Source organism: Flavobacterium glucosi, assembly GCF_048286535.1.
GTDB lineage: Bacteria > Bacteroidota > Bacteroidia > Flavobacteriales > Flavobacteriaceae > Flavobacterium.
Window position 1 is genome coordinate 173,015 of sequence record NZ_JBLVPK010000004.1, and the last position, 57,671, is coordinate 230,685.

Consider the following 57,671-nt stretch of genomic DNA (forward strand, 5'->3'; position numbering starts at 1 on the left):
GTAATTTTCAAACAGGGCAATTGAATACGCAAGATCCTAGAGGTTGGTTAGTTGATGGTTCCCCTGGAGGTTACACCGCTTCTGCCAATAATACGAGTTCTAACCATTGGTCTGGTACAAACCCACATCCTTTTCCAGGCGGAATCATTTATGATTCTGGTAATCCAAAATTTGCAATTGCTAATGGTCCGCTAACCTCAACCTTACAAACACCTGTATTTAATTCATTAGGCTTAACAACCTTTTCTTTTGGATTTGATCAGGCCTATAAATTATTGGCTGGAGACCGCATACTCATTGAACTTTCACTGAACGGTGGTACAAGTTACACCGTTACTTTACAAGATATTACCGGAGTGGCTCAATCGGCTCTCTTTAATACCTTTGCGAATGACAATACTTCTTTCAATCTACAAAATTTTATAGGCCAAACACAATTAAGAGTAAAATTTACTTTTATAGGAGCGAATACAAATAGTGCCTGGGCTTTGGATAATTTTAAATTCCCCGATGCTCCGCCAAATCAAACAATAGAATGGACTGATGAAGATGGAAATATAATCTCAACAATAAATACGGCGAATATAACGCCTGTTTCACCTGGAGTTCAAGTGTACGGAGTTACAAGTTTAATTAATGGATGTAGAAGTTCAGGAATAGAAGGAACAGAATTTGTAACCGTTAATGTAAACTTTGCCTATGCAGGGAAAGATCTTGCAATTCTAGCTGCTGACTGTGGTAATAATACAGTAACTCTTAATGCGTATGACAATAGGCTCACTGCTGCGCAAAATATTGCAAAAGGAGCTTGGGACAATAATTATGTAACGGATACTGCTCTAGGTACTGGTGCGACAGGAAAATGGATTATTAAATCCAGTACAGCAGTAAGTCCTTGTAATACGGCCGCCTTTTTACCAAATGATACAGATCCTAATGCTACATTTAGCGGCGATGCTGGAACTTATGTATTAACATGGACAGCGGCTGGTTGTTCAGATGATATAACGGTTGTTTTGACCGATTGTGCTTCAATCAATTTTGACGGGGCAAATGACAATATAACCTTTAAAGATAATTATGATTTTACAGCGCCATTTAGTATTGAAGTTTGGGTAAAACCAAATTCTGTATTGGGGACACAAACCATATTTTCTAAACGCGATTCTAATAATCTGGCTACAGGTTATGATTTGAAATTGATCGGAGACAAAATTTCATTTAATTGGAATGGAGCAGGAACAGTTGCCACTAGTTATACCATTAGTACAAATAGATGGTATCATGTTGCAGTTACTTCGAGTGGCACAACCTATCGATTGTATATTGATGGTATTGAAGTGAAAAATGCATCTGGCTCTTTACCCACTTCTAATGATTTTGATTGTATTTTAGGAGCCATGAATAAATCCGGAAGTCAACCTATGAACTATTTTAATGGATGGATGGATGAACTTCGAATTTGGAATAAAGCATTAACTCCAGAACAATTGCACCAAATTATGAATCAGGAAATTAAAAGCAACGGAGCTGCCGTTGCAGGAGTAATCGTTCCTGTAGCTGTAAACGGACTTTCATGGACAACCGATTTGTTAGGTTATTACCAAATGAGTTTCATTAGTTGCGGTTATCTCAATCCTACAAAAGGAACTGCAGTAGGTAAATTAAGAAATATTACTAGCACCCAAGAACAAACCGCTCCAATACCATATACTTCAAGAGTTAATGGTCAAGATTGGGGTACGGATACTACTTGGACCTATTTTAATGTTTGGGATGCGCCAAACAGCTTAGGAGTTGATAATAGTACTCCAATTGACTGGAATATTGTACAAATATCACACAACATTAATTCAGGAAATAAAGACATAACAGTGTTAGGATTACTTTCAACTGCCGGAAAATTAACAATAGCAGATCCAGCTGTTACTTCGCCAATTGAAAATAATGACGGTCAAGGTTTATGGATTACCCTTTATTTATTATTAAATGGTAATATTGATCTTGTAGGTCAATCACAATTGCTACAAAAGAGATACACAACATCCCAATACGATGACAGTATATTAGATGAAGCTAGTTCCGGATATATTGAAAGAGATCAACAAGGTCAAAAAAACAGTTTCAATTACAACTATTGGTCATCGCCAGTAAGTATTCAAGGAGCGGTAAATAATTCTCCCTATTCAATTGCAACTGTTTTAAAAGATGGAACGAATTCATTGATTCCGAGTACTATCGATTTTAATGACGGTGCCTTTTTTGCAGATGCAGGGATTTCAAGTCCTATAAAAATCAGTAACCGCTGGTTATGGTCTTACAATTCACAAACACTAAGTTCGAATACGGAATTAAATGATTATTTTCAATGGAAATATGTTGGTAGTACCGGCCTCATAAAAACTGGAGAAGGATATACCATGAAAGGAACCGGTGGAATTGCTCCAATCACAGCACTGCAAAACTATGTCTTTGTAGGAAAGCCTAATTCTGGGACTATCACATTAGGTTTACCTTTTGACCAAACGTACTTAGTAGGAAATCCCTACCCATCAGCTCTTGACGCCGACGAATTTATAAGAGACAACTTAGCTGGTAGAAATGCACTAGGTAAAAATGTTTTTAATGGCGCACTTTATTTTTGGGATCATTTTGGTCTGTCAAACAATCATTTATTGGCTGAATATGAAGGTGGTTATGCTACCTATACGCTAATGGGAGGTGTAGCTGGTATTGCTGACAGTTCATTGACGGGTATTGGAGCTGGTACAAAAGTACCAGAACGATACATCCCCGTAGCACAAGGATTTTTTGTTGATGCCTTTTTAGACCCTGACCTATCGGGAACGATGATTCCGACAACGGTTGATGGTGGCGATTTGATTTTTAAAAATAGTCAACGGGTATTCGTGAGAGAAAATGTAACAAGTTCCATTTTCATGAAAACTTCGGAAACTAAAAAAACAACACAAGAAATAACAGATACCAGATCAAAAATAAGACTCGGTTTTTACTCTTCACTTGGTGTCCATCGACAACTATTACTTGGAGCGGATAGTAGTACAACCTCAATGTTCGACATCGGTTATGATGCTCCAATGTTTGATTTGAGTGTAGATGATATGTTTTGGGAAATTAATAATATTGAATATGTAATTCAAGCCGTTGCTGATTTTAATGAGAATCAAATAATCCCATTAGGGCTTACTATAGGAAACGAAGGCAAACTGACTATCAAAATTGATGCTCTCGAAAACACATCTGGAACAACTCAAATTTACCTCCATGATAATGTAACGGGTATTTATCATGACATCCGTAATAGTGATTTTACAATTTCATTAGCCGTTGGCGAATACCGAGATCGTTTCTCTCTTCAATTCACTAATAAAACACTCAATGTTGATGAGAATAACTTAAATAACGGACTTATAGTTTTATACTCTACTAATTATAAAGTCTTAATTATTCAAAATAAAATTCTTGATTCGACTGTAAATGAGGTGCGTCTTTTTAATTTATTAGGACAAGCTGTGGCAAATTGGGACGTGAAAAATGAAGATCAAACCAAAATTCAAATTCCCATTAAAAATTTAAGTTCAGGAGTATATATCGTAAAAATGAAAACTTCAAAAGGAGATTACAGTAAAAAAATTATAATCAAATAAAATGTACGTTTCCAGGGCTAGAATCGGATTCAGTTAAGTAAATATTAATCTAAATTTTAATAAATTGGTTTAAATTATTATTTATATTTGAATTATAATTTTGGATTTATATCCAAAGCAAAAAATGAAAACCATTTAAAATTATAAAAATGAAAAAGATAATAGCATGTATAGCAATCGCATTTCTAACTGTGAATCTAAGTGCGCAAGAAAGTAAAACTGCCACAAAAGAAAAAGCTAAAAAAGAATCTTGTTGTGCTAAAAAAGATTCTAAGTCAAAAGCGATGAGTGCTGATGAAATAGAAAAATGCCAAGCAAAATGCAAGGCCGAAGGAAAAAAATGTGATGCTCCAACCGCAAAAGCAAGTGGAAAAAAGTGTTAATCTAACAAATATAAATTTTAATTTCCCATAAAAAACGCTTCTAGTTTTGGAAGCGTTTTTTTATTTATAATAGGAATTTAACGTTTTTTATTTAACTCTGACACTCCATTCAAAATCCATTTCGGAAACTTGAACTCCTTTTTCATCTGTTCCAATAGACTTCATCCAGAAAGTTTGTCCTTCTCCGGTAGTAATTGTTTTTTCAATTGCTTCTTCAATTAAATGACCATCTATACAAGTAAAAGTGATTCTACCAGTTGCTTTTTTAGTAAAATTTCCTTTATTATTAGCGACAAGCATTGATATTTTCCTGCCACTTTTTTGAATCTGGAACATTACTAAAGCTCCTGTAGAAAGCTCGGCAGCCATCGCTTGTACTGCAAAATACATGGAATTAAACGGATTTTGATTAATCCAACGGTGTTTTACTGATACCACACATTTGTTTTCATCGATCTCTTTTACACGTACACCGCAAATAAATGCCGACGGTAATTTAAATAAGAGAAATTTATTAAGTTTTGACGCTGTAAGGTTCATTATTGCTAGATTTTCTGCTAAAATACAAAAAAATACTATGCGTACATATCAAACTAATTTGTTAATATTATGTTAATATTTGGTACTATGCGAAACAAGATACTGTCTTTTAGATATATATTTGCATAAGAAATTACTATATACTTTTAATCATGGAAACAACTACCGAAAAAAACACCGCTACATTTACTCATTTGAGTGCATTAACTCAATATTTTATTCCATTTGGAAATTATATTTTTCCAATAATACTTTGGACTTCAAAAAAGGAAAGTTCAGAATTTGTAGATCATCACGGAAAACAAGTACTTAATTTTCAGTTAAGTTTATTATTGTATTCTTTAGTGCTTGTACTAATTGCTGTTCCAACCTTTTTAATAACACTGTTTAGAAATGTTCCGGTAGAAGCTGTATTAAATGATCACGATTTTGTTTTTAGAAATTTCAACTTTGAAGGAAACATTGGAATGTTAACAGTAGGTTTAGTTGCTGTTTTAATTTTTGTACTTTTAAAAGTGGCTGAATTCTTTTTAATCATTTATGCTTCGATCAAAACATCAAATGGTGAAAAATACAAATATCCTATAACGATTCCGTTTATTAAATAGTAAAAACAAAATGGATTAAAAGAGAATAGACCTAATAAATAAAGCGAACCAAATAGCAAGAAGCGATTGCTTCGTTCCTTGCAAACACAAATCAATCATCAATCAAAAAATGAACCGTTAAATCAACACAAAATCAAAAAAAAGAAATTATGAACATTGAAAACACAAAAGCCCAGATGCGTAAAGGTGTTCTCGAGTTTTGCATCTTATCCGTATTAAAAGAAAAAGATGCATACACATCGGAAATATTGGACACATTAAAAAACGCAAAATTATTAGTCGTGGAGGGAACTATTTACCCGCTGCTAACCCGATTGAAAAATGATGGATTACTCAACTATCGTTGGGAAGAATCCACATCAGGACCGCCAAGAAAATATTATGGTCTAACTGAAATAGGACAAACCTTTTTAAAAGAACTGAGTAGCACCTGGACAGAATTATCCGATGCTGTAAACCTTATAACCAACCAAAAACAATAGTCATGAACAAAACTGTAAATATAAATCTAGGCGGAATGTTTTTTCATATAGATGAAGATGCATACCAAAAATTAACTCGATATTTTGATGCCATTAAACGTTCTTTATCTAATTCATCTGGACATGATGAGATTATAAAAGATATCGAAATGCGTGTTTCAGAATTATTGAATGAGAAACAAATAAGCGACAAACATGTGGTGGGTTTAAAAGATGTAGATGAGGTTATTGCCGTAATGGGACAACCGGAAGATTACATTATTGAAGATGAGTTGAAAGGTTCTCAAAACTTTAGTGACCAATCAAACAGAAGAACAAAAAAATTATACCGTGATAAAGAAAAAGGTATGATTGGCGGTGTTGCTGCTGGATTAGGACATTATTTTGGGATTGATTCCGTATGGATCAGAATCGTTCTAATACTATTAGTTTTTGCTGCATTTGGAACTGGAATTTTAGCGTATATCATTCTTTGGATTGTTACTCCTGAAGCTATTACCACATCAGAAAAACTGGAAATGACCGGAGAACCGGTAAACATTTCGAATATCGAAAAAAAAGTACGTGAAGAGTTTGAAAGCGTTTCCGGGAAATTAAAAAATGTGGATTACGACAAATATGGCAATCAAATAAAAACGGGGGTCGGAAAAATAGGAAGCTCTTTTGGTGATTTTATCATGACTGTTTTTAAGATTTTCGCAAAGTTTTTAGGTGTGATTTTAATCATCACAGGAATTGCAACATTAGTTTCTTTACTAATTGCTGTTTTCACTTTAGGTTCCTCCGATTTTATTGATGTGCCTTGGCAAAGTTTTATCGAAGCAGGAAATTTCACGGATTACCCAATATGGTCTTTTGGATTGTTAATGTTCTTTGCTGTTGGAATTCCGTTCTTTTTCTTGACTCTTTTAGGTTTCAAATTATTGTCACCAAGTATGAAATCAATAGGAAACATTGCTAAATACACATTATTGGCACTTTGGATAATTACTATAGCAATACTAATTTCGATAGGAATAAAACAAGCATCAGAAGTGGCTTACGAAGGAAAAACTGTTCAGAAAGAAACAATTAATATTTTACCAAATGATACTTTGTTTGTGAAATTCAGATACAATGAATATTACACTAAAGACATTGATGACAGAGAAAGCTTCAAGTTTGTTCAGGATTCAGCTAATACCCAATTGATTTATTCCAATAGTGTACGTTTAGAAATTTTACGTACAGACGAGAAATTACCTTTCATTCAAATTGAAAAAATAGCTAGAGGAAAATCATTTCAAGATGCAAAACGAAGAGCTGAAAAAATAAAATACGCAATCAAAATTGAAGGAAATCAGCTGATTCTGGATAATTATTTATTGACAGAGGTAGCTAATAAATTCCGTGATCAGGAAGTAGAAATATTTTTATACGTACCAGAAGGAATTCTATTGAAACCAGATTCTTCAGTGCAAAACTACGACAGATCTGATGATTCATTTTTCAACCTACACTACAGTTCAGACAATTACATATACAAAGTAGGAAATTCTCAAATAAAATGTTTAAATTGTCCTGCTGATGAAAATGAGTATAATGATGTTGATTTAAATGAAAATGGTGATACTGTTGAAGGAAACATTACGGGAAAAGCAACAGAAAATGACAGTGTAACAACTACTACTGTAAAAGTAAACGGTGAAACGGTTACAGTAAATGAAGCTGGAACGAAAAAAGGCTTATCCTTAAGTAAAAACGGTGTAATCATTAAAAATTAAAGCTATGTTAAAAATCATCACGTTAATTACAAAATTTATTCTGGTTGCCTTAACTGCATTACTATTCGCATCGTGTAACCATTCCATAAATTTACAATCAATTGAAGGAAGCGGTAATGTCACCACCGAAAGAAGAAATGTGGAAGGTGATTTCAAAAGCATAGAAGTCAGTAATGCCATCGATCTTGTCATTGAACAATCAGACGTAACTGAAATAGTAGTTGAGGCTGATGATAATTTACAAAAACACATCTTTACCAAAGTTGAAAATGGCACTCTCGTTATTTCTTGTGATAAAAATTCTTTTATCAATACAAAATCAAAAAAAGTAACCGTAAAAATGCCTATTATTGAACAATTAGAAGCCAATAGCAGTGCCTCAATCACAAGCACAAATACTATAAAAGGAGAAAATATCACACTAAACACTTCTAGTGCAGGAACTATCGACCTGAATATAGAATCAGATGACATCACTTGTGATTCAAGTAGCGGAAGCAGCATCACCATTAACGGAATGGGATTAAAAATGAAAGCTAATGCATCAAGTGGAAGCGAAATTGACGCTAAAAAATTCTTAGCAAATGAAGTTAATGCCGAAGCTTCTAGTGGAGCCACCATCAGTATACAGCCTATTGTGAGTTTAGATGCAGAAGCATCTAGCGGTGGAAGTATAAGCTACAATAAAGTTCCGAAATCAATTCGAAAAGAAACCAATTCCGGAGGAAGTATTCATCAAGAATAAAAAATCATAGTACTAAAATTAAAAATCATCCATCATAAGTGGATGATTTTTTTATATTTGTGTAGACTCAAATCCAAATTACTATGAAGAAATATACTGCTATACTCCTGCTCCTATTATCAACCACATTGGCATTTGCACAGAAAAAAGAAAAAGTAAAAGGCTCAAAAACAGTAACCGTGGAACAAAGAGAAATTGGAAATTTCGAGTCGCTTACTGTTGAAGATAATCTAGAAGTATACTTAGAAAGAGGCGAAAAAACCGAACTTAAAATTGAAGCTGACGAAAATTTACACGATATTATTTCTTTGGATTTAAATGATAATATATTGCGTATATATACCACAAAACAAGCCACAAATTACAAAAAACTGATTGTTCGAGTGACGTATACCACTGATTTAAAAATGATTACTTCAAAAAATGAAACGACTGTAAATGCAATTCAGGAAATTATATTGAATGATCTCACACTGAAAGCACACGATGAATCCAAACTATTTCTGAATGTCAATGCTAAAAGCTTTGTATTACAATCCGATGATAACTCAAAAACAGAACTCAATTTAAAATCAGAAAATACCAACATCGAATTAAGTAAAAACGCATCTCTGAAAGCCTTACTTACTACTACTGATCTAAAAGTAGATATGTACCAAAAATCAGAAGCAACTATAGAAGGAGATGCAGCTAATGCCATCATTAGAATGGATAATAACTCGAGCTTGACAGGAAATAAATTAACTGTGAAAAATGTTGACGTAACCACAGAAAGTTATTCCAATTGTAGTGTAAATGCAGTAACAACAGTTATTATAGACGCCGCTAATAAATCAGAAATCCAACTTGTAGGCGCTCCAAAAATTGAAATCAGAAAATTAGCCGATGAAGCTAAATTGATAAAAAAGTTGAAATAGAAAATCCTCTACCCAACCCTCTCCAAAGGCGAGGGAGTAAAAACTGGATTGATAATAAATATCCTAACCAACAAAAAGTCCCACTTGCTAAGGCAAATGGGACTTTTTTTATATTGAAATTTCTTAACTAAAATTACTCTTTAGAAGCCAAATATCTTTCCGCATCAAGAGCAGCCATACAACCTGTTCCGGCTGCTGTTATCGCTTGACGATACACATGATCTGCAGCATCACCCGCTACAAAAACACCTTCTACATTTGTTTTTGAAGTTCCTGGAGTATTGATAATATATCCTGTCTCGTCTAATGTGATAAAATCTTTGAAAATATCTGTATTTGGTTTGTGACCAATAGCAACAAAGAAACCAGTTGCAGGAATATCAAAAACTTCATTAGTAGTTTTATTTAAAGCCTTTACCCCAGTAACTACTTGTTCATCCCCTAAAACTTCAACAGTGTCGTGATTCATTAATATGGTAATGTTCTCTGTTTTACGAACGCGTTCTTCCATGATTTTAGAAGCTCTGAATTTTTCGCTACGCACTAACATGGTCACTTTTTTACAAAGTTTTGACAAATAGTGTGCTTCTTCACAAGCTGAATCTCCTGCACCAACAATTACGACTTCTTGATTTCTATAGAAAAAACCGTCACAAACAGCACATGCAGAAACTCCGCCACCCATTTTTAAATAGTGTTGCTCTGATGGCATTCCTAAATATTTAGCCGATGCTCCAGTAGAAATAATTACTGTTTCGCAATGCAATTCTATAGTATCATTGATCCAAACTTTATGAACATCTCCTGAGAAATCAACTTTAGTTGCCCAACCATCACGCACATCAGTACCAAAGCGTTGTGCTTGTGCTTGCAATCCCACCATCATTTCTGGACCAGTTATACCTTCAGGATTACCAGGCCAATTTTCTACTTCATTAGTAGTTGTTAGCTGCCCACCAGGTTGCATTCCTTGGTATAAAACGGGATTCATATTAGCTCTGGCAGCATAAATAGCTGCGGTGTAACCCGCTGGACCAGAACCTATAATAAGACATTTAATTTTTTCGATTGTATCAGACATAGTAAGGTATATTATATTTTTTTAACAGTGCAAAAATAAGTCATAATTACTGTATTACAGAACCTGAATAATCAGTTTTTGTTATTCTACAATAAAAAAATCCCTTCTGTAGAGACAGAAAGGATTTTAGTCGGGGTGGCAGGATTCGAACCTGCGGCCTCCTGCTCCCAAAGCAGGCGCGATAACCGAGCTACGCTACACCCCGAAAGCGGGTGCAAATATAGTATTATTTTTGGCTAATGCAAAACTATTTCAAAAATAAGGGCTAAATTTATTTGGTGCGAAATTGGTGTGGAAATCTAAAATAAATTTGTTTTTCTAAAGCATTATTCATCCACAACTCCCCTAGCCCAGATGGCAGTTAAAAGCTTCGATGAGCTGCTCCCGATTTTTTCTTGACAGAAAAGAGCGACCAGAGGAAGCTCCTTTTATGGCTTTAGAAAAAACTGGGAGCAGCTCAAGAACTTGTAACACACAGCTGGAATAGCTCCTGTAAAATAAAATCCGTTTTGAAAATGGGAATGGTCAAATAGCAAGGAATCAAGCTTTAACAAATGTTAACAAAATAGATTTTTAGAAACCATAATTAATTGTATTTTTACGGTTCAAAATTTAGAAAAATAAATGGGCAAAATCATCGCGATTGCTAATCAAAAAGGTGGGGTTGGAAAGACTACAACATCAGTTAATCTTGCTGCTTCACTGGGTGTTTTAGAAAAGAAAGTATTACTTATTGACGCTGATCCACAAGCAAATGCCTCATCAGGATTAGGCATTGATGTTGATTCTGTAGAGATAGGTACCTATCAAATTCTGGAACACAGTCATACGCCAAAAGAGGCCATCATACCATGTTCTGCTCCAAATGTGGATGTAATTCCATCACATATAGACCTTGTTGCCATTGAAATCGAATTAGTCGATAAAGAAAATAGGGAATATATGCTTAAAAAAGCATTGGAAAGTGTCAAAGACGATTACGATTTTATCATCATCGATTGTGCACCATCGCTGGGATTGCTTACCTTAAATGCTTTGACTGCTGCTGACTCTGTGATTATTCCTATTCAATGTGAGTATTTCGCACTGGAAGGTTTAGGGAAATTATTGAATACGATAAAAAGCATCCAAAAAATTCACAATCCGGATTTAGACATCGAAGGCTTATTATTGACCATGTTTGACTCGAGATTGCGTTTATCTAACCAAGTAGTTGAAGAGGTTCAAAAACATTTCAACGATATGGTTTTTGATACCATTATTCAAAGAAATGTAAAACTGAGCGAAGCGCCAAGCTTTGGAGAAAGTATAATAAACTACGATGCAACAAGCAAAGGAGCGACTAATTACTTGCACCTTGCTCAAGAAGTTATAAAGAAAAACAGTAAATAGTTTTATGGCAAAAGCACTAAAAAAACAAGCCTTAGGAAGAGGATTATCCGCATTGTTAAAAGATCCGGAAAACGATATAAAATCCGTAAACGATAAAAATGCCGATAAAGTTGTAGGAAATATTATTGAGCTTGAAATTGATGCGATTGAAATAAATCCGTTTCAGCCCAGAAGCAATTTCAATGAGGAATCATTGAGAGAACTAGCAACTTCTATCAAAGAATTAGGTGTTATACAACCTATTACCGTACGTAAATTAGACTTCAATAAATACCAATTGATTTCGGGTGAGCGCCGTCTTCGTGCGTCAACTCTTGTGGGATTGACTACCGTACCTGCTTACATTCGTATTGCAAATGATAATGAATCATTGGTTATGGCATTGGTGGAAAATATCCAGCGTCATGACTTAGATCCAATTGAGATTGCACTTTCGTACCAACGTTTGATCGACGAAATTCAGCTGACTCAAGAACAGATGAGTGAGCGTGTAGGAAAAAAACGTTCTACAATTGCTAATTACTTGCGACTTTTAAAACTGGATCCAATAATCCAAACCGGTATTCGTGATGGTTTCATCAGTATGGGGCATGGTCGTGCAATAATCAATATTGAAGATCAAGACATTCAAACTGATATTTATCAAAAAATTGTCAGTCAAAATCTATCCGTTCGAGATACGGAAGCTTTGGTGAAAAACTATCAGGAAAGTTTAAAACCTAAACCTGCCGGCAAACCAAAAGCCGCTTCATTTGAAATTGCAGACGCTCACAAAAGCACTTTTACAAATTATTTTGGAACTAAAGTCGATGTTAAAGTAGCCGGAAACGGTAAAGGAAAAATCACTATTCCGTTTCACTCCGAAGAAGACTTCAACAGAATTATTAAATTAATAAACGAGTAGTGCATAAAATCATTTTCATAGGTCTTTTCCTTTTTATTGTAGGAAACACTACTGTTTTTGCCCAAACAGAAGCGGTGCTTGTAGCAAAAGATACTTTGAAATCAAATGACATTGATCCGTTGACTCCTGCAAAAGCAGCTTTCTTTTCAGCAATTTTGCCAGGTCTAGGCCAGGCCTACAATAAGAAATACTGGAAGATACCGCTGGTTTATGGTGCTTTAGGAACGAGCGTTTACTTTTACATTGATAGCAACAGGAAATACCATCAATATAGAAATGCTTATAAAAACAGACTGGAAGGATACACTACCGATGATTTAGCGTTTCTAGATAATGATCGACTGATTGCCGGACAAAAATTTTATCAACGAAATCGAGATTTATCCGCTTTGGTTACTTTGGCATTTTATGCATTAAACATCATTGATGCTAATGTTGATGCCGCTTTAATACAATTCAATGTGGATGAAAACTTATCGGTAAGACCTGTTCTTTATCCGAATGATGTAACATTAAAGACTAATGTGGGACTAACATTTAATTATAATTTTTAGAATTTGAAAATCAGTCTTAAAGCTTAAATAAGAAAAGAACAGCACATTATGTCATTAATTAATAAGATCGGGAAGAAATATTTTTTTATCATTACGACAGTTTTGCTGTTAATCACTCTAGTGAATTATTCAGAAATTAAAGAGTTTGACACTATCCGAATGAATGATTTCTTTTCTGGATTCATTGCTGGAGCATTAATAGGACTCTTGCTTGCAGGAATCGTAAATTATTCAAAATTTAAAAAAATAAACAAATGAAAATTGCGCTTTTAGGATACGGAAAAATGGGTCAGGTAATTGAAAGAATTGCACTGGAAAGAGGCCATGAAATCGTTTTGAAAAAAGATCAAAACAATACTTTTGATGGTCTTTCAAGTGCCGATGTGGCTATAGATTTCAGTGTCCCATCAGCAGCAGTCAATAATATCTCCAATTGTTTCCATACTAATGTACCAGTGATTTCAGGAACAACAGGCTGGTTAGAACATTATGATGAGATGGCGGCACTTTGTGCAGCAAAAAATGGCGGTTTTATCTCTAGCTCTAACTTTAGTTTAGGTGTAAATATTTTCTTTGAACTCAACGAATATTTGGCAAAAATCATGTCAAAATTCGACAGTTACTCTGTTGATATGGAAGAAATTCATCATACTCAAAAACTAGATGCACCAAGTGGCACCGCAATTTCATTGGCCAAAGGAGTAATTGAAAATAGTTCATACACCAACTGGACATTGGAAAAACCTGAAGCTAAGCAAATTCATATTGAAGCAAAAAGAATAGGAACTGTTCCGGGTACGCACACCGTAACCTATACTTCTCTTGTTGATACTATCGAAATAAAACATACGGCACACAATCGGGAAGGTTTTGCTTTAGGGGCAGTAATTGCAGCTGAATGGATTGTGGGGAAACAAGGAATTTTCACAATGAAGGATGTATTAGAATTTTAAAATTAGATAAATAGATTATTAGAAATCATAACGCTTTCTAATTTTCGAATAAACAAATAACCGATTAACCAAACAAAAAATTATGTCAGTATATCAATGGTTTATATTTTTTCTGCTAATACAAATAGTTCACTTTTTAGGAACATGGAAATTATATGAAAGCGCAGGAAGGAAACGTTGGGAAGCCGCTATTCCTGTATACAATGCTATTGTTTTGATGAAAATAATAGGACGCCCTACTTGGTGGACCATTTTACTTTTTATCCCAATCATTAATTTGATTATGTTCCCTGTAATCTGGGTAGAAACATTGAGAAGTTTTGGAAAAAGATCTGGATTAGATACTTTTTTAGTACTTATAACACTTGGATTTTATATCTATTACATCAATTATACTCAAAAATTAAATTACATCGCTGACAGAAGCTTAAGTCCCGAAAATAAAGCGGCTGACACAGTTAGTTCCTTACTTTTTGCGGTTATTGTAGCGACTTTGGTTCATACTTATTTAATTCAACCGTACACGATCCCTACCTCGTCGTTGGAAAAATCCTTATTGGTAGGTGACTTTTTATTTGTAAGCAAAATGAATTATGGTGCCCGAATTCCAATGACAACTGTGGCATTGCCAATGGTTCACGATTCGATCCCTTTACTTCAAAAAAAATCATACTTGACTTGGCCACAGTTGCCTTATTTAAGATTGCCGGGTATTCAAAACATAAATAGAACGGACATCGTTGTATTTAACTGGCCGGTTGATACTGTTTACAGGTTTTTTGACACTTCAAAAAGACGCGCTTTCAAACCAGTAGACAAGAAATCGAATTATGTAAAAAGATGCGTTGGAATCCCTGGAGATAACTTATCTATAAAAGACGGTATGGTTTACATTGATGGTAAACTATTGGAAATGCCCGAAAGAGCAAAACCGCAGTTCTCCTACAAAGTAGCATTAGATGGAAAAACACCAATCGATTTTGAATATTTACTTAAAGAGATGGACATAACGGATCCTGTATTCTTTACTGATCAAACACGAAGAGATACATTACTCTTTAGAGCTTTGACAGCTGACGGAGCGGAAAGATTGAAAAATATACCCGGTGTTACTGCCGTTACGAGACAAATATCAAAAGATATTGATAACAGCATCTTCCCACACATTAATAAATGGAACGCCGATAACTATGGTCCAATCTATGTCCCTGAGAAAGGAAAAACAGTCGCTTTAACAACCGAATCATTGCCATTTTATAAAACCATAATTACTGATTATGAAACAAATGAAAATGGAGATAAAAACGACCTTAAAATAACAGGAAACGAAATAAGAATAAACGGAAAAATAGTTAAAGATTATACTTTTCAACAAAATTATTACTGGATGATGGGTGATAACCGTCACAACTCCGAAGACAGCCGCTACTGGGGATTTGTTCCTGAAAATCACATTGTAGGGAAACCTATTTTTATCTGGTTGAGCTGGGATACAAACGGTAAAGGTTTGAAGAAAATACGTTGGGACAGAGTTTTTACTACTGTTAGCGGAGAAGGTCAACCTCAATCTTATTTTAAATATTTCCTAATCGCTTTAGCGGCATTTTTCATTGGAGATTATTTTTGGAAGAAAAGAAAAGAGGGAAAAAACTAGTCCAAAGTTTCAAAGTCAAAAGTCATAGAGTTTCTATTTAATCCAGCTTAATGACTTTTGACTTTATAACTTTAAAAACTTTAGACAAATATGAACACCCTCATCCATCCTACCTATTTTCCTTCGATCAGCCATTTTGCAGCCATGGTACAATCGGAAAACATTACTTTTGAAATAGAAGATAATTTCCAAAAACAAACCAACCGCAACCGCGCTTATATTTACAGTCCAAACGGAATTCAACTATTGAATATCCCTGTAAAACATTCGAAAGAAAGTCATCAAAAAACAAAAGACATCAAAATTGAAACCGATTTTGACTGGCAAAAACAACATTTCAAATCATTAGAAGCAGGGTACCGAAGTTCTCCATTTTTTGAATTTTTCGAAGATGACATCAGACCCATTTTCGAAAAAAAATATACCTTTTTATTGGATCTAAATTTTGAAGTTTTTGCCATCCTATCAAAATGTTTTCGCCTGAAGCTGGACTTCACGAACACAACGGAATACTTACACGAAGTTGATACAACTGCAATTACGGATTTCAGAGCTTTGGTAAACGGGAAAAAAGATCTTTCTTTATTCGAAAGTTACACACAGGTTTTTGATGACAAACATGGTTTTATCAACAATCTTAGTGTTCTGGATTTGCTGTTCAATGAAGGAAAATATGCACTGGATTATTTGAAAAAACAAAATCTGAATCTGAAATAAAATTTCTGATTAAATTTTATTCCAAAGACAATCTTGCCATAATAGGAAAATGATCTGAATTTATAAATTTGGGGAAATTTTCAAATTTCTTGACTTTCATTTTTTCGTCAGCAAAAATATAATCAATTCTGGCTGGATAATACCTGAATTTATACGTCTCTCCAAAACCTTTTCCTGCTTCTTCAAAACTATCCTTCAACTTTCCTTTGATGCTTCGGTACACGTATGAAAACGCACTATTGTTCATGTCTCCGCAAATGATAATTGGATACGTACATTTCATTTTATGTTCCTTAAAAATCTCAGCTTGCTGTTGCTGTTGCTTGAATGCTTTACTAATCCTGATAAATAGCATTTGTGATTTCTGCTGATTAATGGCATCGATATTCTCATCAATTTCATTAACATCCGGAGAAATTTTAATTGATTGTATGTGCATATTGTAGACTCTAATAATGTCTTTTCCTTTTTTTATATCTGCAAAAACAACGTTATTACTGGAATTTGGAAAAATAATATTTCCTTGGTCAATAATTGGGAATTTAGAAAAAATCGCCTGTCCGGTTTTAATTTGGTTTCCATCAGTAAAAATATAGCGGTGCGGATACACTTTCAAATCAATATTAGCAGATGAAGAGTATTCCTGAATACACAATATATCTGGGTTTTTATCATTAATGAAAGTGAGAATCTCTGAAGGAACATCGTCTCTGTCAATCCATTTAAAAACGTTAAACAAACGAACATTGTAACTCATTACGGTAAAATCCTTCTCTTCTTTGGAAAACTCAGGAGAAGAAAATTTATAAAATTTATTTATAAAAGTAATCCCTATCAATAAAACCAAACCTGAAACGATTAATTGCTTTTTGAATTGGAAGGCCCAATACACAAAAAACAAGCCGTTTAAGATAAAAAAGAGCGGCATAAAAAGTGTCAAAACAGACAAAAGAGGAAAAGATTTTGGTGCCAAAAAAGGCAAAACATAGGCAATAAAAGTCACAATAGTAAGGACTATATTCAAAAAAAACATTCCTTTATTAAACCATGAAAGATTTTTCATTTTCTATATTTTTTATTAAGACAACAACTAAAATCTCAATGATCCCTATTTACCAACTTTGAACAAGAATTCTTTCTCTTCTTTTGTTAAACTATCATACCCCGACTGACTGATTTTATCTAAAATTTCATCTATTTGTTGCTGTGATTTATCTTTTGCAACGATTTTTGAAACGATTTTTTCCAAAGGCTTATTGTAGTTTTTATGCACTTTCTTGAATGGTGTCGCTGTATTCTTTTTAAACAAATTTGCAAAAAAATCTAAAAAACGAGAAACAACAGTACTTAAATCAGTCCCATTTTGAAGCAATTTAATAAAAATAAAACCAAAAAGAGCTCCAGAAAGATGAGAAATATGCCCACCCATATTTTCTGAACGCAGTTGCATTAAATCCACAATAATAATTACGGCGGTTATATGCCACAACTTAACATTTCCAATAATTAATAAACGAAGATCCATTAAAGGATGATACGTAGTAGTAGCTACTAAAATAGCCATAATAGCGGCAGAGGCACCTACAATTGGGGCGTTAATATTTAATACATAGAATACCAGAATATAACTAATTCCTGCAAAAATCGCACTTAAGATATACAACCCTAGTAATTGTTTAGACGTAAAATACGTCATAAACAATCTACCTGCAAAGTTCAAAACAATCATATTAAAAATAATATGCATGATTCCGCTATGAAAAAAAGCATACGAAAGCAACGACCAGGGTTTCCAAAGCAAATGTGTCGGATTAGAGGATAAACTCACATAATGAATGTAATCAATATTGACTCCCAACAAAGATAAAAGCGCAAAAAACAACCACGGAAAAACAAAAAACGCTGCATTCCAAAAGATTAGCTTAGTCACTATCCCTCCCATTTTGTATTGTAATTTCAGGTCGTCAATAATATTCATAATTTAATTGGGATTTAAGATCTGATGTTTAGGTCGTACTACTTTAAAAGCTGTTACAATTTTAATTCCAACGGTTTTTATTGAACTGATTTTTCTTCCAATACCACATAATAATAAAACCAAATAATGCTCCACCAACGTGTGCAAAATGAGCGATTCCACCACCACCAAAAATAGATTTTCCAGAAATTCCTAAATACAAATCGACTAAGACTAAACCTGGTACAAAATATTTTGCTTTTATTGGTACCGGAATAAACATCAAAGCCAATTCAGCATTAGGAAACATAAACGCAAATGCTACTATCGTTCCATAAATAGCTCCGGATGCTCCTACTGCTGTACCCGCATAAGCGCTTGTGAAATTTTGAAAATCAGAAACGGATATAAATTGTTGCCATCTTGTATCGATTTTACCCTCATTTAAAAGTTGCAAAATTTCTTGTTTAGGAAATCCATTAGCGGTTAGCGTATTCAAACTCTCTTGAAAATAGTAGTAATTGACTCCGGTATGCAACAACGCTGCGCCCAACCCACAGGAAATATAGAAAAACAAGAATTTCTTGCTTCCCCAAATTTGCTCTAAAGCAGACCCAAAAGAATACAACGCAAACATATTGAAAAAAATATGCATAAAACCTCCATGCATGAACATGTGCGTCACCGGTTGCCACAATTCAAAACTTGGGTTTTCCGGAAAATACAAAGCCAATATTTTATAGGCAGCGTCACCTATAACCAGCGTACCTACAAAAAATAATACATTTATAATTATTAATTGTTTTACTGTCTCAGTTACGTTTCTCATAATGCAAATTTTTTATCTAAATCTTCCACACGCATGGTGATGAAAGTGGGTTTATAAAATGGGGAAACGTTTGGATCTTTACAGGCAAAAAGTCCGTTCACCAAATTTTCCTGCTCTTTTTCTGTCAGGTGTGTTCCTGTTTTTACCGCTAAACTTTTGGCCATGGATTTGGCAATCGTATCGTTCTGACTGAAACTACTTTCAGGTATTCCGTCCTGCAAATCACTTAATAATTGTTCTAAAACCAGTGAGACTTCGCTCTCTGTTACATTTACGGGAATTCCCGAAATAACAATATGATCGGTATTATTTTCTTCGAAAACAAATCCGGTATTCATCAACGAAAGTTGTAACTCCCCAATAAGATCCATTTCGCTCGACGAGAAAAACAAGTTCAATGGAAATAATAACTGCTGGCTTGAAGCCTGATTCACTGTCATATTCACCAAAAACTGCTCGTACAAAACACGCTGATGCGCCCGCTGTTGATCGACAATTACCATTCCTGATTTAATCGCTGAAACAATATATTTTTTATGTATTTGATACGTTTTATGAACAGAATGTTCTACTTCTTCGTCGTTAAATAAAGAGGAAGTCACTTCTTCATTTTCGAAAATCATTTGTCCTATTTCATCCGTATCTTGTTTTAAGCCTACATACAAACTTTCCCAATTAGCCGTGGGTTCCGGTTTCTTATAATTAGAAAAATGCCTATTGGGTTTATCGTCAGAAAACGGATTGAAGTTTCCATCAACCTGTATCGTCGGCGTTGCACCCTCTAAATCTTTATAATGATATGGCGTATCTAAATTCGAATCCCGATCAAAATCCAAAACTGGTGCTACATTAAACTGACCCAAACTATGTTTTATCGAAGCTCTTAAAATAGCATATAAAGCATGCTCATCATCAAACTTGATTTCCGTTTTCGTAGGATGAATATTGATATCAATCGTGTTTGGCGGCACCGATAAATATAGAAAATAACTAGGTTGCGCACCATCTTTCAAGATTCCATCATAAGCTGCCATAACCGCATGATGCAAATAACCGCTTTTTATAAAACGATCATTAACAAAGAAAAACTGTTCCCCACGATTTTTTTTGGCAAATTCTGGTTTACTCACAAATCCTTGAATGGCCACTATTTCTGTTTCTTCCTGAACCGGTACTAATTTCTCATTGGTTTTACCCGAAAAAATAGTAACAATTCGTTGTCGCAAAGTGGAAGGTGGCAAATTGAACATTTCGCTGCCATTGTGATAAAAGGTAAAATGTATTTTTGGATGCGCCAAAGCCACGCGTTGAAACTCATCAATAATATGACGGTATTCCACTGTATCCGATTTTAAGAAATTGCGTCGCGCCGGAATATTAAAAAATAAATTTTTGACAGCAAATGAAGTCCCTTTTGGTAAAACAGCAACATCTTGTGATACAAACTTACTGCCCTCAATGATAATATGAGTTCCAAGTTCTTCTTGATCTTGCTTGGTTTTCATTTCTACATGAGCAATCGCCGCAATAGATGCTAATGCTTCCCCACGAAAACCCTTGGTATCCAAAGAAAATAAATCTTCTGCCTGACGAATTTTGGAAGTCGCATGACGTTCAAAACACAAACGCGCATCCGTAACGCTCATTCCTAAACCATTATCAATCACTTGTACTAATGCCTTCCCTGCATCCTTAAGAATTAATTTTATATCTGTTGCTCCGGCATCAACCGCATTTTCAAGCAACTCTTTGACAACTGAAGCGGGTCTTTGAACGACTTCTCCAGCAGCAATTTGATTGGCAACATGATCAGGAAGTAATTGAATTATACTCGACATTAAAAAAATTAGGTTTAAAGTTTAAGGTTTAAAGTTTTTTAAAACCAAGAGGTACAAATTTAATGAATTTCTATTGGGTTTTATTATTAATGTGCTTTTAAAAAACAAAAATTCACAACCTAAAAATTAGGTGTATCGAACTTTGTCAAGAACTAAATTCAAGCTGCATTACCTTTTATACCTACGATGATACAAAATAGCGGACACATAGTAATAACCTCCTTAAATCCCAAGTCAAAGACTAAAATCAAAAAGTGCATTTGCAAATTTAACACACTGAACAACAACAATATAAAGCATTAATTTTTGAAATTTTTAACAAAACTATATAATTTTGGTACACGTTTTAAAGTTAAATTTGTTACTTTAAACAAGTTAACAATTAAAAACATCTATTATGAAAGCAACCAATGAAAAACAAGAAAACGCAAAAGTAGAATCTAAAAAAGGAGCTGTAAAAGCAAAACCAAATGCGGCACAAGGTTTAAGAGATTTTTTTGAAGATGGATTGAAAGATATCTTTTGGGCAGAACATGCGCTGACTAAAGCACTCCCTAAAATGGTAAAAAATGCCACCTCTTCAAAACTAATACATGCTTTTGAACATCATTTAAAAGAAACAGAGGAACACGTTACTCGCTTAGAAAAAGTTTTTGAATCTTTGGGACTGAAACCCGTTGGCAAAAAATGTGATGCAATGGAAGGGCTACTCAAAGAAGCCGATGGCATTATGGCAGAAACTGAATTAGGAGTGGTACGCGATGCAGCAATTATTGCCGCAGCTCAAAAAGTAGAGCACTATGAAATTGCCACCTACGGAACCTTACATGCTTATGCCGTGACACTCGGCGAAAATAAAGCCGCAACTTTATTTGCCAAAACTCTTGAAGAAGAGAAAAAAGCAGATGCATCCTTAACCGAAATTGCGCTATCAGACATTAATCTTGATGCAGCTCATGCACATGCATAATCCTTTCGGATAATAATTTGCAATTCATAAAACCGGTTTAATTATTAGTATACGGATATATACAGAGAATCTTATGTAAATCTTTTATTGAATCCATAAAAGCCTACTCCAATTGGAATAGGCTTTTTTTATATTTTTTTTGTAGTATTTTTATTATTTATTCCTTCAACTCTAATGGTGTTCCTTCTTCTAGTTGAATAGCTCCGGAAGACAATAAATGTTGGTTATCGATTTGATGTGACAACGAGGCCTGTTGACGAATATAAGCCATTTTGATAGCCGCAATAGCCGCTTCTGTACCTTTATTACCATGAATCCCTCCACTTCTATCAATGGATTGTTGCATGGTATTATCAGTCAAAACACAAAAAATAACAGGAATATCCGTTTGAACATTCAAATCTTTAATACCTTGCGTAACTCCTTCACACACAAAATCAAAATGTTTGGTTTGCCCTTGAATTACACATCCAATAGCAATAACAGCATCAACATTCTGGGTTTGCAACATTTTCTTTGAACCATATATAAGCTCAAAGCTTCCTGGAACATTCCAGCGAATAATATGCTGGGCTGGAACTTGGTTTTCTAAAAGGGCTTCAATAGCGCCTCTATAAAGTCCTTCAGTTATAGCATCATTCCATTCTGAAACAACAATCCCAAAGCGAAAATCTTTTGCGTTTGGGATTGAATTTTTATCGTACTCGGATAAGTTTTTATTTACGGTAGCCATATTTTAAATTTTTTAGATTTCTTAGATTTTCAGATTTCTAGATTTAGAATCTAAGGAGTCTAAAAATCTAAAAATCTATTTATTGTGCTAATCCTATCAAAACGTCAACTGAAGCAGCCTCTGGGGATCCTTCAAAATTGTCTTTAATATCTGTAAAATATTTCAATGCGTCTGCTTTATTTCCTAATGCCAAGGCTGTTTTTCCAGCTTTCAACAAGAAACGTGGCGTAGTGAAGTCATTTTTATTTGATTCAGCAGCTTTTACGTAATTTTCTAAAGCTTCTTTTGGTTGATTCTTTTGAGAATAAGCATCGCCAATTGCTCCTTTTGCCAATGCTCCTAAAACGATATCATCTGATTTAAATTTACTCAAATAATCAATCGCTTCAGTATATTTCCCTGTATTCAAATACGCAATTCCAGCATAATAATTAGCTAGGTTTCCTGCATCAGTTCCAGAATATTCATCCGCAATTTTTAAGAATCCAAATTTACCTTCTGAACCATTCAAAGATAGTTTATATAATGAGTCACTTGCTACTCCATCAGTTGCTTTTTGAAAATTTTGTTGTGCTACAAACATTTCATTCGCTGCTTCCTCTTGTTGTGGCGCAGCAACGAATCTTTGGTATCCTAAATAACCAATTGTAAAAATAGCAGCAGCAGCAACTAAACCAATAATAACTTTTTGGTTTTTAGCTACCCAATCCTCAGTTATTGTAGCAGTCTCATCTAATTTAGAAAAAACCTCAGCAGTTGTGCTGTCTTTTTCATCAATGATTACCGCTTCAACTCCGTCTTTTACTTCTTTTTCTTTTGGTGCTTTATATCCTCTTTTACTGTAAGTAGCCATTTATTTTAATTTAGTGAGTCGCAAAAATAAAATTTTTATTCAAACCGACATATAAAATATGCTTTTATATTCAAAAAAATATTATAAGAGGTTCTTTCTTTCCAAAGGAAAAATAATTCCCATAGAAAAAATGGAAAAGCTATTTTTATCGATATTTTTCAATAATTTGCACCCACTTTGAAAAACACGTTTAAAAACATCAAAGTTCTCAATACCAGCAAGCCTTACCCATGTATTTAAAAAAGATTTCATTATTCAATTATAAGAATTTTTCGGAAGCAAATTTCGATTTTGATAGCAAAATAAATTGTTTTGTAGGTAAGAATGGTATTGGAAAGACAAATGTGCTTGATGCAATCTACCATTTATCGTATGGAAAAAGCTATTTCAATCCATTAGCGGTTCAGAATATTAAACACGGAGAAGAATTCTTTGTGATTGATGCTGAATTTGAAAAAAACGAAAGAAAGGAACAAATTCTTTGCAGCCTTAAAAAAGGGCAAAAAAAGATATTGAAACGCAACGGGAAAGCCTATGACAAATTTTCAGATCACATTGGCTTTATTCCTTTGGTAATCATTTCTCCAGCTGACAGGGATTTGATTGTGGAAGGCAGCGAAACCAGAAGGAAATTCATGGACAGCGTGATTTCGCAACTGGATTCTCATTATTTGCAGCAACTGATTCAATATCAAAAAGTAATGAGTCAGCGCAATGCCCTGTTAAAATATTTTGCATTGAACCATGTTTTTGACAACGATACGCTCTCTATATATAATGAACAACTTAATGGTTTTGGAGATTATATATTCGAAAAAAGAAAAGAATTTATCGACCAGTTTATTCCTATTTTCAACACCCACCATCAAGGTATAACGGGCTCAGAAGAAACCGTTCAACTGGTATATGAAAGCCATTTATTCGAAAAAGACTTATTGACTTTATTACAAGAAAATATCAATAAAGACAGGGCTTTACATTATACAAGTGTGGGAATCCACAAAGATGATTTGGCGTTTGAAATAGACGAACACCCAATTAAGAAATTTGGGTCTCAAGGCCAACAGAAATCGTTTTTGATTGCTTTAAAACTGGCTCAATTTGAGTTTCTAAAAAAGCAAAGCGGTGTAAAACCTATTTTACTTTTTGACGACATCTTTGATAAATTGGACGAAAGTCGCGTCGCCAAAATAATCGAAATGGTCAATAGTGATACTTTTGGACAGCTTTTCATTTCAGATACACATCCTGAACGTACTGAAGCCATTGTGAAATCGACACATCAGACGTATAAAATTTTCAACTTATAACTTTTATTTAGTACTTTATTGGATTCGAAAATTGAAAAATTACCTATTTTAGCGTATTCAATTTTAAATTCGATTACAATGAAATTTCATTCGATATTCCTGGTAATTTTATGCTTTGTTGTTTTATCCTGCAAGGGACAAAATTCAAAAGAAATAAAAACGGTCAATTCAAAAGATTTTGCCGAAAAAATCGCCGCAACTCCAAATCCACAAATTCTGGATGTGCGAACTCCTGAAGAATTTACTTCTGATCATATTGACAATGCTACAAATATAAATTGGCTAGGAAACACCTTTGCTTCCGAAGTAGAAAAACTGGACAAATCACAACCCGTTTTTGTGTATTGCAAAAGTGGCGGAAGAAGCCAGAAAGCGGCTGAAAAACTAAATAATTTAGGCTTTAAAACCATTTATCAATTAGACGGAGGAATGCTAAAATGGGACGCTGCCGGTCTTTCAAAACCAAGTACTAAAATCATAGGATTATCCGTTCTGGAATACAACAAACTATTAAATTCAGATAAAAAAATACTGATTAATTTTTATGCTGAATGGTGTGCTCCCTGCAAAAAAATGACTCCTTATGTTTTGCAAATGCAAAAAGATTTAGCTGACAAAGTGGTTATTATTCGATTGGATGCCGATAAAAACAAAACCTTAGTTTCGGAAATGAAAATCAGTGAACTTCCTACGCTATTATTGTATGACAAAGCAGCCGTAAAATGGAAACATTCTGGTTATATAAATGAAACTGATTTAAAAAAACAATTACAATAGCTTCAAGATGCTTTCAAAAGACACATTACAATTTCTGGATGATTTAAAGGCCAACAACAATAGGGACTGGTTTTTGGAAAATAAAAAACGCTACGAAGCAGTCAAGAAAGACTACCAGCAATTAGTTGGGGATTTTCTTGACGCCATGAAACCACTGGACCCATCGCTGGAAATGTTGGAAGTAAAAAACTGTACTTTTAGAATCAATCGTGACATTCGGTTTTCTAAAGACAAAACTCCTTATAAATCGCACTTAGGCGTTTGGCTTTCTTCGGGAGCTAAAGGCATGAATCGCTCTGGTTACTATCTACATTTAGAAAAAGGAGCCAGTTTTATCGCCGGTGGATTATATTGCCCCGAAGCGCAAGATTTGAAAAAAATGCGTAAAGAAATTGCTTATTTCCATGATGATTTAGAAGCCATTCTTAACGAAAAAAATTTTAAAAGGGAATTTAAAGATTTTGATCGAAATGAAAAAGATACCCTAAAAAATCCGCCGCGAGGATACGAAAAAGAACATCCGGCTATTGATTTTTTAAAATTGAAAAGTTTCGAATGTTCTCAAAGAATTGATATCTCAGAAGTGACAAAAAAAGATTTTGTTGCTACAATGAGTAAAAAATTAATTACCCTCAAACCATTGAATGACTTTATAAATCGCGCTTTAACTGCTGACTAATTATAATGTACACTGATGCAAAAAAAGAAAATTCTATTTCTGGGAGAATCCTATAGAGCTGATGCCATCACTTGGATGAACGGCTTAAAAGAATTTGGTGATTTTGAAATTATTACTTGGGAATTAAAAACGCCCAGTAACTGTATTCACAACCGAATTTTGAGGATTTTCGAATTTGAATTAGCCATTTTTAAAATCAAGAAAATAATAAAAAACCAGAAGCCGGATATGGTAATTGCAGAGAGAACAACCAGTTATGGTTTTCTTGCCGCATTATCCGGTGTAAAACCGGTTGCAATTGCACAACAAGGCAGAACGGATTTATGGCCTGAAAAATCAATATCATTGCCTTTAAAAAGAATCATTCAACATTATGCTTTCAAAAAAGCTACTTTAATTCATGCTTGGGGACCTGTGATGACTATTTCTATGCTGGAAGCCAATGTAGATTTGAATAAAGTAATGATTTTACCTAAGGGAATTGATCTACAAAAATTCGGTAATAACAACAATGCCAATCCAGAAAAAATTTGTGCCATAGTTACGCGATCCTTGTTACCGGAATACCGTCACGATATTATTCTAAAATCCTTTGCCATTCTAAACCAAAAGGGAATTGATTTCGTACTTACCATAATAGGAGACGGAACACAACTATCAAATTTGAAGAATTTAGCCAAAAAATTAAATATCGAAAACAAAGTGAATTTTACCGGAAGAATTCCAAATTCAGAATTGCCAAAACTATTGCAACAATCCAATATTTATATAAGTATGCCCATTACCGAAGGGGTTTCGGCATCGTTATTTGAAGCGATGGCAACTAATTGTTATCCAATTGTAACTCATATTGCAGGAAATCAAAGTTGGATTAAACACCGTGAAAATGGACAATTAGTTACAGTTGATGATTACAAAATGCTGGCAGAAGAATTAATTTGGGCTTTTAAAAACAATAAACACCGAAACGAAGCCGTTTTAAAAAACAGAATATTTGTAGAAAAAAATGCAGATTACAACATAAATATGAAAATCATTGCCAATAAATACCACGAATTAATTAACACAAATAGCCCCAATTAACTATGTGTGGAATTAATGGAATCTTGCATTTACAATCACAAAAAAAAGTTGACGAACGCGTTCTTACAAAAATGCGCGATTCGCTAGAACATCGTGGTCCTGATGATAAAGGATTGTTTATAGAAAATAATATTGGTTTAGGACACCGAAGACTTTCAATTCTAGATGTTTCACTAGCCGGACACCAGCCTTTCCTGTCAGAAGACGGAAGATATGTGCTGGTTTATAATGGCGAAATCTACAATTTTAGAGAATTTTATCCAGAGTTAAAAAGCAATGGATTTGACATCAGAACAGCTTCGGATACCGAGGTTTTGATGAAATTATTTCAATTGCACGGCTTAAAAATGCTTAATCGTCTCAACGGAATGTTTGCGTTTGCTATTTGGGATAAAATGGAAAAAAAGCTAACTCTTGTTCGGGACAGAATGGGTGTTAAACCGCTATATTATTCTTTTTACAACGAAACTTTTTATTTCGCATCCGAACAAAAAGCACTTTTCACGGCTGGAGTTCCTCTCAAAATGGCGCAAGACGGACTGGAAGAATACATTTTTAACCGATTTGTTGCCGGTGAAAACACCTTGTACCAAAACGTAAAAAAGGTATTACCCGGACATATCATGACCATTTATGAAAGCGGAAAAACCACTCTCTACAACTGGTGGGATTTAAAAAAGGAAATTCAAAACCAACCTGAAATAAAAAATCCGGTAGAATGGTTTCGGGAAACTTTTGATGATTCTGTAAAAATGCGAATGGTAAGCGACGTTCCTGTGGGCGTTATGTTAAGTGGCGGCCTTGATTCTTCGTCTATTTTAGCTTCATTACACCATCAAAAATACAAAGACATACAAACCTTTAATATTGGTTTTAAAGAGAAAGAACACAACGAAGCACATTTGGCAAAAATGATGGCCGAGAAGTTCGATTATGGTTTTAAAACCATGCAATTAGAGGATAAAAACCTTTACGATCAGTTAATAAGTGCTACTTATTTTCAGGACGAACCAATCATGCATTTAAGCGAACCACATCTTCTGGCAGTTTCACAAATGGCAAAACCTTTCGTAAAAGTATTACTTTCCGGCGAAGGTGCCGATGAATTAATGGGTGGTTATGTACGCTACAAAGCCTTACAATATCCATCCTTATTGAATTCCATAGCCACTATTGGTAATCTGGGGGGTTTTACCAAAAAACCGCGATATGAAAAGCTAACACGTTACGCCCAAATCAGTAAAAAATCTGATTTGGTTATTTACAATGGCTCCAATATTTATCCAAATGATATTGCGGAGACTTATGGGATTAACACGCCTCCTAAAAACGAATACAGAAAAAAAATCTATAAAGAAGCAAAGTCATTGTATCCAGATAATTTACGCCGACAAGCACTTTATTTTGACCAACATACTTATTTATGCTCGCTTCTGGACAGAAACGATCGCTGTACAATGGGTGCATCGATTGAATGCAGGGAACCCTTTTTGGATCCAAGACTAATTGTTGGATTAGGATCATTGGAAGATAAATGGCTTTTTACAGGGAAAAAATGGAAATTCATTCTAAAAAAAGCAATGGAAGAACGTTTACCAGATGAAATTCTAAAATTCAGAAAAGTAGGTTTGAGTGCGCCTTGGGGCGTTTACATCACAAAAAGTCCGGCTTTTAAAGAAGAATTAGAATCTTTTTCGAAAAGTGATTTATTTCAAATACCTTATTTTGAACACATAAACATTAAAAAACTAGTTCAGAATTTACAAAAAGGTGACATTACGATGACTCCTTATATTATGCCATTGTTTATGATGCATATCTGGATGAAAACATATGCAACTAAATTTTAATCCTTACTTTTGGTGCGGAATAAAACAATTCAAAAAGCACTTTCTTTTATGGAAATAGTACCTGATTTCTCTTTAAAAAAATACAATACTTTTGGCCTTGAAGCCAAAGCAAAACAGTTTGTGGCAGTACATTCTGTACATGAATTGAAAACTGTTTTACTAGAAAACAAAGCCACTCAAAAATTTATTTTAGGCGGCGGAAGTAACATGCTTTTGACAAAGGATATTGATGCGCTTGTGATTCATATCGATTTAAAAGGCAAGAAAATCATTGAAGAAAATGATGATTTTGTGTGGGTCGAAAGTCAGGCTGGTGAAAGCTGGCATGAATTTGTACTTTGGACTATTGACCAAAATTTTGGTGGATTGGAAAACATGTCTCTTATTCCTGGAAACGTTGGAACTACGCCGGTCCAAAACATCGGAGCATACGGAACCGAAATAAAAGACACTTTTGTTTCCTGTGAAGCAATGACGATAGAAAGTCAGGAAATAAAAACGTTCACAAAGGAAGAATGTCATTTTGGCTACCGAGAAAGCGTTTTCAAAAACGAAGTGAAAAATCAATACATCATTACATCGGTTGTTTTTAAATTGACAAAAACGAATCATAAAATCAACACTTCTTACGGAGATATTTCGTCTGAATTAGAAAAAAATAATATCACAAATCCTACTTTAAAGGACGTGAGTGATGCCGTAATTGCCATACGAAAAAGCAAATTACCCGATCCAAAAGAACTGGGAAACAGCGGTAGTTTTTTTAAAAATCCAATTCTATTAAAATCAGATTTCGAAAAAATTCATCATCAATTTCCCGAGATGAAATATTTTGATATTTCTGAAACCAAAGTAAAAGTCCCTGCAGGCTGGCTAATTGAGCAAGCTGGTTTCAAAGGAAAACGTTTTGGTGATGCCGGAATCCATAAAAACCAAGCTTTGGTTTTAGTGAATTATGGTAATGCAACCGGACAGGAAATTTTGAATGTTTCAAAAGATATTCAGGAGACTATTTTCAAAACGTTTGGCATTCGTATTGAAGCCGAAGTGAATGTGATTTAACAAAAAACAGATTGTTAGACCCCATAGATTATTAGATAACAAATCAATTCCTTTTATTTTTAATTCTAATATCCAAAAAACCTAAGGTATCAAACCATGTACACTCCAGAAATCTATAAAAACGAAAATCAAGAAGAAATCAAAAAATTTCTTCAAGAAAACAGCTTTGGTATTCTAATCAATCAAACCAATGGAAAATTGTGTGCCACACATATTCCTTTGGAACTGGAAACCAACAAAGAAGGTAAGGACATCTTATGTGGGCACATTTCTAAAGAAAACCCACAATGGAATGGTTTTATAGATAATGATCAAATTTTAGCAGTTTTTTCAGGACCTCACATTTATATTTCTTCTTCTTGGTACGATCATGAAAATGTACCAACATGGAACTACATCGCCATTCATGTGTATGGAAAAATCAAAATTATTGAAGGAGAAGCCGTCATCGAATCCTTAAAAAAGCTAGTGGATAAGTACGAAAAAAATTCTGAAATGCCAGTTCGCGTTGAAGATTTATCTCAGAAAACCATGATGCAAACTCGCGGTATTGTGGCATTTGAAATTGAAATCACTGAAATCCAAGCCACAAGAAAACTGTCTCAAAACAGAAATGAAAAAAATCACCAAAATATCATTTCCGAGTTAGAAAAAGCGAACACAAATCAGTCCATTGCGATTGCAAATGAGATGAAGAAATGCCCAATATAAATTCTTTCGAAATTCACAGATTGTATTTAACATTTTAGAATTCAATTCATACCTTTGCACTCTCCCGAAATTTAGGGATTAAAAACTCATTAAACTCAAATGCTTATACTAATTCTTTACTTTTTTATTTTTATTGTTGTTGTTCAAATTTCGTATTATCTAGGTGTTTTTGGAAAATTTGCTTTCGCTAAAGCGCAAAAAATCACACCAAAAAGAATCCCGATTTCGGTGATTGTTTGTGCCAAAAACGAAGCGGAAAATGTTGCTAATTTTATTCCTCTGCTTGCGGAACAAAACTATCCTGATTTTGAAATTGTTCTGATTGACGATGCCTCAAGTGATACTACTTTGGATATTTTTGAAGGTTTTGAAAGGCAGTACCCTAATGTTCGTTTGGTAAAAGTAGCAAACAACGAAGCCTTTTGGGGAAACAAAAAATACGCTTTGACATTAGGAATAAAAGCCGCCAAAAAAGAGTATTTATTACTCACCGATGCTGATTGTTACCCAACTTCGAAAGAATGGATAACCGCTATGAGTTCTCAATTTACCATGCAAAAAACAATTGTTTTGGGTTATGGCAAATATGAAAAAATTCCTAATTCATTCCTGAATAAAATAATTCGTTTTGAAACATTATTGACAGCAATTCAATATTTTTCATGGGCGAAAATTGGACATCCATACATGGGCGTTGGGAGAAATTTAGCGTATAAAAAAGAAGAATTTTTCAATGTAAATGGATTTATCGAACACATGCAGATTCGTTCTGGTGATGATGATTTATTTGTAAACCAAGCTGCAAAAGCTAAAAATACAACTATTGCCTACATGCCAGAAAGTTTTACACTTTCTAAGCCAAAAACGACATACAAAGACTGGTTAATCCAAAAAAGAAGGCATATAGCCACGGCAAATTATTATAAACCTCTTGATAAATTACAATTAGGAGTGTTCTATTGTTCACAATTACTATTTTTTTTATTGCCCATTCTGTTATTCGCTTTTCAATATCAATGGATATTAGTTTTAAGTTTAATAGCATTGCGCTATCTTGTGGCATGGATTGTGGTAGGGTTTTCAGCAGGTAAACTTAAAGAAAATGATATTAAATTCTGGTTCCCAATCGTTGAGATAGTACTTATCTTCACACAAATCAATATCTTTATAACAAACACATTCTCAAAACCAGTACATTGGAAATAAACAAACAAATAGAAAAAGCAAAACAAGGCGATCAGGTTGCCTTTACTTTTCTATTGGATTATTATTGGAATGAAGTGTATGGTTTTATGCTGAAACGCACCGAAAATGAAACTAATGCCGAGGATATTACCATTGAAACATTCTCGAAAGCTTTTGATAAAATAGCCACTTATAACTCGGAATTCCAGTTCAACACTTGGCTTATTGCTATTGCAAAAAATGTACACATCGATTTATTACGAAAAAAGAAATCGAGTCTTTTTGTCGAAATTACCGATGAACAAGACCAGCAAGCCTACAATATTGCTGACACTACTCCATCTGCAGAAGATGAATTGATTACCGAGCAAAATCTTTCTCGGTTATTGCAATTCATCAAAGAATTGAAACCACATTATCAAGAAGTGATTCAGTTGCGCTATTTTCAGGAAATGAGTTATCAGGAAATTGCCAATAAAATTGACGAACCTTTGAGTAACGTTAAGATTAAATTGCTTCGCGCCAAAAAACTTCTGGCAGAAATCATTCAGAATAAAAGGTAGCCTTATTTTATAAAATAGCACCGATCCTTACTTCCTTAAAAACAAAAAGTGATCTAAATTAATTTTAGACCACTTTGTTAAATTAAAAGCAATTACAGATTTTTAAAAAATTATCTTATAATTCTTTCCGGATAATCCGTAATGATTCCGCTTACTTTAAGTCCTTGTATATTCTTAATATCCATAGGTTCATTCACAGTCCAAGGATAGATTTTAAAATTATTCGCTTTCATTACAGCAACATTTTCAGCCGTTAAGGTTTTATAATATGGATTTATGGCTTGCGCTTTAAGCTCTTTTCCAGTTTTGATAATGTTCTCAATAGGATCTTTATAGGTAAGCAATCCAATCGTTATTTCAGGACTTAATGACCTCATTTTTTGCAACTCCCCTACTCGAAAACTAGAAATAAAGAAATCTTTATTTCTCCAACCTTTTTTCTTGTATTCTTCTATTATTCTATATGTATCCGTTGCTGTGTTTGTCCCTTTCAATTCAATATTAAGGACTGTTTTTCTATCGATAGTCTCTATCACTTCTTGCAAAGTTGGGATTTGATGTTTACCCGCAACCAAAACTTTTCTCAATTCATCGAAAGTGTATGCTTCAATTTTTCCTTTTGCATTTGTGATTCGGTCTAAATCATCATCATGAAAAACCACCAATTCACCCGTTTTAATTTTATAAACATCTATTTCTAACATATCGGCTTTCAATTCTATTCCTTTTTCTATTGATGCTAAGGTGTTCTCTGTGGCATGGCCCATTGCTCCTCTGTGACCACAAACAACAAATTTATTTGAAGCACAATTTAAAAATAATAGGACTACTGAGGATGCCAATACTAGTTTAGTGAATTTCATAATTTTCATTTGATTTTTTAAGGTAAAAATAGATTATTCGTCAGGCTCAAATATTAAGAAGGGATTAAATTAAGAATATTTAACCTATCAAATAGGTTGATTTTAGTACCTAATCAGTTAACAATAGCTTAAGAAAGTGTTTGTTTCAGCCTTCTATTTTAGGTTTTCATTAACATAAAAGTATTCTAGTGTTATTGTTAAAATAACAGTCATTTTTCAATTAGTCAATTCCTTTGTCGGCACTAAAAAACAAAAAAAGTATTCATGAAACAACTCAAATTATTTTTATTTACAATTGTGCTGACAGTGTTTGTGGGCAATAAAAACTTTGCTCAAACGACTCAAGCATCCATATCAGGTATTGTTTTAGGCAGTAATTCAGAACCTATTAAAGACGCAATGGTTCAAATTAAAAATGAATCAACTGGATTTAAAACCAACTCATTGTCTAATTTCAAAGGTGTTTTCACCTTCAAGGAACTCCCGTTAGGAGGACCTTATACTATTAGCGTCAAAGCTTTAAGTTACGGAGAACAACAACGCTCCGGCTACACTTTAAATCAAGGTGATTTAATAAATATTGAAATATTAATGCAGGACGACATTCAAAATTTAGAAGTGGTCGAAGTTGTAGGGCGAGGTTTAAAAAATAAAACAGGAAATTTAGGAGCTGCAACGGCTGTAACCGCAAAACTGATTAATGCGTTACCGGTAAACGGAAGAAATTTTACCAGTTTAATGGATTTATCGCCTTTAAGCAGAGGTGGAAATATTTCTGGACAATTAGCCTCTTCCACAAATTACACGTTAGACGGAATGAATGCCAAAAACCCAACTTCGGCAGGATCAACAACCAGTCGAAGCGGGGCTCCTTATTCGATATCCATAGAAGCAGTAAGAGAGTTTAAAGTTGTCACCAATCAATATGATGTAGGCTATGGCCGAAGTGGTGGTGGAACAGTAAGTGCCGTGACTAAATCAGGGACAAATGATTTTACAGGAAGTATGTTTGCTTATAATCGTGCCGATTGGTTGTCCAGCCCGTATGACATTAGAGGGAACAGACGTCAAAATGATTTTTCTACGTCACAATATGGTTTCACTTTTGGTGGACCAATCATTAAAGACAAATTGCATTTTTTTGTAGCTTGGGACCACCAACAAGATTCGCGTCCATTAATCATAGCTGATGTTCAATCCGCCGAAGATGAATTGCGTTTTAATGTTACAAGAGCCACATTAGACAATTTTGTGACTATTGCCCGTAATAAATATGGCGTTTCTAATGCTCCACAATACGGAACTTTTGATAAAAAACGTAATTCGGATGCCGCTTTCGCTCGTATTGACTGGCAAATTAACAGTAACAATTTATTGACCGTTCGTAATAATTTTACCTACGACAATAATAAATTAGGGCTACAAGATAATACGACCATTAATTTATATGAATCATTTGGTGACGATTTAAATATTGACAACAGTATTTTGGCTTCATTACGAACAAAAGTAAATGCAAGAGTTACAAATGAGTTGAAAGTACAGCATTTATATACTTTTCAGGACAGTAATCCAGGAGACCAATTGCCTTCCTATAATATTCCACGTGCTGTTGTAGAAAATGTAGCTTCAACTATTAATGGAGCAGTAAGAACTACGAATATCCAAATTGGAGGACACCGATTTGCCCAAGAAAAATTCACCAATAATGTTTTTCAAATTGTAGATAATTTATACTTCAACACAGATAAAGTTAAATATACTTTTGGTTTTGATTTAATGCAAACCAATTCAGAATCTTTATATGGAAGCGAAGTAAATGGTCGTTTCCATTTTAATAGTGTTGCTAATTTTGACAACTTAACACCTTATCGTTATTACAGAGAAGTACCTTTAGTAGCTGATCCTACGGTTACTTCGAATATATTAAACGCCGGTATTTATGGTCAGTTACAAACCAAAATCGCATTGGGATTAGACCTTACTTTAGGGTTGCGATTTGATTATGCTAAATATCCGACAGCAACATTCAATCAATTAGTTTTTGATGAATTAGGCATCCGTACAGACAATAAACTTCAATCTGCCATCCTTCAACCGAGAGTACAATTGTCTTGGGATGTAAATGAAAACCACAAAGATTATGTACGTTTAGGAGCTGGAATTTTCGCATCTGATTTGAATAACTATGCAGTCATCAATAATCTATATTTTGATGGAAATCACACCGCCACAGTGGATGTAAGATCACCAAATGTTCCTATGCCAAATTTCATTGATTATCGAAATAACTATGCCAGTATACCCACTTTGGATGCGTTTCAATTACCGACTATTAATTTTACAGGAACAGATGCAAAAGTACCGGTAGTCTACAAAGCCAATATATCCTACTCCCATTTCTTTACGGATAAATTAAAAGCAGGAATAGCAGGTTACGCCACTCTAGGACGTAACAATTATGTTTACGTAGACCGAAATATGGTAGCGAATCCATTTTTTACTTTGGCCAATGAAGGTGATCGTGGTGTGTATGTTCCCGCAAGTTCAATGCCTGCAAATGGTGCCGGAGACTGGATGCAAGGACGTATCAGTAATAAATTAGGTCGTGTATTAGAATTAAACAGCGAGGGTAAAGTCAATCAATTTGCAATGGTGGTAGATGCTACGTATCGTTATTTTAAAGATGGTGAAATATCTGCCAGCTACACCTTGAATGACACAAAAGACAATACTTCATTTAATGGAAATGTTGCTAACACAGCAACTTTAGTTTTACCAGTAGAAGATGACCCGAGAGACTTAAGTAAAATGAGTTATTCTGATAATCATTTCCGTCATAAAGTGGTATTTTACGGAACATTACCTACTTTTTATGGCATCAGTGTTGGTGTTCGTTATTCTGGCATCGGTGGTACACGCTACAGCTTGCTTTCAGGAGGAAATACAAATGCCGATTTTGTATCATCTTCAAATGATTTAGCTTATATTTTTGACCTCAATAATTCTGCGGTTCCCCAAAATGTAAAAACGGGATTACAAACCATACTTAACAACCCGGCTGCAAGCCAAAGTTTGAAAGATTATATTAATAAATACTCCGGAAAATTAGCTGAAAGAAATGGAGGAATAAATGAGTTTTATGGTCTTGTTGATGTTAGAATTAGCAAAAAGATTGCATTAGACAAAAAACAATTCATAGAATTTACAGCAGACATATTTAATGTTGCCAATTTATTAAATAAAGAATGGGGCGTAAATAAATCTCTGGGAAGTCAGTCATTGTATGCTTTAGGCACACCGGCAGCTGGAACAACAGCTACTGTTCCCGGATTTGACAGTACAAGACAACAATTTAATTACAGAGTAAACAATGCTGGACTCCCTTCGCTTTCAGGAAATCCATTTCAAATACAAATTGGATTTAAATATGCTTTTTAAATCCTACTGATAGATTAAATAAAACAAAGAAAAGCTTCAATTAATTTTGAAGCTTTTCTTTTTAATACCTTTTTTATTTTTTTTGCATTTTTATCCTAAAATAACAAAAGGTCCTAATCTAGCCCTGATTGCAGTGATATCCTTGCATTTTTTTTGCATAGATACAACGGAAAGCAGGACAACTAATTCCTAAAAACAAGCAAATATTCTGCTCCTACTGCTTCAATTCCCTTCTTTTAAATAAACAAATAAACGAATCCACAAATAAACTACATTCCTTATCTTTGTGCTTTGAAAATTGATATATGGAAACTGTTTTAGAAAATACTTTACCAATTGGAAAACCGAAATGGCTCAAGGTAAAACTCCCAATAGGACAAAAATACACCGAGCTTCGCGGCTTAGTAGACAAATATAATTTGAACACGATTTGTACTTCGGGAAGTTGCCCAAATATGGGGGAATGCTGGGGCGAAGGCACGGCAACATTTATGATTTTAGGAAATGTATGTACGCGTTCTTGTGGTTTTTGTGGTGTAAAAACCGGAAGACCAGAAACGGTGGACTGGGATGAGCCAGAAAAAGTGGCGCGTTCTATAAAAATCATGAACATCAAACATGCCGTAATTACCAGCGTTGACAGAGATGACTTGAAAGATGGCGGATCAATTATTTGGATTGAAACCGTGAAAGCCATTCGAAGAATGAACCCAAACACCACACTGGAAACATTAATTCCTGATTTTCAAGGTATCGAAAGAAATATTGACCGTATCGTAGAAGCCAATCCTGAAGTAGTTTCTCATAATGTAGAAACAGTACGCCGATTGACACGTGAAGTTCGCATTCAAGCAAAATACGACCGAAGTCTGGAAGTCTTGCGCTACTTGAAAGAAAAAGGAATCAATAGGACGAAGTCTGGAATCATGCTTGGTCTTGGCGAACAAGAAGAGGAAGTATATCAAACAATGCGCGATTTGCGTGAAGTAAATGTTGACATTGTAACGATAGGCCAATACTTACAACCGAGTAAAAAACACTTGCCTGTAAAGGAATTTATAACACCGGAACAATTTGCAAAATACGAGCAATTTGGTTTGGAATTAGGTTTCCGTCACGTAGAAAGCGGACCATTAGTTCGTTCCTCTTATAAAGCACAAAAACATATATTATAGTCGAAAGTCGTAAAGTCAGAAAGCCGAAAGGCTTAATATATAGACTTTAGCACTTTAAGACTTTAAGCCTTTAAGACTTATGATAAGAATTGCCATAAACGGTTTTGGAAGAATCGGCAGGAATTTATTCCGATTACTTTTAAACCATCCCTCAATTGAAGTTGTTGCCATAAATGATATTGCTGACAAAAAAACAATGGCACATTTAGTGAAATACGACAGCATTCACGGTGTATTACCATTTACGGTTAGCGATGATGAAAAAGGAATTCTGGTAGATGGAAATCATTTTTTATTTTTTCACGAAAAAAGCATTTCAAATCTGGATTGGAAAACTCTAGATATTGATTATGTTGTGGAATCTACCGGAAAATACAACACTTTTGAAGAACTGAATTCCCATATTATTGCTGGAGCCAAAAAAGTGATTCTTTCTGCACCTTCGGAAGTTGACAGTATAAAAACGGTAGTTCTGGGAGTAAATGATTTTGTTCTTGACGGCACTGAAACTATAATTTCGAATGCCAGTTGTACCACGAATAATGCCGCGCCAATGATTAAAGTAATCAATGAGCTTTGCGGCATAGAACAAGCGTACATCACTACCATTCATTCCTACACGACAGACCAAAGCTTACACGATCAACCGCATAAAGATTTACGTCGCGCTCGCGGCGCAAGTCAGTCCATTGTACCTACAACAACTGGAGCGGCAAAAGCATTGACAAAAATTTTCCCTGAGTTTGAAGGTAAAATTGGCGGTTGCGGTATACGAGTACCCGTTCCCGATGGTTCTTTGACTGACATTACTTTCAATGTGAAACGCGCGGTAACTATAAATGAGATCAACGCTGCTTTCAAAATTGCCGCAGAAACAAATTTAAAAGGGATCTTGGATTACACCGAAGACCCGATTGTTTCTGTTGATGTGATTGGCAATAAAAATTCATGTATATTTGATGCGCAACTCACTTCTGTTATTGATAAAATGGTAAAAGTAGTAGGATGGTATGACAATGAAATAGGTTATTCGTCCAGGATTATTGATTTAATTCTGCTAACAAAAAAATAAAACAACCCCAAGAAAAAATTCAGTTGCAAATGAAGTGTTTTTTTCTTTTTATTGCTTTTTTATACTCCTCATTGTATTCTCAACCTAATGAGGAAAAAGACAGCACAGCATATTACAGTAGTTTAAGCAATTCCAGCATTCAAACTAATAACTATAAAGAGGCACTATTATATACTCAAAAAGCAATACGCAATGCTGTAAAAAACAAAAACATTAAAGAACAAGCGCAGCAGACCTTCAATCTTGGAAAAATTTATTTTGATCTAAAAAAATATGATGATGCTATAGAAACTTTACTCGAAAGCGCTGCATTATTTTCGAGTTTTGAGCCAACTCCACAGCGTTCTGCAACTTATTATCGTATAGGTTTATGCTACATGCAAAAAGAAAATTATGACAGAGCTTCAATATATTTTGAGAGAGCAAAATCTATTAATGATAAATTACGAGTTCCTGATGTTGCTGAGTTATTTAACCTTCAAAAAGGACTAATTTACAAATCAAAGAATAAATTAGATTTAGCATTATCCGCTTTTAAAATTATAATTGCTAAACCATATAACCCAGCTTTGCTAAATACTAAAGCAGAAGCCTCTTACCAAATAGGAAAGATTGAAGCCAGCCGAAATAGAAATAACTTAGCTTTAAACTATCTAAACAAAGCATTAGAATTAAACAGTAAAACCAAAAATCTAGAACAAAAATCAGATATTTTACTGGCCTTAAGTGATGTTTATGAAAAAACGTTAGATAAAAATAATGCTTATTTCTATTTAAAACAACATCACAATTTAAAAGAGAGCATCACCATCTTAAACAATGAGAGACTCGGTATAGATGATTATCAAAAATTCAAAGAGTCTCAAAAATTAAAAGAAATTGCACAAGCAAATTATGAAAATAAGGAACAAGAAAAGGTTAATAAATTTTCTAAACTAATCAGTATTTTTGCAATTGCCTTAATTTCAATTTTATCTTTATTAAGTTTATCCCTCTACAAAAACAACATCATTAGAAATCGGTCTAATTTATTATTGCAAGAAAAAAATAAAGAATTAGAGATTGCTAAAGACAAAGCCGAAAAAGCGTCAAAAGCGAGATCCGAATTTTTGTCAACTGTAAGCCATGAACTTCGAACTCCCTTGAATGCCATCAATGGTATAACCCATTTATTATTGGAAGAAAACCCACAGAAAAATCAATTGGACTATTTGTCATCCTTAAAATTCTCGGGAAACTATTTGACAAAATTCATCAATGAAATTTTAGAAATTAATAAAATTGATTCGCAAAAATCAGAAATAGAATACACAAGTTTTAATCTAAAAAAATTATTAGAGGACATCATGCATTCTTTGAAAGAATTGGCTTTGGTGAATAACAACAATTTTAAACTTGAAGTTGACGCAGCTATTCCCGATTATTTAATAGGTGATCCCACAAAATTATCACAGATAATATTGAATTTAATTAACAATGCCCTAAAATTTACAAAAAACGGAAACGTTACCGTTATCGCCAATCTTGAGACGTTAAAGGATAAAAAAGCGACCTTGTATTTTGAAATAACCGATACTGGAATAGGAATACCCGAAGACAAATTAGTAACCGTTTTTGATAGTTTTTCGCAAGGGTCCATAGAAGTGAATCGCAAATATGGAGGAACCGGTTTAGGATTAACTATTGTAAAAAAATTAATTAAAATCCTTGGCGGGCAAATCAAACTTAAAAGTGTGGTTGGCGAAGGTTCTACATTTTCATTTCGCTTAGAATTCCAAATAAGTGCACAGCAAGAATCTCAAATTGAGAAAAAAACCATGATAAAATACGATGCTGCCAAATTAATAAACAAAAAAATATTATTGGTTGAGGATAATAAAATTAACCAAATGATTACTAAGAAAATGCTTGGTAATAAAGGGATTATATGCGAAATAATTGACAATGGTGAGGATGCAATCGATTTACTAAAGACTAATACATTCAACTTAGTCCTTATGGATATTCACTTACCCGGAATAAATGGAACAATTGCAACAGAAACAATACGAACATTTGATACCACCACCCCTATCATTGCCCTTACTGCAATTTCATTACATGAAAACCGCGAAATGCTTTTATCGTTTGGGATGAATGAAGTAATCACTAAACCATTTGTGCCTGAGGAATTTTACAATATAATTGCTGAATATATTTAGATCCCTGATTTAATACACCTGTCCGTTACTAATACCAAATTAGTTGTTTTAGCCCCGAATTACACAAATTGTCACAAATTTTAATTTTTATGGCTATCCGTAACTAAAACAAAACTTTTGGCCACAGATTTAAAAGATTTCAACAGATTATAGAAAAGTGAATGAGATTCATTAAGGAAATCTGTAAAAATCTTTTAAATCTGTGGCATAAAAAACAATAGCACTAAGCAAAGCGGACAGTGCTAATAGTTTAAAATTAATTCTTTAATAAGACTTCTTACTTTTGGTTCTGCTTTTTTAGCGGCTTCTAATACTTCATCATGTGAAATAGTTCCAATGCTTTCTTCATTTCCCATATCGGTGATTACTGAAATACCAAAGGTTTCTAAATCCATGTGACGCGCCACAATCACTTCGGGAACCGTTGACATTCCGACACAATCTGCACCAAGAATTTTTACCATTCTGTATTCTGCCAAGGTTTCAAAGGTTGGGCCTTGCAAACCCAGATAAATTCCTTCATGAACGGCAATGTCTAATTCTTGTGCCAATTCAGTTGCTTTCGCAATCATTTTTCTTGAATACGGCTCACTCATATTTACAAAACGAGGTCCGAAACGTTCGTCATTTTTTCCACGTAAAGGATGTTCCGGTGTCATGTTGATATGATCCGTAATCAGAACAATAGAACCTACTTTGTAACTTGGATTTACACCACCTGAAGCATTTGAAACTATCAATTTCTCAATACCTAAAAACTTCATCACTCGCACCGGAAAAGTAACTTCTGTCATGGAATACCCTTCGTAGAAATGAAATCGTCCTTGCATAGCAACTACTTTTTTTTCTCCTATTGTTCCAAAAACTAATGCGCCTTTGTGACCTTGAACTGTCGAAACAGGAAAATTCAGAATTTCGTTGTACGGCAACGTATATTCTACTTTCATTTCATCTGTAAAACTCCCTAATCCTGAACCTAAAATCACGCCATATTCTGGTATGAAATTGATTTTTCCTTTAATTTGACTTACCGTTTCTTGTACTTTTTCCCACATAGTCTATAATTGTTTTATCAAAATTTTCACTTCCCGAAACGAAAGAACTTTGTATTGGTAAATAGAAAAGCTGTTCGCTTAACAAACTTCCTTTTAAACGTACATAATCTTTTTCGGTAGTGATAATACTATTTTTTTGAGCTAAATTTTTAATTTCTAAAATGTCATTATCGGTAAAATTATGATGGTCCGGAAAAGACAAACAGACATCATTAGTATCTTGCAAATAGGCAAAAAACGGTTCCGGTTTTGCAATTCCTGCCACCAGCAATTTAGCCGCCGATTGAATTTCATTTACCTTTATCTTTCGGTTCTCTGCATAAATAAATTCTTCGTATGCTATAAAAGTAAAGTACAATTCCTGATTTTCAGAAACTTTTAACCTGTTTTTAATATCCTTTTCTTCGTCAAGCGAAAGATTAAAAGGACATTTCGTAACAATAATAACGTCAGCTCTTTTTGCCCCGCTTCGGCTTTCGCGTAAATTTCCGGTTGGCAACATCAAATCATCCGAATACAAATCACCATAGGAAGTGAGTAGAATATAAAATCCCGCTTTTACTTTTCGATGTTGAAAAGCGTCATCAAGCAGAATCACTTCTGGTTTTATGGATTGTGAAAGCAATTGTTCGATTCCATTTTCCCTGTCGGCATCAACGGCAACTTGGATAGTTCCAAATTTTTTATAAAACTGAAAAGGTTCATCGCCAATAATGGCAGCATTTGAATTGGCTCCCGCCAAAATAAAACCTTTAGATTGTCTTTTATAACCTCGACTTAGTGTCGCAACTTTATATTTATCAGAAAGCAAGCGAATCAAATATTCAATTTGAGGAGTTTTTCCGGTTCCGCCAACGCTAAGATTTCCAACAGCAATAACTGGCAAATCAAACGAATGGGATTTTAAAATCCCATTGTCGAAAAAAAAATTCCGAATACTCGTTATCAGACCATATAAAATGGCAAACGGGAACAGTATTTTTCGCAGTAAATTCATTTTACGAAAGTAGAATAAATTATCTTTGAAATAAAAATCTAACACAGATTTCACTAATTTTTACAAATTAAAAAATAACTTTAAATATTTGTGTAAAATATAATCTGTGTCAATCTGTGAAATCTGTGTCAAAACATGAAAATCAAAGAAATAATATTCGTACTTGAAGAAATGGCACCACTCGCCTATGCAGAAGATTTTGACAATGTGGGGTTATTGGTTGGAAATCAAGAATCAGAAGCTACTGGAATTTTGGTTTGCCATGATGCTTTAGAAAATATAATTGACGAAGCGATTGCAAAAAATTGCAATCTGGTAGTTTGTTTTCATCCCATCTTATTTTCGGGGTTAAAAAAAATAACAGGTAAAAACTACGTGGAACGAGCCGTAATTAAAGCCATAAAAAATGATATCGCTATTTATGCTGTTCATACCGCCTTAGACAATCATCAAGAAGGCGTGAATAAAATATTCAGCGATGCACTAGGGTTGGTAAATACTAAAATCCTAATTCCGAAGCAACATTTTATTAGGAAATTAGTGACCTATACAATTCCTGAAAATGCAGAAGAGGTGCGAAATGCATTATTTGATGCTGGCGCAGGTAATATTGGAAATTATGAAAATTGCAGTTTTAATTCGAAAGGAATTGGAACCTATATGGGAAATGAGCATAGCAATCCGCAAGTTGGCGAACGTTTTGAATTTGTACAAGGTGACGAAATCAAAATCGAAGTCACTTTCGAAAAGCATTTAGAAAACAAAATTCTAAAAGCATTATTCAAAAGCCATGCGTATGAAGAAGTCTCGTATGAGATTTATGAATTGCAAAATAAACATCAAAATATTGGCTTGGGAATGATTGGGGAATTGAAAATTCCCATGAATGAAAAAGAATTTCTCCTTTTTACGAAAGAAAAAATGCAAAGTGATGGAATCCGACATTCCAACTTTACAGGAAAAGAAATAAAAAAAGTAGCCGTTCTTGGCGGAGCAGGAAGTTTTGCGATAAAAAATGCGATTCAGGCGGGAGCTGACGCCTATTTGACTGCTGATTTAAAATACCATCAGTTTTATGAAGCCGAAAATCAACTACTATTAGCCGATATTGGACATTTTGAAAGCGAACGCTATACAAAAAATTATATTGTAGAGTATCTTCGGAAAAAAATCCTTAATTTTGCAGTTATTTTATCAGAAGAAAATTCAAATCCAGTTAAGTACTTATAGAATATGGCGAATACGAAAGAATTAAGTGTTGAGGACAAGTTAAGAGCAATTTACGATTTACAACTTATTGACTCTAGAATTGACGAAATCAGAAACGTAAGAGGAGAACTTCCTTTAGAAGTAGAAGATTTAGAAGATGAAGTTGCAGGTTTAAGCACCCGTTCAGAAAAATTGAAAAGTGAACTTGAAGTTATCGAGGATCTAATCAAATCAAAAAAGAATGCAATTGATGACCACAAAGAGGCTATCAAAAAATATACGAAACAACAAGAAACGGTTCGTAATAACCGAGAATTTAATTCGTTGACTAAAGAGGTTGAATTTCAAGAATTAGAAATTCAATTGTCTGAAAAACAAATTAAAGAAATGAAAGCTTCAATCGAACATAAGAAAGAAGTAATTTCAAGTTCTAAAGAAAGATTAGAAGCAAAATCAAATCATTTAAAGCATAAAAAATCAGAGTTAGAGGCTATCATGGCTGAAACTGCTAAAGAAGAAGCTTTCTTATCTGAAAAATCAGCAGAATTTCAAGCTTTAATTGAAGAACGATTGTTGAAGGCTTACACCAGAATCAGAACTAGCGTTCGAAATGGTTTAGCTGTTGTTTCTATTGAAAGAGGTGCTTCTGCGGGATCATTTTTTACTATTCCTCCACAGACACAAGTAGAAATTGCTTCTAGAAAAAAAATTATTACTGATGAACATTCAGGAAGAATATTAGTAGACAGCGTATTGGCTGACGAAGAAAAAGAGAAAATGGAACAGTTGTTTTCTAAATTCTAATTACATTTAAGTCCCGATACATATCGGGACTTTTTTTTATGAAAAAAATATTGTTTTTTATATTCACTAAATCTATTGGATTATACATCAACCTTTTGAGTTTTGTATTGCCCAAAAAAGCATCGCAAATAGCGTATGCCTTTTTTAGTGAACCCAGAGAAGGCAAATTATCCAAAAACAGTCTTCCAGAAATTCTACAAGAAGCACACTCTGAAACGTTTCAAAATAAAGAACATTTCTTTCATACGTATACTTGGAAAGGAAATGACACCGTAATATTATTAGTTCACGGCTGGGAAAGTAATGCTTCCCGATGGGAAAACATCCTGCCTTATCTAAAAAAATCAGGAAGCACCATCATTGCAATTGACGGTCCTGCGCATGGATTATCGAGCGGTAAAGAATTTAGCATTCCTAAATATGCTGAATTTATTCATATCGCTGTCGAAAAATTTAAGCCTCAATACTTAATAGGGCATTCTATGGGTGGTAAAACCTGTTTGTATTACCAATCCGTTTATCAAAATGATGCTTTAAAAAAAATGGTGATTCTAGGATCTCCAAGTGATTTCAATATTATTTTAAACAATTACATTACGTTATTGAGTTTAAATTCTAAAATTTCAAAATCCTTAGAAGCTCATTATTTGAATCATTTCAAACTCAATCTGGAACAATTTTCAGGGAAATTATTCGCCTCTAAACTGAACATCAAAGGGCTTATTGCTCATGATATTGACGACACGGTAGTTTTATTCGAAGAAGGAAAGAAAATTGCAGGCGCATGGGAAAATGCTGTTTTTATCGAAACTAAAGGTTTAGGACACAGCATGCATGATGCCGAATTGTATGAAAAAGTGTCTCGCTTTTTATTTGAATCGGATAACTAAAATATAAAAATCTACGAAATACTTTATAGAGTTCTTAATTTTTCAAATAAACAAATAACCACATAAACGATTAAACAATTTAGTACTACTTTTGCAGTATGGAAGAAAATTTAAAACGCCTAAATAAATTCATTGGAGAAACTGGGTATTGTTCCCGCCGTGAAGCTGATAAAATCATTGAAGAAGGTCGAGTAACCATCAATGGAGTCGTTCCGGAATTAGGCACAAAAGTTTCCCCAAATGACGAAGTGCGTATTGACGGCAAATTAATCCGAGAAAAAAATGAGAAACCCGTTTATCTTGCTTTCTATAAACCTGTTGGAATCGAATGCACCACAAACCTGGATGTTCGCAATAATATTGTAGATTACATCAATTACCCCAAACGTATTTTCCCTATAGGACGGTTAGACAAAGCGAGTGAAGGATTGATTTTTATGACTAATGACGGCGACATCGTCAATAAAATATTACGTGCCCGAAATAATCACGAAAAAGAATATACCGTAACCGTAAACAAACCCATCACCGATCGATTCATCGAAAGAATGGGAAATGGGATTCCAATTTTAGACACTGTTACCCGAAAATGTAAGGTGGAACAAATCAGCAAATTCATTTTCAAAATTATCTTGACGCAAGGCTTAAACCGCCAGATTCGTAGAATGACAGAATATTTAGGGTATGATGTTACGGCGCTTAAACGCATCCGAATTATCAATATTTCGCTGGATATCCCTGTAGGCCGTTACCGAGATTTGACTGATGCTGAAATCAAAGAATTAAACGAATTGATTGAACCTTCGAGTAAAACAGAAGAAGCCAGTTTACCTAAAACAGAAGTGCCAAAAAGAAGAACTGAATTCATCAAAAGAGATGATCCCAGATTTAAAGGTCGAGGAGATTATTAAACATACAAAAATCCCATCCGCTACGGCTGATGGGATTTTGCTTTTATTTATTAGTCATAAATTCATAATATAAGACTTTTGATAAAAAGGGTTGAGATTGCATCCGAATAATCTCTTTCTCTTTTGAAAGTTCCATGTTTTGTCCATCTAATTTCTTTTGCGAAAAATAATCACTACGCATTTCATCATTAAAATTGAGTCTGGATAAAAACATAGGCTCAACGCCTTTATTTACAGAGATATTGTACTGCGTGATTATACTTCCCCAATTAACAAAACTGCATAATAGGATTGTTCCATAGAAATACCAAATCATTTGATTGAAAAGAAAAGCATTTGTTTTTTGCTTGGTGATTTTTATAAAAGAAATAACCAATCCAATTATCGCTAAAATCAAGAAAGCATACACACCTAATCTTTTGTAGGTTAAACCAAAATAGGAAACATATTCCGAGTTTTTGATGAGGGCACATAGTATTAAAATTCCGTTTAAAAGAATCCAAATCTTAGCTAATTTTTTAAGATTTTTAGCATTTGCATCAAAATTAAACCCTCCTTTAAAATAGAATAAAATAACACCAACTGCCATTATGATTGAAAGAATAACGGCAGTTACTCTTTCGTGTGTATCAGAACTTAAGTTAGATTTTTTGACCACTTCAAAAAACTGTTCGTAATTATAAGTTGCAATGAAAATCAAAAGCAACGCATTTAAAAGAAACAACGTAATCTCTCCACTTCTTCTTTCAAAATCAATATCCAAAAACGAAAATGAATTTTGATTTTGCGTTTTGGCTTCTTCCTTAAAATCATTATCCAGTAAATCATTCTTTTCATAACAAATCACAGGAATCCAATAATTCCAGAAAGTGAACGAAATAAAAAATCCTAAAGCGGTAAGTACAAATGCTTGCCAAGCATCAATATCTAAATAATAACCGGTAAACAAAGACGAAAAATGATCGCTTCCAAAAGAATATACGATTAAAAATAGCCCAAGAAATAGGATTGGAATAACAAAATAAGCAATCAGCTTTTTAGCAAAACCGTTATTGACTTTTCGCTTAGGAAGATATTGACTGAACATCAATATACGACCTAACGAAGCGATTCCGTTGATCAACACCAAAGGCAGAGCCTGTAATAATTTAAGTTTTGGCTCCTGGGTTTTGAATTGTAAAAAGATAATCGACAAAGCCATAGCTAAAAACGACGGAAAATCACCATACCAGGCAAACGCAAAGCAAGACAGAACCGATGCAACCACTAAAATCAAATGCAACCTACTGGTAAATTTCTCTTGGAAGAAATAACATATCAAGGCGGTTTGCATCATCCCGAAAATGGCCCAATTGAGACCCAAATCCTCGTTGTAAAAAAGCAGTGTAAAAACCAAACTGCTGGCTAAAATAAAATGTAGTTTTTTCATAATAAAATTCAAAAGTACTTTGCTTTTCAAAGTATTTAATTAAAAAAAAGGTCATTTAGATTTAATTAATTTTTCAAGACTATTCAAATGAGAAATAAAAGCGGCTCTACCCATATTGGTAACTCGATACGAAGTTCTCGGTTTTTTACCCACAAACTCTTTTTTTACTTCTATGTATCCAGATTTTTCTAATGCTGATGAATGACTTGCTAAGTTACCATCAGTGATATTCAATAAAGATTTCATCTCAGTAAAATCAATCCAGTCGTTTACCATCAAAACAGACATAATGCCCAATCTGACCCGACTTTCGAAATTTTTATTTAATGCATCAATGATTCCCATTTCTATTTGTATTTTTTGAACACAATTATTCCGTAAAGGATGTGTAAAATCCCAAATCCTATTGCCCAAAAAACAAGCCCAAAACCAAGATAAAAAAGGGAAATACATCCTAAAATAATTTCACATGCACCCAAATATCTAATATCCGAAAAAGTGTATTTCCCGGCATTAATAAGCGCTAAGCCATAAAATAATAAAGTAACTGGAGCAATCAGAGCGAATAACTGATGGTATAAAAGAGCCATACAAAATATGCCTCCAACTAATAAAGGAATCGCTAGATTCAATACCATTTTTTTAGTGGTATTAGTCCAAACCGGCAAATCAAACTTTTTACTTTTTCTCAAAGTAAAAAATATACCAGATCCCAATGCTAAGATCAAAATTGCCAAAGCAATGAAAACTAATTCGATTATTAAATCATAGCTATAGATCTTTTGCTTACCATCAAAATATTCAATTCCATTATTTTTAAACAACTGATATGCGTACATTGATCCCGCTAACGCAAACAAGCCTGCAAATACACCTGAAAGGCCACTTAATGAAATAAATCTTGAAGAGCGCTCCATCATGGAACGAATATGTGATAAATCTTCTTGAAGCTTTTGACTCATAAATAAAGTACTTTGAATTACAAAGTTATTTATAATTTTTAGATTTCAAAGTATAAACGGATTTAATTTTGATAAAATTTATAAAATGAATATTTACACAAAGTTTATAGTATCAAAACCATCTCTTTCTTTTGAATAAAAACACACCAAAAGCGGATAACAATACAGATACTGAAATCACAATCCATATTCCATAGCGATTATCTTCTAAATCATTGGGTACATTCATACCATACAAACTCGCAATCAGTGTTGGAATCATCAAAATAATCGAAATTGAAGTCATCTGCTTCATAATTGTATTCATATTATTAGAAATCACAGAAGCATACGCATCCATAGTTCCCGTTAAGATGTCGCTGTAAATATTAGTGGTTTCTTGCGCCTGACGCAATTCAATTTCAACATCTTCCAATAAATCAAAATCAAAATATTCTTTTTGGGATTTTATATTTTTGATTCGATGCAACAAAATATCATTCCCTTTCAAGGATGTCATAAAGAAAACCAAACATTTTTCTATTTGAAGTAACGCTTGTAATTCTTCATTTTTAATTGATTTTTCTAAATTGTCCTCGGCTAATTTTATTTTTTGATTGACTTGTTTTAAGTATTTCAAAAACCAAACACTAGAGGAAAGCAATAACTTCAACACTAAATCGAAGTTGTCTTTAATGTTGATATTCTTGCGTTTCGTATAAGTAACGAAATCCGTAAGCATTTCCGTATTATGAAAACTGATGGTGATGCAAACTTCTCCTTTAAAAACAACCCCAACAGGAATGGTATGAAAAGGTAATTTAACGTCATTACTCTTCACAGGAATTCGCATGATAATCAAAGTCCAGCCATTTTCAATTTCTATCCTTGGTCTTTCATCAATATCTTCAATATCGTTATAAAATGCTTCAGGAATTTGTAAGTCTTCGAGTAAATATTTTTTCTCTGCTTCGGTAGGGCATTCAATATTTATCCAGCAATTAGGAATCCATTCTGGAATGGCAATCAATCCGTTATTGTTTTTGTAAAAAGCTCTCATTTCAAAATTCTATAGGTTTATTTACAGCCTCTTGAAAACAGTTCAAGTGCTATATTAGTGTAACATTTCCGAATAATAATCGTCCATTTTAAAGGTCTTGTTTAAGTGGTGCAAAAGTATTCTTTAAATTTCATTTCAGCATCAATTATCAGAATTAAGATCAAAAAAAGCCTTAAACATATGTTTAAGGCTTTCTATCAAAAACTATTCTTTTATTTATTTCTTTTCATTTCTCTTGCCAAAAGCGTGTTTTTCAACAACATTGCAATGGTCATAGGTCCTACTCCACCTGGTACAGGGGTAATAAATGATGCTTTTTTGCTTACATTTTCAAAATCAACATCACCAGTGATTTTATATCCTTTTTTATTTGTTTCATCAGGAACACGTGTGATACCTACATCGATAACCACAACGCCATCTTTCACCATATTCGCTTTTAGGTAATTTGGGACTCCCAAAGCAGTAATGATAATATCGGCATTTTTAGTGTATTCTTCTATATTTTTGGTTCTGCTGTGAGTAAGAGTTACAGTTGAATCCCCTGGATATCCTTTGCGACTCATCAAAATACTCATTGGAAGACCCACAATATGACTACGTCCAATAACAACGGTATGTTTACCCGCGGTTTCAACTTTGTAACGCTCTAACAATTCCATTATTCCATAAGGAGTTGCGGGCAAAAACGTTTCCATTTCTAAAGCCATTTTTCCAAAATTGGTTGGATGAAATCCATCCACATCTTTATCAGGATCAATAGCCATCAGAATTTTCTGCTCGTCAATGTGTTTGGGTAAAGGCAATTGAACAATGAAACCATCTAAATCATCATCTTCATTGAGATCTTTGATTTTTGCCAACAATTCAACTTCCGAGATGTCTTCGTCTAAAGAAACCAATGTAGATTCAAATCCTATTTGTTGACATGATCTTACTTTGCTACCAACATAAGTCAAACTTGCACCGTTTGATCCAACAAGAACCGCAGCTAAATGAGGCACTTTCTCCCCATTGTCTTTCATTTTTTGTACTTGGACAGCGATTTCGCTCTTAATATCTTCCGCTGTTTTTTTTCCGTCTAGTAGTTGCATTTTTATTTAGTTTAATGTCTTAAAGTCGAAAGTCTTAAAGTCGTTACAACCTTAAGACTTTCGACTTTTGACTCATTTTTATTTCATTCCGGGCATACCTCCTGGCATTCCGCCTTTCATACCGCCCATCATTTTCATTAGGTTTTTTCCTCCTGGACCTTGCATCATTTTCATCATCTTGCTCATTTGTTCGAACTGTTTCATCAATTGATTTACTTGCTCAATTTTAGTTCCGGAACCTTTTGCAATTCGAGATTTTCTTTTTACATCGATCAAAGCCGGCTTGCTTCTTTCAATTGGAGTCATCGAGTGAATAATTGCTTCAATATGTTTGAATGCATCATCTTCTATCTCCACATCTTTCATGGCTTTTGAAGCACCTGGTATCATTCCAACCAAGTCTTTCATATTACCCATTTTCTTTACTTGCTGAATTTGTGAAAGGAAATCATCAAAACCGAATTCGTTTTTGGCAATTTTCTTTTGGATTTTTCTTGCTTCTTCTTCGTCAAATTGCTCTTGCGCTCTTTCTACCAAAGACACAACGTCTCCCATTCCCAAAATTCTTTCGGCCATACGAATTGGATAGAATACATCAATGGCATCCATCTTTTCGCCTGTACCTACGAATTTAATTGGTTTATTAACAACCGATTTAATCGAAATTGCAGCTCCACCACGTGTATCTCCATCTAATTTAGTTAAGATAACTCCATCAAAATTTAATATATCGTTGAAAGCTTTTGCTGTATTTACAGCATCTTGACCTGTCATCGCATCAACTACAAACAACGTTTCTTGAGGTTGAATGGCTTTATGAACGCGCTCTATTTCGTTCATCATTTCTTCATCAACTGCTAAACGACCCGCAGTATCGACAATCACAACATTGAATCCATTTGCTTTCGCATGTTTGATTGCATTTTGAGCAATTTCTACTGGATTTTTATTTTCTGGCTCGGAATAAACCTCAACGCCTATCGAATCTCCAACCACGTATAATTGCTGAATAGCCGCAGGACGATAAATATCACACGCTACTAATAATGGCTTTTTGTTCTTTTTTGTTTGAAGATAATTGGCGAGTTTTCCGGAAAAAGTAGTTTTACCGGAACCTTGTAAACCAGCCATTAAAATAACCGATGGATTCCCGGAAAGATTGATTCCGGCAACATCACCACCCATCAATTCTGTCAATTCATCTTTTACTAACTTTACCAGTAATTGTCCTGGTTGAAGTGTTGTCAATACATCCTGACCGATTGCCTTTTCTTTTACTTTGGTAGTAAAATCTTTGGCAATTTTAAAGTTAACATCCGCATCAAGCAAGGCTCTTCGAACTTCTTTCAAAGTTTCGGCTACATTTATTTCGGTGATTTTTCCGTGACCTTTAAGTATATGAAAGGCTTTATCTAGTTTATCGCTTAAATTATCGAACATAATTTTTTTCTCTTTAATTAAGGCGCAAATTTAAGCATTTGATTTTGAAGTTTAAATGGTATTATAAATAAAAAGAGGCTATCTGAAGAAGATAGCCTCTTTTTATTATGTAATCAATGAAACTTTAGATTAATCCTTATCGTCTAAATCTGTTTCATTTTCTAGTAAATCTTTTATAAAGTCGCCAATATCGTTGTGACTATCATCACTACCAGTACTAATTTCGATAACGCCGTCTCCATCGGTATCTAATAATAAACCTTGATTTGCCAAAGTTGTTAATTTATTCATTAAAGCATCAAGCTGTATTTTAATATTTAAAGAAAGATCATTACCACTTATTGTAAAATCTTTGTTATGATCTTCAAAATCCAATTCAAGTTCGGCATCCTCATCGCTCCAAATAATAAATGGTTTTCCATTTATAGTTCCTTTTATCAAATAAGTCTTGCCATTCATTTCGCCAACTAAAGTAGATTTTTCGAATTTAAATTCGATTTCTTCATATCTTGCATTCGGAACATTTACAGAAGTAATAAATGGACTTAACGTTAGGTTTGGATCAAGCAAGTCCAATAAAAAAGGCCCATCAAGTTTAACGTCATCATATTTGGGATCCATACTGTACATAGCATCTTCCATATCGGTTTCAAATTTGATCTTCCCAATATTAATCCTAAAATCAGTAAAAACTACTGTAGAGGCAGCCGTACGTGCAGTTAGAGAAGTCTTACCTGTTGTAGACTCCGCAGAGGCTTTCAAGGTTACATTCCCTTCTGAAGCGGAATCATTTGTACAAGAACTTATTATAAGTGCAAGTAAAGCTAAAATTGAAATTTTTTTCATAATTGTATTTTTAAATTATTAAGTAATAATTAAGTAATTATTAACGCAAAAAATATGCCATTATTACATTCTTTCCGGCACACTAATACCTAATAATTTAAAGGAAGCCGCAATCGTATCTGCCACTTTTTTAGACAATTGAACTCTGAATATTTTTTTCTCTAAATCCTCTTCTCCAAGAATCGGAACAGCCTGGTAGAATGAGTTGTATTCCCGAACTAAATCATAGGTAAAATTTGCAAGCAAAGCCGGACTGTGATGCTGTGCTGCATTTTGTATCACTTCAGGAAACAACGCTAACTGTTTCACCAATTCCTTCTCTTTTTCATGAAGTACTGCCGCTTTGGATTTATTCAAAAAATCAAAATTGGCTTTACGAATAATAGATTGAATACGGGCATACGTATATTGAATAAACGGACCTGTATTTCCAGCAAAATCTACCGATTCTTCCGGATTGAAAAGGATTCGTTTTTTAGGATCCACTTTTAGAATATAATATTTCAAAGCCCCCAAACCAATCGTGTTGTATAATGTTGCTTTTTCATCCGCCGAATAGGAATCCAATTTTCCTAAATCTTCTGCGATTTTTTGTGCTGTATCTGTCATTTCCTGCATCAAATCATCGGCATCAACAACAGTTCCTTCACGGCTTTTCATTTTTCCAGAAGGTAAATCTACCATTCCGTAAGACAAATGAAATAGGTTTTTAGACCAGTCAAAACCTAATTTTTTCAAGATAAGAAACAAAACTTTAAAGTGATAATCTTGTTCATTACCAACGGTGTAAACCATTCCGCCTACATCCGGATAATCCTTCACGCGCTGAATTGCTGTTCCAATATCTTGCGTCATGTAAACCGCAGTTCCGTCTGAACGCAATACAATTTTACGGTCTAAACCTTCATCCGTTAAATCAATCCAAACAGAACCGTCAGGATCTTTTTCGAAAACACCTCTGTCTAAACCAATCTGAACCACATCTTTCCCTAATAAATACGTGTTACTTTCGTAATAAAAACAATCGAAATCAACACCAAGATTTTTATAGGTTTTGGCAAAACCATCATAAACCCATTGGTTCATGGTTTTCCAAAGCGTGATTACGGCATCATCTCCAGCTTCCCATTTCAGCAACATTTCCTGCGCTTCCAATATGATTGGCGCTTGTTTTTTGGCTTCTTCTTCCGTTTTACCGGTGCTCATTAATTGCGCTATTTCTTCTTTGTATGCTTTATCAAAAGCTACGTAATAATTTCCAACTAATTTATCCCCTTTTAAACCTGTACTTTGCGGTGTTTGTCCGTTTCCGAATTTTTGCCAAGCCAACATTGATTTGCAAATATGGATTCCTCTATCATTAATGATTTGAGTTTTATAGACTTTCTTCCCCGAAGCTTTGATAATTTCTGCCACTGAATATCCTAAAAGATTATTACGGACGTGGCCTAAATGCAAAGGTTTATTCGTGTTTGGTGAAGAATATTCAACCATTACCGCTGTGTCTTCTGGATTTGGAGTAACGAAACCAAAAGCAAGGTCATCTTTTATTTCTCCGAAGAAATCCAAATAATAGTCATCTGAAATAACAACATTCAAAAATCCGGAAACCACATTAAACCGACTTACCGCAGCTACATTTTCAACTAAATAGTTTCCTATTTTATTTCCCAATTCTACTGGATTGCTTTTCACCACTTTCAGCAATGGAAAAATAACCATTGTAATATCCCCTTCAAATTCCTTGCGTGTAGTTTGAAATTCAACTTTATCAATAGTAACGTCAAATAAAACTTTTACAGCTTTTTCAATAGAGGGCGTAAGAATTTGTGGTAATGTCATTTTATGTATTGGTTTTAAGGGGACAAATATAGTCATATTGCCGTAATTTGAAAATTGGAAAACAAGATAATTTACACTTAAAAATGAAGCTTTTGACCTAGTTTAAGGTAGAAATCGATTTTTTTCAAAAATAGATGTAACAAAATCCACACTGATAAGTCTATTATGTAACTTTTAATATCTAGTGTTTGTCAAAAAATGTTAAATATTACTAAAAAAGGTATTATGCTTAACATAGTATTGTATAAAATAATACATTTGCATCATCAATCATTTAAATCAAATCAATCATGAAACTTAAATTAATTTTAATCTGCTTTATTGGAACCTTGTTTTCGATAGCGGCGCAGACTTCGGTCAAACCCTCAATTCTGGAAAACTCTGGAATTATTTCTGGAAAAATAACTGACAAAAAGAGTAATGAACCGTTGGCGTATGTAAATATTGTGGTGAAGGAAAACAACAAAGTCATTACTGGTGACATCACATCTGATAAAGGAACTTTTCAAATAAAAAATTTAGCCTTAAAAGATTACATTGTTGAAATCCAATTTATGGGGTACAAAACAATTTCAAAATTAGCAAAATTATCAGAAGACAGCAGCATCAATTTGAATACAATTGCATTAGAGGAAGATGCGGTTCAATTGGCTGGAGTTGAAGTTGTCAGCGAAAAATCAACTATTGTACAAAAAATTGACAGAAAGATTATTAACGTGGGGAAAGATTTGATTTCTGCCGGAGCAACAGCCGGAGAAATCATGAATAATATTCCTTCGGTGAGCGTAGATCCGCAAACAAATGCCATCAGTTTAAGAGGAAATTCTAATGTTCGCATATTAATTGACGGAAAACCCACTACTATGGATGCCGCGCAGGTTTTACAACAAATCCCATCAGCTTCCATCAAGCAAATTGAATTAATCACCAATCCTTCGGCAAAATACAATCCGGAAGGAATGAGCGGAATTATCAATATTGTTTTAAATAAAAACAGTAAACTTGGATTTAACGGAAGTATCAACAACGGTGTAACCTTTGGTAAAACACCAAAAGTAAATTCATCTCTTGACTTAAATTACAGATCTGGAAAGTTTAATTTCTTCGGAAATTATGGCTTTAATCATGGTAAATATTCAAACAACGGCTTTATAAACAGTCAGGAATTGAATAATGAAAACACACAGCTTTTTGACATGAATTCTAAAAACACGTCTCATCTGGCAAAACTTGGTTTTGATTTTAATATTAATGAGAAAAACACTTTTTCATTTTATACCAATCAAAATATTTCGAGAGGGAAAGATTTTGGAAATACCGAAGTAGACTATGTTTCACCTCTTACTACTGATCGATTACAACTGTTTGACAGCAAAAGTAAAAATCACTCTCAAACCTATAATTTTGACTACAAATTAGGCTTTAAAAAGGAAGGACATAATTTAGAATTAGAAGTAAATTACAGTAAAAATGACAGTCCTGAAAATGCAGTATATACTAATGTAAACGGCGCTACAAACTCTTTTACAAATGATGTAAAAACGGTAGGAAATAATACGATCCTAAATCTTGATTACGTAAATCCACTTACTGAAACCACTAAACTGGAATTAGGTTTAGAAAGCCGAAATCAAAATACG

52 protein-coding genes and 1 tRNA gene (2 of these 53 running past the window's edge) are annotated in these 57,671 nt (G+C 34.0%); 33 read left to right on the top strand and 20 right to left on the bottom strand.

Going from position 1 to position 57,671, the window contains the following annotated elements; translation table 11 throughout:
• Positions 1 to 3,668: the final stretch of a LamG-like jellyroll fold domain-containing protein gene (locus ACNQGD_RS08880; protein ID WP_417999046.1), read on the top strand. Its footprint begins 8,101 nt before the window's first position; the window shows 3,668 of its 11,769 coding nt (coding positions 8,102–11,769); the start codon falls outside the window, past its left edge; the stop codon is at positions 3,666 to 3,668.
• A gap of 149 nt (positions 3,669 to 3,817) precedes the next feature.
• Positions 3,818 to 4,051 (top strand): hypothetical protein, encoded by a 234-nt coding sequence (locus tag ACNQGD_RS08885; protein WP_417999047.1) that lies wholly within the window; start codon positions 3,818 to 3,820, stop codon positions 4,049 to 4,051.
• Between the two features lie 87 nt (positions 4,052 to 4,138).
• On the opposite strand, the gene ACNQGD_RS08890 is transcribed toward ACNQGD_RS08885, so the two are convergent.
• Positions 4,139 to 4,591 carry a DUF4442 domain-containing protein gene (locus ACNQGD_RS08890; protein ID WP_417999048.1) on the bottom strand — a complete coding sequence of 151 codons (453 nt, stop codon included), beginning with the start codon at positions 4,589 to 4,591 and terminating at the stop codon, positions 4,139 to 4,141.
• A gap of 152 nt (positions 4,592 to 4,743) precedes the next feature.
• On the opposite strand from ACNQGD_RS08890, the gene ACNQGD_RS08895 reads away from it, so the two are divergent.
• The 5 genes from ACNQGD_RS08895 to ACNQGD_RS08915 all read left to right on the top strand — a co-directional run bounded on the left by ACNQGD_RS08895 (position 4,744) and on the right by ACNQGD_RS08915 (position 9,106).
• Positions 4,744 to 5,199, top strand: coding sequence for a DUF4870 domain-containing protein (locus tag ACNQGD_RS08895; protein ID WP_417999049.1), 456 nt, complete (start codon positions 4,744 to 4,746; stop codon positions 5,197 to 5,199).
• Between the two features lie 149 nt (positions 5,200 to 5,348).
• Entirely contained in the window at positions 5,349 to 5,681 is a 333-nt protein-coding gene (locus tag ACNQGD_RS08900; RefSeq protein ID WP_282717246.1) for a PadR family transcriptional regulator, read from the top strand.
• Between the two features lie 2 nt (positions 5,682 to 5,683).
• A complete protein-coding gene (locus ACNQGD_RS08905; protein ID WP_417999050.1) occupies positions 5,684 to 7,444 on the top strand; it encodes a PspC domain-containing protein in 1,761 nt (586 codons plus the stop codon).
• 4 nt (positions 7,445 to 7,448) lie between these two features.
• Positions 7,449 to 8,189, top strand: a complete 741-nt coding sequence (locus ACNQGD_RS08910) for a head GIN domain-containing protein (protein WP_417994982.1) — start codon at positions 7,449 to 7,451, stop codon at positions 8,187 to 8,189.
• Positions 8,190 to 8,272: 83 nt separating this feature from the next.
• Positions 8,273 to 9,106 (top strand): GIN domain-containing protein, encoded by an 834-nt coding sequence (locus ACNQGD_RS08915; protein WP_417999051.1) that lies wholly within the window; start codon positions 8,273 to 8,275, stop codon positions 9,104 to 9,106.
• Positions 9,107 to 9,239: 133 nt separating this feature from the next.
• On the opposite strand, the gene trxB is transcribed toward ACNQGD_RS08915, so the two are convergent.
• Both trxB and ACNQGD_RS08925 read right to left on the bottom strand, forming a co-directional pair.
• Positions 9,240 to 10,187, bottom strand: a complete 948-nt coding sequence (trxB, locus tag ACNQGD_RS08920) for a thioredoxin-disulfide reductase (protein ID WP_417994980.1) — start codon at positions 10,185 to 10,187, stop codon at positions 9,240 to 9,242.
• 130 nt (positions 10,188 to 10,317) lie between these two features.
• A tRNA-Pro gene (locus ACNQGD_RS08925) sits at positions 10,318 to 10,392 on the bottom strand.
• A 419-nt stretch (positions 10,393 to 10,811) separates the two neighbouring features.
• Here ACNQGD_RS08925 and ACNQGD_RS08930 point away from each other — a divergent pair.
• The 7 genes from ACNQGD_RS08930 to ACNQGD_RS08960 all read left to right on the top strand — a co-directional run bounded on the left by ACNQGD_RS08930 (position 10,812) and on the right by ACNQGD_RS08960 (position 16,361).
• A complete protein-coding gene (locus ACNQGD_RS08930; RefSeq protein ID WP_417994979.1) occupies positions 10,812 to 11,579 on the top strand; it encodes a ParA family protein in 768 nt (255 codons plus the stop codon).
• A 4-nt stretch (positions 11,580 to 11,583) separates the two neighbouring features.
• Positions 11,584 to 12,483 (top strand): ParB/RepB/Spo0J family partition protein, encoded by a 900-nt coding sequence (locus ACNQGD_RS08935; RefSeq protein WP_416845317.1) that lies wholly within the window; start codon positions 11,584 to 11,586, stop codon positions 12,481 to 12,483.
• The gene (locus ACNQGD_RS08940) at positions 12,483 to 13,037 is read left to right on the top strand and encodes a DUF5683 domain-containing protein (protein ID WP_417996553.1); all 555 of its coding nucleotides are present in this window, start codon (positions 12,483 to 12,485) and stop codon (positions 13,035 to 13,037) included. Before ACNQGD_RS08935 ends, ACNQGD_RS08940 begins: the two co-directional genes overlap by 1 nt.
• A gap of 48 nt (positions 13,038 to 13,085) precedes the next feature.
• Complete coding sequence (locus ACNQGD_RS08945; RefSeq protein ID WP_417994976.1) at positions 13,086 to 13,295, top strand: hypothetical protein; 210 nt, start codon at positions 13,086 to 13,088, stop codon at positions 13,293 to 13,295.
• Positions 13,292 to 13,990, top strand: coding sequence for a 4-hydroxy-tetrahydrodipicolinate reductase (gene dapB / locus ACNQGD_RS08950; RefSeq protein WP_417999052.1), 699 nt, complete (start codon positions 13,292 to 13,294; stop codon positions 13,988 to 13,990). Before ACNQGD_RS08945 ends, dapB begins: the two co-directional genes overlap by 4 nt.
• Positions 13,991 to 14,072: 82 nt before the next feature.
• A complete protein-coding gene (gene lepB / locus ACNQGD_RS08955; RefSeq protein WP_417996551.1) occupies positions 14,073 to 15,644 on the top strand; it encodes a signal peptidase I in 1,572 nt (523 codons plus the stop codon).
• Between the two features lie 90 nt (positions 15,645 to 15,734).
• On the top strand, positions 15,735 to 16,361 hold the full coding sequence (locus tag ACNQGD_RS08960) for a WbqC family protein (RefSeq protein WP_417999053.1): 627 nt from the start codon (positions 15,735 to 15,737) through the stop codon (positions 16,359 to 16,361).
• 16 nt (positions 16,362 to 16,377) lie between these two features.
• Here the strand turns inward: ACNQGD_RS08960 and ACNQGD_RS08965 are convergent, their stop codons facing one another.
• From ACNQGD_RS08965 to mutL, 4 genes are all read right to left on the bottom strand, one after another.
• Complete coding sequence (locus ACNQGD_RS08965) at positions 16,378 to 17,424, bottom strand: endonuclease/exonuclease/phosphatase family protein (protein WP_417994972.1); 1,047 nt, start codon at positions 17,422 to 17,424, stop codon at positions 16,378 to 16,380.
• Between the two features lie 45 nt (positions 17,425 to 17,469).
• Complete coding sequence (locus tag ACNQGD_RS08970) at positions 17,470 to 18,339, bottom strand: rhomboid family intramembrane serine protease (RefSeq protein ID WP_417996548.1); 870 nt, start codon at positions 18,337 to 18,339, stop codon at positions 17,470 to 17,472.
• A 61-nt stretch (positions 18,340 to 18,400) separates the two neighbouring features.
• Positions 18,401 to 19,147, bottom strand: a complete 747-nt coding sequence (locus ACNQGD_RS08975; protein WP_417994970.1) for a rhomboid family intramembrane serine protease — start codon at positions 19,145 to 19,147, stop codon at positions 18,401 to 18,403.
• Positions 19,144 to 20,985 (bottom strand): DNA mismatch repair endonuclease MutL, encoded by a 1,842-nt coding sequence (gene mutL / locus ACNQGD_RS08980; RefSeq protein WP_417996546.1) that lies wholly within the window; start codon positions 20,983 to 20,985, stop codon positions 19,144 to 19,146. The genes ACNQGD_RS08975 and mutL overlap by 4 nt, the downstream gene beginning before the upstream one ends.
• A 397-nt stretch (positions 20,986 to 21,382) precedes the next feature.
• Between mutL and ACNQGD_RS08985 the strand changes: the two genes are divergently transcribed.
• Positions 21,383 to 21,955, top strand: a complete 573-nt coding sequence (locus ACNQGD_RS08985) for a YciE/YciF ferroxidase family protein (RefSeq protein WP_417996545.1) — start codon at positions 21,383 to 21,385, stop codon at positions 21,953 to 21,955.
• 157 nt (positions 21,956 to 22,112) lie between these two features.
• Here the strand turns inward: ACNQGD_RS08985 and ribH are convergent, their stop codons facing one another.
• Complete coding sequence (gene ribH, locus ACNQGD_RS08990; RefSeq protein WP_417994172.1) at positions 22,113 to 22,688, bottom strand: 6,7-dimethyl-8-ribityllumazine synthase; 576 nt, start codon at positions 22,686 to 22,688, stop codon at positions 22,113 to 22,115.
• A 79-nt stretch (positions 22,689 to 22,767) separates the two neighbouring features.
• Positions 22,768 to 23,541, bottom strand: coding sequence for a tetratricopeptide repeat protein (locus ACNQGD_RS08995; protein WP_417994171.1), 774 nt, complete (start codon positions 23,539 to 23,541; stop codon positions 22,768 to 22,770).
• A 230-nt stretch (positions 23,542 to 23,771) separates the two neighbouring features.
• Here ACNQGD_RS08995 and recF point away from each other — a divergent pair, with 230 nt between their 5' ends.
• From recF to ACNQGD_RS09040, 9 genes are all read left to right on the top strand, one after another.
• Complete coding sequence (recF, locus tag ACNQGD_RS09000; RefSeq protein ID WP_417994170.1) at positions 23,772 to 24,851, top strand: DNA replication/repair protein RecF; 1,080 nt, start codon at positions 23,772 to 23,774, stop codon at positions 24,849 to 24,851.
• A 78-nt stretch (positions 24,852 to 24,929) separates the two neighbouring features.
• A complete protein-coding gene (locus ACNQGD_RS09005) occupies positions 24,930 to 25,628 on the top strand; it encodes a thioredoxin domain-containing protein (protein WP_417999054.1) in 699 nt (232 codons plus the stop codon).
• A gap of 7 nt (positions 25,629 to 25,635) precedes the next feature.
• Positions 25,636 to 26,307 carry a DUF2461 domain-containing protein gene (locus ACNQGD_RS09010; RefSeq protein WP_417999055.1) on the top strand — a complete coding sequence of 224 codons (672 nt, stop codon included), beginning with the start codon at positions 25,636 to 25,638 and terminating at the stop codon, positions 26,305 to 26,307.
• A 15-nt stretch (positions 26,308 to 26,322) separates the two neighbouring features.
• Positions 26,323 to 27,390 carry a glycosyltransferase gene (locus ACNQGD_RS09015; RefSeq protein ID WP_417999056.1) on the top strand — a complete coding sequence of 356 codons (1,068 nt, stop codon included), beginning with the start codon at positions 26,323 to 26,325 and terminating at the stop codon, positions 27,388 to 27,390.
• A gap of 2 nt (positions 27,391 to 27,392) precedes the next feature.
• A complete protein-coding gene (asnB, locus tag ACNQGD_RS09020) occupies positions 27,393 to 29,240 on the top strand; it encodes an asparagine synthase (glutamine-hydrolyzing) (protein ID WP_417999057.1) in 1,848 nt (615 codons plus the stop codon).
• Between the two features lie 48 nt (positions 29,241 to 29,288).
• Positions 29,289 to 30,302, top strand: a complete 1,014-nt coding sequence (gene murB, locus ACNQGD_RS09025; RefSeq protein WP_417999058.1) for a UDP-N-acetylmuramate dehydrogenase — start codon at positions 29,289 to 29,291, stop codon at positions 30,300 to 30,302.
• A 96-nt stretch (positions 30,303 to 30,398) separates the two neighbouring features.
• Positions 30,399 to 31,013, top strand: coding sequence for an FMN-binding negative transcriptional regulator (locus ACNQGD_RS09030; RefSeq protein WP_417999059.1), 615 nt, complete (start codon positions 30,399 to 30,401; stop codon positions 31,011 to 31,013).
• A 99-nt stretch (positions 31,014 to 31,112) separates the two neighbouring features.
• The gene (locus ACNQGD_RS09035; RefSeq protein WP_417999060.1) at positions 31,113 to 32,219 is read left to right on the top strand and encodes a glycosyltransferase; all 1,107 of its coding nucleotides are present in this window, start codon (positions 31,113 to 31,115) and stop codon (positions 32,217 to 32,219) included.
• Positions 32,210 to 32,761, top strand: coding sequence for an RNA polymerase sigma factor (locus ACNQGD_RS09040; RefSeq protein WP_099713290.1), 552 nt, complete (start codon positions 32,210 to 32,212; stop codon positions 32,759 to 32,761). The genes ACNQGD_RS09035 and ACNQGD_RS09040 overlap by 10 nt, the downstream gene beginning before the upstream one ends.
• A 110-nt stretch (positions 32,762 to 32,871) precedes the next feature.
• Here ACNQGD_RS09040 and ACNQGD_RS09045 read toward each other — a convergent pair whose 3' ends face one another.
• A complete protein-coding gene (locus tag ACNQGD_RS09045) occupies positions 32,872 to 33,624 on the bottom strand; it encodes a glycerophosphodiester phosphodiesterase (protein ID WP_417999061.1) in 753 nt (250 codons plus the stop codon).
• Between the two features lie 264 nt (positions 33,625 to 33,888).
• Between ACNQGD_RS09045 and ACNQGD_RS09050 the strand changes: the two genes are divergently transcribed.
• The 4 genes from ACNQGD_RS09050 (at position 33,889) to ACNQGD_RS09065 (ending at position 41,513) form a co-directional block, all read left to right on the top strand.
• Positions 33,889 to 37,065 carry a TonB-dependent receptor gene (locus tag ACNQGD_RS09050; RefSeq protein ID WP_417999062.1) on the top strand — a complete coding sequence of 1,059 codons (3,177 nt, stop codon included), beginning with the start codon at positions 33,889 to 33,891 and terminating at the stop codon, positions 37,063 to 37,065.
• 305 nt (positions 37,066 to 37,370) lie between these two features.
• The gene (gene lipA / locus ACNQGD_RS09055; RefSeq protein WP_417999063.1) at positions 37,371 to 38,240 is read left to right on the top strand and encodes a lipoyl synthase; all 870 of its coding nucleotides are present in this window, start codon (positions 37,371 to 37,373) and stop codon (positions 38,238 to 38,240) included.
• A gap of 79 nt (positions 38,241 to 38,319) precedes the next feature.
• Positions 38,320 to 39,312 (top strand): type I glyceraldehyde-3-phosphate dehydrogenase, encoded by a 993-nt coding sequence (gene gap / locus ACNQGD_RS09060; RefSeq protein WP_417999064.1) that lies wholly within the window; start codon positions 38,320 to 38,322, stop codon positions 39,310 to 39,312.
• 29 nt (positions 39,313 to 39,341) lie between these two features.
• Entirely contained in the window at positions 39,342 to 41,513 is a 2,172-nt protein-coding gene (locus ACNQGD_RS09065; RefSeq protein ID WP_417999065.1) for a tetratricopeptide repeat-containing hybrid sensor histidine kinase/response regulator, read from the top strand.
• Positions 41,514 to 41,755: 242 nt separating this feature from the next.
• On the opposite strand, the gene ACNQGD_RS09070 is transcribed toward ACNQGD_RS09065, so the two are convergent.
• Positions 41,756 to 42,568, bottom strand: a complete 813-nt coding sequence (locus ACNQGD_RS09070) for a purine-nucleoside phosphorylase (RefSeq protein WP_417999066.1) — start codon at positions 42,566 to 42,568, stop codon at positions 41,756 to 41,758.
• Positions 42,531 to 43,565 carry a tetraacyldisaccharide 4'-kinase gene (gene lpxK, locus ACNQGD_RS09075; RefSeq protein ID WP_417999067.1) on the bottom strand — a complete coding sequence of 345 codons (1,035 nt, stop codon included), beginning with the start codon at positions 43,563 to 43,565 and terminating at the stop codon, positions 42,531 to 42,533. Before lpxK ends, ACNQGD_RS09070 begins: the two co-directional genes overlap by 38 nt.
• A gap of 135 nt (positions 43,566 to 43,700) precedes the next feature.
• On the opposite strand from lpxK, the gene ACNQGD_RS09080 reads away from it, so the two are divergent.
• The 4 genes from ACNQGD_RS09080 (at position 43,701) to rluF (ending at position 47,379) form a co-directional block, all read left to right on the top strand.
• On the top strand, positions 43,701 to 44,795 hold the full coding sequence (locus ACNQGD_RS09080) for a Nif3-like dinuclear metal center hexameric protein (RefSeq protein ID WP_417999068.1): 1,095 nt from the start codon (positions 43,701 to 43,703) through the stop codon (positions 44,793 to 44,795).
• A gap of 3 nt (positions 44,796 to 44,798) precedes the next feature.
• The gene (locus ACNQGD_RS09085) at positions 44,799 to 45,578 is read left to right on the top strand and encodes a zinc ribbon domain-containing protein (protein ID WP_417999069.1); all 780 of its coding nucleotides are present in this window, start codon (positions 44,799 to 44,801) and stop codon (positions 45,576 to 45,578) included.
• A gap of 38 nt (positions 45,579 to 45,616) precedes the next feature.
• The gene (locus ACNQGD_RS09090; protein WP_417999070.1) at positions 45,617 to 46,468 is read left to right on the top strand and encodes an alpha/beta fold hydrolase; all 852 of its coding nucleotides are present in this window, start codon (positions 45,617 to 45,619) and stop codon (positions 46,466 to 46,468) included.
• Positions 46,469 to 46,566: 98 nt separating this feature from the next.
• Positions 46,567 to 47,379 (top strand): 23S rRNA pseudouridine(2604) synthase RluF, encoded by an 813-nt coding sequence (rluF, locus tag ACNQGD_RS09095; protein WP_417999071.1) that lies wholly within the window; start codon positions 46,567 to 46,569, stop codon positions 47,377 to 47,379.
• A 43-nt stretch (positions 47,380 to 47,422) separates the two neighbouring features.
• On the opposite strand, the gene ACNQGD_RS09100 is transcribed toward rluF, so the two are convergent.
• From ACNQGD_RS09100 to argS, 8 genes are all read right to left on the bottom strand, one after another.
• Positions 47,423 to 48,808 (bottom strand): DUF4153 domain-containing protein, encoded by a 1,386-nt coding sequence (locus ACNQGD_RS09100; protein ID WP_417999072.1) that lies wholly within the window; start codon positions 48,806 to 48,808, stop codon positions 47,423 to 47,425.
• A gap of 51 nt (positions 48,809 to 48,859) precedes the next feature.
• Positions 48,860 to 49,153 carry a winged helix-turn-helix domain-containing protein gene (locus ACNQGD_RS09105; RefSeq protein WP_417999073.1) on the bottom strand — a complete coding sequence of 98 codons (294 nt, stop codon included), beginning with the start codon at positions 49,151 to 49,153 and terminating at the stop codon, positions 48,860 to 48,862.
• Positions 49,154 to 49,155: 2 nt separating this feature from the next.
• Positions 49,156 to 49,770 carry a hypothetical protein gene (locus ACNQGD_RS09110; RefSeq protein WP_417999074.1) on the bottom strand — a complete coding sequence of 205 codons (615 nt, stop codon included), beginning with the start codon at positions 49,768 to 49,770 and terminating at the stop codon, positions 49,156 to 49,158.
• Positions 49,771 to 49,882: 112 nt separating this feature from the next.
• Positions 49,883 to 50,809 carry a magnesium transporter CorA family protein gene (locus ACNQGD_RS09115; RefSeq protein WP_417999075.1) on the bottom strand — a complete coding sequence of 309 codons (927 nt, stop codon included), beginning with the start codon at positions 50,807 to 50,809 and terminating at the stop codon, positions 49,883 to 49,885.
• Between the two features lie 212 nt (positions 50,810 to 51,021).
• On the bottom strand, positions 51,022 to 51,903 hold the full coding sequence (locus tag ACNQGD_RS09120; RefSeq protein ID WP_417999076.1) for a bifunctional 5,10-methylenetetrahydrofolate dehydrogenase/5,10-methenyltetrahydrofolate cyclohydrolase: 882 nt from the start codon (positions 51,901 to 51,903) through the stop codon (positions 51,022 to 51,024).
• A 78-nt stretch (positions 51,904 to 51,981) separates the two neighbouring features.
• Positions 51,982 to 53,343 carry a signal recognition particle protein gene (ffh, locus tag ACNQGD_RS09125; protein WP_417999077.1) on the bottom strand — a complete coding sequence of 454 codons (1,362 nt, stop codon included), beginning with the start codon at positions 53,341 to 53,343 and terminating at the stop codon, positions 51,982 to 51,984.
• Positions 53,344 to 53,472: 129 nt separating this feature from the next.
• Complete coding sequence (locus tag ACNQGD_RS09130) at positions 53,473 to 54,189, bottom strand: hypothetical protein (protein ID WP_417994145.1); 717 nt, start codon at positions 54,187 to 54,189, stop codon at positions 53,473 to 53,475.
• Positions 54,190 to 54,252: 63 nt separating this feature from the next.
• Positions 54,253 to 56,031 (bottom strand): arginine--tRNA ligase, encoded by a 1,779-nt coding sequence (argS, locus tag ACNQGD_RS09135; protein WP_417999189.1) that lies wholly within the window; start codon positions 56,029 to 56,031, stop codon positions 54,253 to 54,255.
• Between the two features lie 290 nt (positions 56,032 to 56,321).
• Here argS and ACNQGD_RS09140 point away from each other — a divergent pair, with 290 nt between their 5' ends.
• Positions 56,322 to 57,671, top strand: the 5' portion of a protein-coding gene (locus ACNQGD_RS09140) for a TonB-dependent receptor (RefSeq protein WP_417999078.1). 1,050 nt of this gene lie beyond the right edge of the window; the window shows 1,350 of its 2,400 coding nt (coding positions 1–1,350); it begins with the start codon at positions 56,322 to 56,324; its stop codon lies off the right edge, out of view.

What these genes read in the sequence shown, in the direction of transcription:
- ACNQGD_RS08885 (WP_417999047.1), top strand. Translation starts at nt 3,818, where the DNA reads ATGAAAAAGATAATAGCATGTATAGCAATCGCATTTCTAACTGTGAAT.
- ACNQGD_RS08890 (WP_417999048.1), bottom strand. Translation starts at nt 4,591, where the DNA reads ATGAACCTTACAGCGTCAAAACTTAATAAATTTCTCTTATTTAAATTA.
- ACNQGD_RS08895 (WP_417999049.1), top strand. Translation starts at nt 4,744, where the DNA reads ATGGAAACAACTACCGAAAAAAACACCGCTACATTTACTCATTTGAGT.
- ACNQGD_RS08900 (WP_282717246.1), top strand. Translation starts at nt 5,349, where the DNA reads ATGAACATTGAAAACACAAAAGCCCAGATGCGTAAAGGTGTTCTCGAG.
- ACNQGD_RS08905 (WP_417999050.1), top strand. Translation starts at nt 5,684, where the DNA reads ATGAACAAAACTGTAAATATAAATCTAGGCGGAATGTTTTTTCATATA.
- ACNQGD_RS08910 (WP_417994982.1), top strand. Translation starts at nt 7,449, where the DNA reads ATGTTAAAAATCATCACGTTAATTACAAAATTTATTCTGGTTGCCTTA.
- ACNQGD_RS08915 (WP_417999051.1), top strand. Translation starts at nt 8,273, where the DNA reads ATGAAGAAATATACTGCTATACTCCTGCTCCTATTATCAACCACATTG.
- trxB (WP_417994980.1), bottom strand. Translation starts at nt 10,187, where the DNA reads ATGTCTGATACAATCGAAAAAATTAAATGTCTTATTATAGGTTCTGGT.
- ACNQGD_RS08930 (WP_417994979.1), top strand. Translation starts at nt 10,812, where the DNA reads ATGGGCAAAATCATCGCGATTGCTAATCAAAAAGGTGGGGTTGGAAAG.
- ACNQGD_RS08935 (WP_416845317.1), top strand. Translation starts at nt 11,584, where the DNA reads ATGGCAAAAGCACTAAAAAAACAAGCCTTAGGAAGAGGATTATCCGCA.
- ACNQGD_RS08945 (WP_417994976.1), top strand. Translation starts at nt 13,086, where the DNA reads ATGTCATTAATTAATAAGATCGGGAAGAAATATTTTTTTATCATTACG.
- dapB (WP_417999052.1), top strand. Translation starts at nt 13,292, where the DNA reads ATGAAAATTGCGCTTTTAGGATACGGAAAAATGGGTCAGGTAATTGAA.
- lepB (WP_417996551.1), top strand. Translation starts at nt 14,073, where the DNA reads ATGTCAGTATATCAATGGTTTATATTTTTTCTGCTAATACAAATAGTT.
- ACNQGD_RS08960 (WP_417999053.1), top strand. Translation starts at nt 15,735, where the DNA reads ATGAACACCCTCATCCATCCTACCTATTTTCCTTCGATCAGCCATTTT.
- ACNQGD_RS08965 (WP_417994972.1), bottom strand. Translation starts at nt 17,424, where the DNA reads ATGAAAAATCTTTCATGGTTTAATAAAGGAATGTTTTTTTTGAATATA.
- ACNQGD_RS08970 (WP_417996548.1), bottom strand. Translation starts at nt 18,339, where the DNA reads ATGAATATTATTGACGACCTGAAATTACAATACAAAATGGGAGGGATA.
- ACNQGD_RS08975 (WP_417994970.1), bottom strand. Translation starts at nt 19,147, where the DNA reads ATGAGAAACGTAACTGAGACAGTAAAACAATTAATAATTATAAATGTA.
- mutL (WP_417996546.1), bottom strand. Translation starts at nt 20,985, where the DNA reads ATGTCGAGTATAATTCAATTACTTCCTGATCATGTTGCCAATCAAATT.
- ACNQGD_RS08985 (WP_417996545.1), top strand. Translation starts at nt 21,383, where the DNA reads ATGAAAGCAACCAATGAAAAACAAGAAAACGCAAAAGTAGAATCTAAA.
- ribH (WP_417994172.1), bottom strand. Translation starts at nt 22,688, where the DNA reads ATGGCTACCGTAAATAAAAACTTATCCGAGTACGATAAAAATTCAATC.
- ACNQGD_RS08995 (WP_417994171.1), bottom strand. Translation starts at nt 23,541, where the DNA reads ATGGCTACTTACAGTAAAAGAGGATATAAAGCACCAAAAGAAAAAGAA.
- recF (WP_417994170.1), top strand. Translation starts at nt 23,772, where the DNA reads ATGTATTTAAAAAAGATTTCATTATTCAATTATAAGAATTTTTCGGAA.
- ACNQGD_RS09005 (WP_417999054.1), top strand. Translation starts at nt 24,930, where the DNA reads ATGAAATTTCATTCGATATTCCTGGTAATTTTATGCTTTGTTGTTTTA.
- ACNQGD_RS09010 (WP_417999055.1), top strand. Translation starts at nt 25,636, where the DNA reads ATGCTTTCAAAAGACACATTACAATTTCTGGATGATTTAAAGGCCAAC.
- ACNQGD_RS09015 (WP_417999056.1), top strand. Translation starts at nt 26,323, where the DNA reads ATGCAAAAAAAGAAAATTCTATTTCTGGGAGAATCCTATAGAGCTGAT.
- asnB (WP_417999057.1), top strand. Translation starts at nt 27,393, where the DNA reads ATGTGTGGAATTAATGGAATCTTGCATTTACAATCACAAAAAAAAGTT.
- murB (WP_417999058.1), top strand. Translation starts at nt 29,289, where the DNA reads ATGGAAATAGTACCTGATTTCTCTTTAAAAAAATACAATACTTTTGGC.
- ACNQGD_RS09030 (WP_417999059.1), top strand. Translation starts at nt 30,399, where the DNA reads ATGTACACTCCAGAAATCTATAAAAACGAAAATCAAGAAGAAATCAAA.
- ACNQGD_RS09035 (WP_417999060.1), top strand. Translation starts at nt 31,113, where the DNA reads ATGCTTATACTAATTCTTTACTTTTTTATTTTTATTGTTGTTGTTCAA.
- ACNQGD_RS09045 (WP_417999061.1), bottom strand. Translation starts at nt 33,624, where the DNA reads ATGAAATTCACTAAACTAGTATTGGCATCCTCAGTAGTCCTATTATTT.
- ACNQGD_RS09050 (WP_417999062.1), top strand. Translation starts at nt 33,889, where the DNA reads ATGAAACAACTCAAATTATTTTTATTTACAATTGTGCTGACAGTGTTT.
- lipA (WP_417999063.1), top strand. Translation starts at nt 37,371, where the DNA reads ATGGAAACTGTTTTAGAAAATACTTTACCAATTGGAAAACCGAAATGG.
- gap (WP_417999064.1), top strand. Translation starts at nt 38,320, where the DNA reads ATGATAAGAATTGCCATAAACGGTTTTGGAAGAATCGGCAGGAATTTA.
- ACNQGD_RS09065 (WP_417999065.1), top strand. Translation starts at nt 39,342, where the DNA reads ATGAAGTGTTTTTTTCTTTTTATTGCTTTTTTATACTCCTCATTGTAT.
- ACNQGD_RS09070 (WP_417999066.1), bottom strand. Translation starts at nt 42,568, where the DNA reads ATGTGGGAAAAAGTACAAGAAACGGTAAGTCAAATTAAAGGAAAAATC.
- lpxK (WP_417999067.1), bottom strand. Translation starts at nt 43,565, where the DNA reads ATGAATTTACTGCGAAAAATACTGTTCCCGTTTGCCATTTTATATGGT.
- ACNQGD_RS09080 (WP_417999068.1), top strand. Translation starts at nt 43,701, where the DNA reads ATGAAAATCAAAGAAATAATATTCGTACTTGAAGAAATGGCACCACTC.
- ACNQGD_RS09085 (WP_417999069.1), top strand. Translation starts at nt 44,799, where the DNA reads ATGGCGAATACGAAAGAATTAAGTGTTGAGGACAAGTTAAGAGCAATT.
- ACNQGD_RS09090 (WP_417999070.1), top strand. Translation starts at nt 45,617, where the DNA reads ATGAAAAAAATATTGTTTTTTATATTCACTAAATCTATTGGATTATAC.
- rluF (WP_417999071.1), top strand. Translation starts at nt 46,567, where the DNA reads ATGGAAGAAAATTTAAAACGCCTAAATAAATTCATTGGAGAAACTGGG.
- ACNQGD_RS09100 (WP_417999072.1), bottom strand. Translation starts at nt 48,808, where the DNA reads ATGAAAAAACTACATTTTATTTTAGCCAGCAGTTTGGTTTTTACACTG.
- ACNQGD_RS09105 (WP_417999073.1), bottom strand. Translation starts at nt 49,153, where the DNA reads ATGGGAATCATTGATGCATTAAATAAAAATTTCGAAAGTCGGGTCAGA.
- ACNQGD_RS09110 (WP_417999074.1), bottom strand. Translation starts at nt 49,770, where the DNA reads ATGAGTCAAAAGCTTCAAGAAGATTTATCACATATTCGTTCCATGATG.
- ACNQGD_RS09115 (WP_417999075.1), bottom strand. Translation starts at nt 50,809, where the DNA reads ATGAGAGCTTTTTACAAAAACAATAACGGATTGATTGCCATTCCAGAA.
- ACNQGD_RS09120 (WP_417999076.1), bottom strand. Translation starts at nt 51,903, where the DNA reads ATGCAACTACTAGACGGAAAAAAAACAGCGGAAGATATTAAGAGCGAA.
- ffh (WP_417999077.1), bottom strand. Translation starts at nt 53,343, where the DNA reads ATGTTCGATAATTTAAGCGATAAACTAGATAAAGCCTTTCATATACTT.
- ACNQGD_RS09130 (WP_417994145.1), bottom strand. Translation starts at nt 54,189, where the DNA reads ATGAAAAAAATTTCAATTTTAGCTTTACTTGCACTTATAATAAGTTCT.
- argS (WP_417999189.1), bottom strand. Translation starts at nt 56,031, where the DNA reads ATGACATTACCACAAATTCTTACGCCCTCTATTGAAAAAGCTGTAAAA.